The sequence below is a fragment of the Priestia sp. MDV22-iso46 genome (assembly GCF_058629175.1).
Map to the genome: position 1 here is coordinate 12034 of NZ_JBZVWT010000011.1, position 57671 is coordinate 69704.

The 57671-nt window shown below is 32.2% G+C and carries 49 protein-coding genes (1 of these 49 running past the window's edge); 28 read left to right on the top strand and 21 right to left on the bottom strand.

From position 1 onward, the window contains the following. Nucleotides 1-495 precede the first annotated feature (495 nt). The 3 genes from AC4NPH_RS27070 to AC4NPH_RS27080 form a co-directional block, all read right to left on the bottom strand. Entirely contained in the window at nt 496-1992 is a 1497-nt protein-coding gene (locus AC4NPH_RS27070; RefSeq protein WP_098315309.1) for a multicopper oxidase family protein, read from the bottom strand. A 133-nt stretch (nt 1993-2125) separates the two neighbouring features. Beyond that, entirely contained in the window at nt 2126-2584 is a 459-nt protein-coding gene (locus AC4NPH_RS27075; RefSeq protein ID WP_491939295.1) for a hypothetical protein, read from the bottom strand. Between the two features lie 713 nt (nt 2585-3297). Continuing rightward, nucleotides 3298-4173, bottom strand: coding sequence for a DUF1259 domain-containing protein (locus AC4NPH_RS27080; protein WP_098197345.1), 876 nt, complete (start codon nt 4171-4173; stop codon nt 3298-3300). A 289-nt stretch (nt 4174-4462) separates the two neighbouring features. Here AC4NPH_RS27080 and AC4NPH_RS27085 point away from each other — a divergent pair, with 289 nt between their 5' ends. Further along, nucleotides 4463-5200 carry a hypothetical protein gene (locus AC4NPH_RS27085; RefSeq protein WP_098315310.1) on the top strand — a complete coding sequence of 246 codons (738 nt, stop codon included), beginning with the start codon at nt 4463-4465 and terminating at the stop codon, nt 5198-5200. Nucleotides 5201-8335: 3135 nt separating this feature from the next. Here the strand turns inward: AC4NPH_RS27085 and AC4NPH_RS27090 are convergent. Next, the gene (locus AC4NPH_RS27090; protein WP_098197438.1) at nt 8336-8785 is read right to left on the bottom strand and encodes a hypothetical protein; all 450 of its coding nucleotides are present in this window, start codon (nt 8783-8785) and stop codon (nt 8336-8338) included. Between the two features lie 2464 nt (nt 8786-11249). On the opposite strand from AC4NPH_RS27090, the gene AC4NPH_RS27095 reads away from it, so the two are divergent. Further along, on the top strand, nt 11250-11417 hold the full coding sequence (locus AC4NPH_RS27095) for a hypothetical protein (protein ID WP_176528264.1): 168 nt from the start codon (nt 11250-11252) through the stop codon (nt 11415-11417). Nucleotides 11418-11671: 254 nt separating this feature from the next. Further along, entirely contained in the window at nt 11672-11995 is a 324-nt protein-coding gene (locus AC4NPH_RS27100) for a hypothetical protein (protein WP_098197435.1), read from the top strand. A gap of 823 nt (nt 11996-12818) precedes the next feature. Here the strand turns inward: AC4NPH_RS27100 and AC4NPH_RS27105 are convergent. After that, nucleotides 12819-14048, bottom strand: coding sequence for an ATP-grasp domain-containing protein (locus AC4NPH_RS27105; protein ID WP_491939296.1), 1230 nt, complete (start codon nt 14046-14048; stop codon nt 12819-12821). Nucleotides 14049-14192: 144 nt separating this feature from the next. Between AC4NPH_RS27105 and AC4NPH_RS27110 the strand changes: the two genes are divergently transcribed. Continuing rightward, nucleotides 14193-15224, top strand: a complete 1032-nt coding sequence (locus tag AC4NPH_RS27110; RefSeq protein ID WP_098197433.1) for a YheC/YheD family endospore coat-associated protein — start codon at nt 14193-14195, stop codon at nt 15222-15224. A gap of 989 nt (nt 15225-16213) precedes the next feature. Here the strand turns inward: AC4NPH_RS27110 and AC4NPH_RS27115 are convergent. After that, nucleotides 16214-16480, bottom strand: a complete 267-nt coding sequence (locus AC4NPH_RS27115) for a hypothetical protein (RefSeq protein WP_098197432.1) — start codon at nt 16478-16480, stop codon at nt 16214-16216. A 194-nt stretch (nt 16481-16674) separates the two neighbouring features. Here AC4NPH_RS27115 and AC4NPH_RS27120 point away from each other — a divergent pair, with 194 nt between their 5' ends. Together AC4NPH_RS27120 and AC4NPH_RS27125 are read left to right on the top strand one after the other, a co-directional pair. Next, nucleotides 16675-17367 carry a DUF1796 family putative cysteine peptidase gene (locus AC4NPH_RS27120; RefSeq protein ID WP_098197431.1) on the top strand — a complete coding sequence of 231 codons (693 nt, stop codon included), beginning with the start codon at nt 16675-16677 and terminating at the stop codon, nt 17365-17367. 810 nt (nt 17368-18177) lie between these two features. Next, a complete protein-coding gene (locus AC4NPH_RS27125; protein ID WP_176532938.1) occupies nt 18178-18561 on the top strand; it encodes a hypothetical protein in 384 nt (127 codons plus the stop codon). Between the two features lie 235 nt (nt 18562-18796). Here AC4NPH_RS27125 and AC4NPH_RS27130 read toward each other — a convergent pair whose 3' ends face one another. The 3 genes from AC4NPH_RS27130 to AC4NPH_RS27140 form a co-directional block, all read right to left on the bottom strand. After that, nucleotides 18797-19642, bottom strand: coding sequence for a metallophosphoesterase (locus AC4NPH_RS27130; RefSeq protein ID WP_098314850.1), 846 nt, complete (start codon nt 19640-19642; stop codon nt 18797-18799). Nucleotides 19643-20081: 439 nt separating this feature from the next. Continuing rightward, entirely contained in the window at nt 20082-20372 is a 291-nt protein-coding gene (locus tag AC4NPH_RS27135; RefSeq protein WP_098197429.1) for a hypothetical protein, read from the bottom strand. 204 nt (nt 20373-20576) lie between these two features. Then, nucleotides 20577-21473, bottom strand: coding sequence for a transcriptional regulator (locus AC4NPH_RS27140; protein WP_098314849.1), 897 nt, complete (start codon nt 21471-21473; stop codon nt 20577-20579). A 974-nt stretch (nt 21474-22447) separates the two neighbouring features. Here AC4NPH_RS27140 and AC4NPH_RS27145 point away from each other — a divergent pair. From AC4NPH_RS27145 to AC4NPH_RS27155, 3 genes are all read left to right on the top strand, one after another. Further along, nucleotides 22448-23830 carry a replication initiation protein gene (locus AC4NPH_RS27145; protein ID WP_491939297.1) on the top strand — a complete coding sequence of 461 codons (1383 nt, stop codon included), beginning with the start codon at nt 22448-22450 and terminating at the stop codon, nt 23828-23830. Nucleotides 23831-24006: 176 nt separating this feature from the next. Then, on the top strand, nt 24007-24939 hold the full coding sequence (locus tag AC4NPH_RS27150; protein WP_098314848.1) for a tyrosine-type recombinase/integrase: 933 nt from the start codon (nt 24007-24009) through the stop codon (nt 24937-24939). 1067 nt (nt 24940-26006) lie between these two features. Next, nucleotides 26007-26582, top strand: coding sequence for a DUF3967 domain-containing protein (locus AC4NPH_RS27155; RefSeq protein ID WP_074684264.1), 576 nt, complete (start codon nt 26007-26009; stop codon nt 26580-26582). Between the two features lie 580 nt (nt 26583-27162). Here the strand turns inward: AC4NPH_RS27155 and AC4NPH_RS27160 are convergent. Next, the gene (locus AC4NPH_RS27160; protein ID WP_081113345.1) at nt 27163-27447 is read right to left on the bottom strand and encodes a hypothetical protein; all 285 of its coding nucleotides are present in this window, start codon (nt 27445-27447) and stop codon (nt 27163-27165) included. A gap of 1021 nt (nt 27448-28468) precedes the next feature. On the opposite strand from AC4NPH_RS27160, the gene AC4NPH_RS27165 reads away from it, so the two are divergent. From AC4NPH_RS27165 to AC4NPH_RS27185, 5 genes are all read left to right on the top strand, one after another. Then, nucleotides 28469-29629, top strand: coding sequence for a S8 family peptidase (locus AC4NPH_RS27165; RefSeq protein WP_098314847.1), 1161 nt, complete (start codon nt 28469-28471; stop codon nt 29627-29629). 409 nt (nt 29630-30038) lie between these two features. Then, entirely contained in the window at nt 30039-30689 is a 651-nt protein-coding gene (locus tag AC4NPH_RS27170; protein ID WP_328230543.1) for a DUF1796 family putative cysteine peptidase, read from the top strand. A 419-nt stretch (nt 30690-31108) separates the two neighbouring features. Further along, nucleotides 31109-32200, top strand: coding sequence for a non-hydrolyzing UDP-N-acetylglucosamine 2-epimerase (gene wecB, locus AC4NPH_RS27175; protein ID WP_029319773.1), 1092 nt, complete (start codon nt 31109-31111; stop codon nt 32198-32200). Continuing rightward, entirely contained in the window at nt 32193-33179 is a 987-nt protein-coding gene (locus tag AC4NPH_RS27180) for a polysaccharide biosynthesis protein (RefSeq protein WP_029319771.1), read from the top strand. Before wecB ends, AC4NPH_RS27180 begins: the two co-directional genes overlap by 8 nt. Continuing rightward, complete coding sequence (locus tag AC4NPH_RS27185; RefSeq protein ID WP_097813205.1) at nt 33180-34004, top strand: dTDP-4-dehydrorhamnose reductase family protein; 825 nt, start codon at nt 33180-33182, stop codon at nt 34002-34004. Between the two features lie 238 nt (nt 34005-34242). Here AC4NPH_RS27185 and AC4NPH_RS27190 read toward each other — a convergent pair whose 3' ends face one another. The 4 genes from AC4NPH_RS27190 to AC4NPH_RS27205 all read right to left on the bottom strand — a co-directional run bounded on the left by AC4NPH_RS27190 (nt 34243) and on the right by AC4NPH_RS27205 (nt 37918). Further along, nucleotides 34243-34437 carry an SPOR domain-containing protein gene (locus tag AC4NPH_RS27190; protein ID WP_097813206.1) on the bottom strand — a complete coding sequence of 65 codons (195 nt, stop codon included), beginning with the start codon at nt 34435-34437 and terminating at the stop codon, nt 34243-34245. Between the two features lie 396 nt (nt 34438-34833). Next, nucleotides 34834-35457 carry a DUF1796 family putative cysteine peptidase gene (locus AC4NPH_RS27195; protein ID WP_097813207.1) on the bottom strand — a complete coding sequence of 208 codons (624 nt, stop codon included), beginning with the start codon at nt 35455-35457 and terminating at the stop codon, nt 34834-34836. A gap of 195 nt (nt 35458-35652) precedes the next feature. Beyond that, nucleotides 35653-36570: an NAD-dependent epimerase/dehydratase family protein gene (locus AC4NPH_RS27200; RefSeq protein ID WP_098197425.1), complete on the bottom strand. Its 918-nt coding sequence runs from the start codon at nt 36568-36570 to the stop codon at nt 35653-35655. A gap of 130 nt (nt 36571-36700) precedes the next feature. Further along, nucleotides 36701-37918 (bottom strand): glycosyltransferase family 4 protein, encoded by a 1218-nt coding sequence (locus tag AC4NPH_RS27205; protein ID WP_491939299.1) that lies wholly within the window; start codon nt 37916-37918, stop codon nt 36701-36703. A 224-nt stretch (nt 37919-38142) separates the two neighbouring features. Between AC4NPH_RS27205 and AC4NPH_RS27210 the strand changes: the two genes are divergently transcribed. The 3 genes from AC4NPH_RS27210 to AC4NPH_RS27220 all read left to right on the top strand — a co-directional run bounded on the left by AC4NPH_RS27210 (nt 38143) and on the right by AC4NPH_RS27220 (nt 41974). Next, nucleotides 38143-39057, top strand: coding sequence for an NAD-dependent epimerase/dehydratase family protein (locus AC4NPH_RS27210; RefSeq protein ID WP_098314846.1), 915 nt, complete (start codon nt 38143-38145; stop codon nt 39055-39057). A gap of 359 nt (nt 39058-39416) precedes the next feature. Continuing rightward, nucleotides 39417-40142, top strand: a complete 726-nt coding sequence (locus AC4NPH_RS27215; protein ID WP_098314845.1) for a glycosyltransferase — start codon at nt 39417-39419, stop codon at nt 40140-40142. Nucleotides 40143-40726: 584 nt separating this feature from the next. After that, a complete protein-coding gene (locus AC4NPH_RS27220) occupies nt 40727-41974 on the top strand; it encodes a glycosyltransferase family 4 protein (RefSeq protein ID WP_098197421.1) in 1248 nt (415 codons plus the stop codon). A 44-nt stretch (nt 41975-42018) separates the two neighbouring features. Here AC4NPH_RS27220 and AC4NPH_RS27225 read toward each other — a convergent pair whose 3' ends face one another. Beyond that, the gene (locus AC4NPH_RS27225; protein WP_097813213.1) at nt 42019-43089 is read right to left on the bottom strand and encodes a glycosyltransferase family 4 protein; all 1071 of its coding nucleotides are present in this window, start codon (nt 43087-43089) and stop codon (nt 42019-42021) included. A gap of 318 nt (nt 43090-43407) precedes the next feature. On the opposite strand from AC4NPH_RS27225, the gene AC4NPH_RS27230 reads away from it, so the two are divergent. From AC4NPH_RS27230 to AC4NPH_RS27240, 3 genes are all read left to right on the top strand, one after another. Beyond that, on the top strand, nt 43408-44127 hold the full coding sequence (locus AC4NPH_RS27230) for a glycosyltransferase family 2 protein (protein ID WP_074684252.1): 720 nt from the start codon (nt 43408-43410) through the stop codon (nt 44125-44127). Between the two features lie 277 nt (nt 44128-44404). Beyond that, a complete protein-coding gene (locus AC4NPH_RS27235) occupies nt 44405-44953 on the top strand; it encodes a DUF2642 domain-containing protein (protein ID WP_253203264.1) in 549 nt (182 codons plus the stop codon). Between the two features lie 16 nt (nt 44954-44969). Continuing rightward, entirely contained in the window at nt 44970-45188 is a 219-nt protein-coding gene (locus tag AC4NPH_RS27240; protein WP_074684250.1) for a hypothetical protein, read from the top strand. Here AC4NPH_RS27240 and AC4NPH_RS27245 read toward each other — a convergent pair. After that, nucleotides 45185-46471 carry a glycosyltransferase family 2 protein gene (locus AC4NPH_RS27245; protein ID WP_098314844.1) on the bottom strand — a complete coding sequence of 429 codons (1287 nt, stop codon included), beginning with the start codon at nt 46469-46471 and terminating at the stop codon, nt 45185-45187. The genes AC4NPH_RS27240 and AC4NPH_RS27245 overlap by 4 nt on opposite strands. 380 nt (nt 46472-46851) lie before the next feature. Here AC4NPH_RS27245 and AC4NPH_RS27250 point away from each other — a divergent pair, with 380 nt between their 5' ends. Further along, nucleotides 46852-47286, top strand: a complete 435-nt coding sequence (locus tag AC4NPH_RS27250; RefSeq protein WP_029319746.1) for a hypothetical protein — start codon at nt 46852-46854, stop codon at nt 47284-47286. Between the two features lie 373 nt (nt 47287-47659). On the opposite strand, the gene AC4NPH_RS27255 is transcribed toward AC4NPH_RS27250, so the two are convergent. From AC4NPH_RS27255 to AC4NPH_RS27265, 3 genes are all read right to left on the bottom strand, one after another. Next, a complete protein-coding gene (locus tag AC4NPH_RS27255) occupies nt 47660-48088 on the bottom strand; it encodes a spore coat protein (RefSeq protein WP_074684247.1) in 429 nt (142 codons plus the stop codon). 37 nt (nt 48089-48125) lie between these two features. Continuing rightward, on the bottom strand, nt 48126-48659 hold the full coding sequence (locus AC4NPH_RS27260; RefSeq protein ID WP_074684246.1) for a spore coat protein: 534 nt from the start codon (nt 48657-48659) through the stop codon (nt 48126-48128). 136 nt (nt 48660-48795) lie between these two features. Next, nucleotides 48796-49020 (bottom strand): hypothetical protein, encoded by a 225-nt coding sequence (locus AC4NPH_RS27265; RefSeq protein WP_255286043.1) that lies wholly within the window; start codon nt 49018-49020, stop codon nt 48796-48798. 292 nt (nt 49021-49312) lie between these two features. Here AC4NPH_RS27265 and AC4NPH_RS27270 point away from each other — a divergent pair, with 292 nt between their 5' ends. From AC4NPH_RS27270 to AC4NPH_RS27295, 6 genes are all read left to right on the top strand, one after another. Continuing rightward, nucleotides 49313-50131 carry a YncE family protein gene (locus AC4NPH_RS27270; protein ID WP_029319737.1) on the top strand — a complete coding sequence of 273 codons (819 nt, stop codon included), beginning with the start codon at nt 49313-49315 and terminating at the stop codon, nt 50129-50131. 584 nt (nt 50132-50715) lie between these two features. After that, nucleotides 50716-51372 carry a PIG-L deacetylase family protein gene (locus tag AC4NPH_RS27275; RefSeq protein ID WP_097813219.1) on the top strand — a complete coding sequence of 219 codons (657 nt, stop codon included), beginning with the start codon at nt 50716-50718 and terminating at the stop codon, nt 51370-51372. Beyond that, nucleotides 51369-52655, top strand: coding sequence for a glycosyltransferase family 4 protein (locus AC4NPH_RS27280; protein ID WP_098314842.1), 1287 nt, complete (start codon nt 51369-51371; stop codon nt 52653-52655). The genes AC4NPH_RS27275 and AC4NPH_RS27280 overlap by 4 nt, the downstream gene beginning before the upstream one ends. Before the next feature lie 15 nt (nt 52656-52670). Next, on the top strand, nt 52671-53846 hold the full coding sequence (locus AC4NPH_RS27285) for a carboxylate--amine ligase (protein ID WP_098239797.1): 1176 nt from the start codon (nt 52671-52673) through the stop codon (nt 53844-53846). Nucleotides 53847-53851: 5 nt separating this feature from the next. After that, on the top strand, nt 53852-54910 hold the full coding sequence (locus AC4NPH_RS27290; RefSeq protein ID WP_097813222.1) for a phosphotransferase: 1059 nt from the start codon (nt 53852-53854) through the stop codon (nt 54908-54910). A gap of 173 nt (nt 54911-55083) precedes the next feature. Continuing rightward, complete coding sequence (locus AC4NPH_RS27295; RefSeq protein ID WP_328252537.1) at nt 55084-55401, top strand: hypothetical protein; 318 nt, start codon at nt 55084-55086, stop codon at nt 55399-55401. Between the two features lie 687 nt (nt 55402-56088). Here AC4NPH_RS27295 and AC4NPH_RS27300 read toward each other — a convergent pair. Beyond that, nucleotides 56089-56220: a hypothetical protein gene (locus AC4NPH_RS27300; protein WP_016766729.1), complete on the bottom strand. Its 132-nt coding sequence runs from the start codon at nt 56218-56220 to the stop codon at nt 56089-56091. Nucleotides 56221-56740: 520 nt separating this feature from the next. On the opposite strand from AC4NPH_RS27300, the gene AC4NPH_RS27305 reads away from it, so the two are divergent. Beyond that, nucleotides 56741-57310, top strand: coding sequence for a serine/threonine-protein kinase (locus AC4NPH_RS27305; RefSeq protein WP_097812329.1), 570 nt, complete (start codon nt 56741-56743; stop codon nt 57308-57310). Nucleotides 57311-57404: 94 nt separating this feature from the next. Here AC4NPH_RS27305 and AC4NPH_RS27310 read toward each other — a convergent pair whose 3' ends face one another. Then, nucleotides 57405-57671, bottom strand: partial view of a hypothetical protein gene (locus tag AC4NPH_RS27310; protein ID WP_097812328.1) — the 3' portion only. The gene runs 231 nt beyond the window's last position; only the last 267 of its 498 coding nucleotides appear in the window; the start codon falls outside the window, past its right edge — the gene reads right to left on this strand; its stop codon occupies nt 57405-57407.

Below are 57671 nucleotides of genomic sequence, written 5' to 3' on the forward strand. Positions count from 1 at the left end.
TCATCCCCTCATGATCCAGATTTTGAGACTCCATCTTATCGTAATTCCGATCTTGGGACTTCATCCCCTCATGATTCATTCCTAGACAATTTATACAAAGATGGTCCCTATGGTGATATAACTGTAGCCTATCCCTTCAAAAACGATATAACCAATGGAACTAAATAAAAAACGTAAACGAAAAAGCAATTGCTGAAAAGAGGGATAAGTTATATAAAAGGACCGTATCCTTTTTTATGTAATTAGTTTAGACAAAACTTATGATAATAACAAAAAACTAATTTTTTATTTATCATAGGTTTTAAATCACATATTATCATTATTAGATAAAGCTTTTAGCAACGAAGTATCAGCAAAAGATTACAATAAAAAAACAGAAAAAAACTATCTCCATACGCCAAGATAGTTTTTTCTGTTTTTAGGATGTATATGATATACAAAATATCTTACATAATCAGTTTAATGGGAAGTTCGTTTCCCAATGAAATTTATCTATCAGTTTGATTTGTATTTATTACGATTGGAAGGTATGATTTTTAACGGTCTCATCATGTCATGGTCTTCATGTTCTAAACGATGACAGTGCCATACGTAGTCTCCAGAAAATGGATGAAATTTCATGATGATTCGTACGGTTTCTCCTGGACCTACTAGAACAGTATCTTTTAAACCAAAATCAGCTGGGAAAGGAGCTACCAAGTTTCCATTTTGATTATAACGATCAAGGACACGAAAATTAACCAGATGTATATGAATAGGGTGAATTCCGGGGGTTAAATTCACTAACTCCCATATTTCAACAGAATTAAGTAAGGGTGTTTCTGTTGCTGGGTCCATCCATTCCTTATCGTCAAATAAAAGCATAAGACGTCCAAATTCGTCTTGCGAGTCATTTAATGTCAATCGTCTTATCTTTTTCACTTTATTTAATGGAATACGGTCAATATGGCTCAAGAGAGATGGAAGTCTGCTCTGATCAGGACAGGATAAAAATTTAGTTACTTGGAATTCCATTATCTCGCCAGTTGGATTTTCTGATTCAAAACCATCTTGTAATATTACATTTTGCCCTTCCAACCCTGAAAAATCAATAACAATATCGATCCGTTCAGCTGGTGAAACATCCAAACTTTTCACTTTAATTGGACGGGAAAGAAGGCCACCATCAGTTCCAATTAAAGCAAAAGGGCGCAGGTTGCTTAATTGGAACTGATATGTTCGAGTATTGGAAGCGTTTAATAAACGGAATCTATATTTGCGAGGCTCTACTTTTAAAAATGGCCAGACTTTCCCGTTAACCGTAATGGTATCCCCTAAAAATGAAGGAACAATTGAAGGGTATGGTAAATTAGGAGATGGATTGTCTGGTTGTGCAGGATAAAAGAGCGAACCGTCTGGATTAAATGTTTTATCTTGGATAATTAGAGGTACCTCGTATTTACCCTTAGGAAGTGACAGTGATCTTTCTTGCTCATCTCGAATGAAGTAAAGTCCCGCAAGACCCGCATACACATTCAGACGAGTAACCCCAAGTGCATGGTCATGATACCAGAGAGCAGTTGCTCTTTCCTCATTCGTATAATGATAAATTTCTTTCATAAAGTGAGGACCTGTTTGTCTAAATCCTCTTGTAAACCATGCTTCGGGATGACCATCACTAGCTGGTTCCGAGGGGCTTCCATGCAGGTGTACAACAGTTCTTACTTCTGGATTATGACTAGCTCCGTGAATGGTTTTATCCACTGGTAAAAAATGTTTTTCAGGTAAGTTGTTTGCCCATCTCACATATATGGGTTGATTTTTTTCTACATTAAAACTTGGACCTGGTACTAACCCATTATAGCCCCATACCTTGGTTTTAGGTAAATCCCTATGAAACTTGTGTAGTGTTTCAATCATGCATACATCATAAAACGGCCTACCTTTATACATTCCCTTTGGTCTGATTATTGAAGGAATTGGAAGGGTATCAACAAATTTTTTTAACTCCAAACATTTTTATCTCCTTTTATCTAACAGAATATATTAATTGACTATATTCTATTAAATAAATATTTTTTTGCTTGTATACTTGTCCATATTTATTATAGAACTTGATATATAAGGGTTTATAATATTTTTTTAATTAATTAAGCTTCACTACTGTTAATGATGCAGCATTAACTTCTTGTTCACCTATAATTGGTAACAAAGTATCCGTAGATGGACCGATGTTTCTAAGTTCCAATGTTGAGTTTTTTGGGATATGAATAATAGCTTGTCCAATGAGCATTAGACTCGCTCCATTCACTTGTCTTTGTATACCATACTGGGTAAGCTTATCCTTTACTAAGAAATTGTTTAAAATCAAACCATACATTGAAGAAGAAGAAGGACCATCGATTAATAATACATATTCAATCTTATAGTCACCGGATTTACTAATTATTAAGGTATCACTAGGTAAGGCAAACTTTATATGATTTAATGGACCGTTTTGATTAAACGTTATACTTTCACCTGAGTTGACCATGATGGGTTTGGAACCTATGAGTGTAACGTAGCCATAGGCAGGTGAATATCTTTTCCAGTTTCGATCTGACACTATTAGTCACCTACTCACTTATTATTTCTATTATGGTATGTGAGTAGATTAAAATTGATTGTACTATTGTATTATGAGTTATATTATTAATCCTAATAGATAGAAATGAATACTCAATACAATGTTAGTTAACATAATAAAAATTATAAGTAATCATAAAACCAAACCAAAACCTTTCTTTTTCTGTTTTTAGATGCATATTGTATATAACATTAGTTTACATATGAGTTTTTCCAGTATTAAAAGCCTCTTCAGTTCATTAAAGAGGCTTTTAATGCATGATAAGTAGATTTAGAAAAAAGGTAAGGTGAAGGTTAAATTAACTACCAAATAAATTATATTCATTAGCCTACTTTAAGTGAATTGTCCAGTCAATAAAAATGAATTAAAAACAGCCCATGAATTAATTCATGGGCTGTTTACCCTCCTAGCAAAGGATGAAAATAAAGATAGAGCAAGAGATCTGTTACGTGTAATATATGTTGCTGCCCATTACGAAGTAAATTGTCCGTAGGAATTAAAAAAAAATAATTTGAGAAACTACCAAGATGGATGAATCATTGTTTTGAGCTCATCTCCTTAAGAACAGAAAAAATCCCTTCCAACCAACGGGGATTTTTCTGTTTTTAAGCTATAGATGATATATATATGTTTAGTTAACATAATATAGATTCCATAAATAAGTAAATGCATTTTAGATAAAAAGTTGCATTTTACTCTTTAGGGTATACTTGCCTAGTGGTAAGTACACTCAGAGCATCCTTAACTTTTCTTGCAAAGGAGAGTGGCTGATCAATAGACTCGAAATGCATAAACATGAGACGAGGTTGATCAAATAGCCAATGATTATGAACAGCTGTTACAATGATACCATGTTCTCGAAGCCTAGTGATAAATGGATTGATTTCAGTCTGCAAAATAACAGTTTCCCCACTGCAAAGAGCCTGACCATCTCCTGTCATAGACTCGAATGTAAACATTTGAGGGATTAGTAAAAATGATCTTCCTCTTCTCCCAAGAACCTCAGGGTGAATGTTTGTACGAGATTTCATTACTGTACAAATTCCATTCTCAAATGTATGCATGGATCCCCCCAGAATGTTATTAAATCTGTCACAGAGATTAGATGAGTTACTATAATCAGAAGTTATGGTTTTACAATCAGGATAAACATTACGTGTAGTCAATACACTCAATGCATCTCTAACTTTTCTCGCAAAAGAAAGTGGTTGATCAATAGATTCAAAGTGCATATACATTAGACGTGGTTCATCAAATAACCAGTGGTTATGAACAGCAGTTACTATGATGCCATGCTCCCTAAGTTTACTCATGAATGGATTAATTTCATCTTGGAGAATTACTGTTTCCCCAAGACATAAAGCTCTCCCATTTCGATCAACGTCTTCAAAAGAAAAAGCTTGTGGTACAAACATGAAAGATTCTGCTCTTCTCCCTAATACTACAGGATGGAGATTGGTACGAGATCTAGTTGCAGTACATACGCCATTAATAACCCTTGGCGTTGAGTCAAGTATTCTTGCAAACTCTCGACAGAGTTCAGATGGTTGATTGTCCATGTTCCTCATGAAAATGCCTCCTATAAATAACATATAATCTTGTTATAATATGTACTTACATAAATTAAGAAATGGGCAATCGTCTACTACCGTTCTCTTTAGATAACTTTTTCTGTTTTTAAAATGTATAAGGTATATAAATCTAGTTAACATAATGAGTGTCATCCGAGTTAAAAGCCATTGGAACTAATGATTCAAACGTTTTTTTTCAATATCAGAACATGCCCAAACTCTTTTCATTTAGTTGCATATTTTACTAGTACAAGCACTATATAACTTTATGAAAGGAGGAAAATTAATGCCCTTTAACTTTAGAAAAACTTTAATCGTTATGGAGCTGATATTCCAAGATGTGTTAAAAACAAACTTTGTAATCCCTTTATATCCAACTACATTTAGAGAAACCATTATACCTGTCCCTACGCCTTTAGGAGTTACAGATTTGCCACCTAACATTTATTTTGATCTTGATAATCGATTTAATGTAGAACAAGAACAAAGAATCAGAGATGCCATTAGTGAAACTATGTTGGTATGGGCTACTCATATGAATGAAAAATGGAATGGCGGAACAAACACTGGAATTTCACAAATGGCAGCTTGTATAAACATATATGCAACACAGAATTTACGCCCTGCTTGGTATAGTGAATCACCTATTCAAAATGGACTAACAGCTACTAATATAGCTATGGATCAGTTTACTCAACTTATACGTGATAATGGATTTAGGCGTTCCCCACGAGCGAAAATCTTCGCTGCTCCACTTAACAATAATGCTATTGTCTTTGCATTAACTGCTTTTACTCAGAATTTTGTACCCTTATCATTTATTGTTGACCCAACCTTAATTAATATTGCTACTCTAAATTTTATCACTGGTTCTATGATGCACTCTTGGCTACATTGCGCAGGATTCTTCGACCCTAATACAACTAGTTATTTCAACACGGAATGCTCAATGTGTGTCATGAGAGGATTTCGACCTAAAAATCCTGATATGCCTGATAACCTTTATTATCAGTTTTTCGATTAACTAAAAGTGTACGTATACCTTATGCACTTTTAGTTAACATAATGAATTTTACTGGAAAGAAAACTTTTTTTATAAGTTATCCTAAAGGCTTTCCATATAGGATTCCGATTATATTAGACAAGCACACAAGCACTTTCTTGATTAAAGAATAGTATATTAAGAGAAATGAGAAAGGAGGGATTATAGTGGGTAACTGCCATGAAAAAAAACATGAACACAAACACAACTGTGAATCTATCCTCCAGAAAGCCTTTGAAAAACTTTTAAAAGAAATCTTCGAAGATCATCATAAAGATTGCCATAAAGATCACCATAAGGACAAACATGATTGTGGATGTCATAGCTAAGATTAACATTATTATAAAAGACCTTTTAGCGGGGACAAGCAATAAAAGATTGAATTCTTGTCTTAAATACTGACCCATAATTCAAACGATTTACTCAAAATGCTGAAAAGTATCCCCGATTTAGAACCCAAAAGGAAAAGCTTCTGTTGCAACAGAGGCTTTTTCTCTTTTAGACTGTATACGATATATAAAATTAGTTAATATAATGTGCCTCACTTATACAAAATACTTGTCCTATCTTAGGACAAGCATACAAACATTTTATTAATCAATGAATAAGATATATAGAAACTAATAATGGAGGTGATAAACATGTGTAAATATTATTGCAAGTCAAAAGATAAGAAGTATAAAGAGGACAAGCATAAGGAATATAAATGTAAAAAAAATAAAGAATACAAGTCTAAATGTAAAGACAAGAAACACGATGGTTATTCTTATTAATTAATTAATTTATTAGTGTAATGTCTTTATTTCTTATAGGAAGTATAACAGGTTTTTAAGGAAACCTGTTATACCCACCAAAAAAGCCTGCCTCTTTTAAAAGAGGCAGGCTTTTCTTTTTACAGTATATATAAGAAGTGGACGCAAAGATAGTAGAAATCTTAAATAACACCAGTACTTGTCCACACCCTTTTTATTACTTTGCATACTATAAAAGTGAGCATCCTCCTGATCTTCCAATAGATGGGTTCTTATATTACTACTGTTTGGTGAACAGTAGTTTTTTCGTTTTCAAGCTGTATACGCTATACAACCTTAGTTAACATAAAACATATTATCAGAACAAACTCTCCATTTTATATAAAAATGAAGCTTTTCAAACATTACCTTTACCTGCATTACTTAGTTTAAATACCTAAAGTCAGGCTCGTTTTTCTAGGTATAAGTCCATATCTATTCTTTTTTTAAACATATAGTGTATTGGAGAAAAGTCAAAGGAGAGATTACCTTGTATTATCATCAACAGCCTGAAATAAACCCTAATGATCTACAACAGTTTTATCATTATGATACTTTTTACAGACAACAACAACCTCAGTCCTATCAACAGCCTTACCACCAACCTTATCACCACCCTCGTCCCCCTCGCTGTCGTTGGGTTCAAGAATGTAGATGGGTTCGCCGTTGTTACCCAAGAGACGACTTCTACACTGATGGTTATGGATACTAATTGAGAAAAAACTGCCTAGTATAGGGTAGTTTTTTCTTTTTTCAGACTGTATATCCTATACAAAGTTAGTTGACATAATGAGTTTTATAGGTAGTCATAACGCAAAGTGAGAAACATAAAATATAATCAGGAACTATCAGCCTGATCTTTCCTTAAGAAAAAACAATCCATCTCCCAAGGATTGTTTTTTCTCTTTTTATATAAATGATTAATTTTTATACATCTTGAGCAAACTACCCAAGATGCAATGAGGCATCACTCATGAAACCCAATTACGTAACAGAAAAAGACTACTTCTTTTGACTGGAAAGAAGTAGTCTTTTTCTGTTTTTAAGTTATGTACTCTTACTATATCAATCAAAGTTAATAAAATTTTTATAATATCAGCACTTGTCCAAACACTTGTAATTACTTTACATATCATAAATTATGCGACTAACCATTCTGTCTCTTTCTATAAATCAGAGAAAAAACTACTGACGGATCCAGTAGTTTTTTCTGTTTTTAGGCTGTATGAAATAGTAGAAAACTTAGATAAAATGAACGCTTGTCCAAACCTTTTTCATTACTTTGCATACTATAATATTGAGCAACCTCCTTGCTCTTCAAATAGATCTCTAGTTCATATATTGCTACTAGAAAGAAGCCCATGAATTAATTCATGGGCTGTTTGCCATCCTTACAAAGGATGAAAATAGATTAAAAGTTGTGGTATTTGTCATACATAATATATGTTGCTGCCCATTACTAAGCAAATTGTCCAGATGAATAACACAAAAATAATTAGAGCAAACTACTCATGATGTTACAAAACATCGTCCTAACAACAAATGTGTGTAGAGAAAACTACCTTGGTTAAAGGTAGTTTTTTTCTGTTTTTAAGCTGTATATGATATACAAAGGTAGTTAACATAATGTCTCTTTCCGGACCACATGGGAAAAGAAACCCCTTGGCGTAGAGGGGTTTCCATGAGGGTAAAGTTTCTTTATTATGCAACTTTTTATACATCCTTGATGTAACAGCATTCACCTGAAGGATTAATAGACAGAGAATGTATAAAAAGTGCACCTTTTATACATATGCTCGTACGGAAAAATATAGTATTTCCAGCAAAAATCTGTTATTATTTATTTGCAGTTATTTTCTCATAGTAATAACCCATACCCACCAAAAAGCTACCTCTCATGCTGCACACTTAAGAGGTAGCTTTTTATTTTGTTAATAAGTTTAATCACCTTTACAACGATTTTTTTGCCTTCAGTCTCATTAAGTTTTTTTCGTAAAAAGGTATAAAGATATTAATAAAACGTAATAAATGCAGTTTCCATTATGTACAAGCTTCATACACTGTAATATATAACAAATGTAAAAGGAAGTGTATGATGTTATGTTAGGTAATTCCAGAGCATTGAAAATTAATGTTTTTACGACCAGCTTTGATAAATATGAAGAACAATTGCGTAACTTTCTTCAAAGTAATAACTTTGAAATTATAGATATTAAACTTTGTAATGCTGGACTTGATGTTTCGGTTTTAATTATTTATAGAGATTTACTACATCATCCCTTTAAATTGAAAAATAGTCACTTAACATAAAAATAGAAAATGGTCCTTAATTAAAAAGGAAAAGTAGGCTACTTTTCCTTTTAGAATATTCCTTACCCAACTGTTGTTGGCGTTGCTTCAAAATACGTTCTTCTACAACTTCTTCTGCGATTTTAGTTACACCTACTTCTTGAAGGTTTGTTGTCATAATCCCATGATAGTTAGGATAAAAATACAAACCATTTATGAATTCGATAAGAATTTCCGTGTTTTTATCTACGCTACTTGCACCTAAACGAAGTTTTTTTAGTTCATCTCTTAGAACATCACGAAGATTTTCGCTAACAGCTTCCGTAATAGTATCTAACGACCATTCTTTCTTTTTTTCTTCTCGATACTTTTGACAAATATTCATAATAGCTTCTCTAGGAAAACGAAGTTTATGTCTCGCTATATAGTCTTGAATGTATTGATCGGTTTCTTTTTCGAGTATAATCATGTGGCATTTTGTTTCCATTACTTCTCCACATTCCCCATCATTTCACCTAGAATGTTGTTCATCTTTTCCATTGTTGTCGCACATTGATTCATTCCTCAATTCAAAGTTCTGATCGATGACACCTTCTAGCCTTTTTTCTCATGCTGTTTACTCTTTTAAAAAAACCTAACAACCCAAATTGTTCTTTCAAAAACCTTTGGCGAGACATCTTATGTTCTTTCACTAGTTCATTAATTTTTTGCATAGCAGACGGATCAATATTTCGTAAAAAGATATCCATTTAATCATTTCTTTTTGTCAAATTACAAAATTTCCAGTATAAATAAAGAAGAGCATAAGGGGTTTTTGATATCACATGACTGTGATATGCTGGGCAAAGCCCAGCAAAACAACGTTTTTACCTCAAAAAAAGTGATACCACGAAAATCCCCTGTCTGTCGATATGCTGTGCATCTATGTTGACCTACTGTCCACTCAGATTCCCTTGGATTCTTATGAAGTTCTAATGAGTTTTTGAAATATTTCTTAATGATAATTTGTGAAGTTTTTGGGGGAATTATTGGTATTTTTTCACAAAAGTCGATCGCTTCTCTTATCGAATAAATGTTTAATTTTTGTAGAATGCTACGTCTCTGGTTCTTAATTGTGCTCTCTTCCTTGAACAAAATATCTTGCATTTCTGTAATGGAATGGCCATCAATTGTAAGAGCAAAAAAAGCTGGTGTATATTCAATTCTTTGGACTATTTTACTTAGTCCTAACGATCCCAGCTTAGGGTAAAGATTACGGGTAGGAATTCGGATAAATGGCAACCCTGCTATCGCTATCCATAATGATTCTCGGGTGAGGAGTAAATTTCACCAATGCAGTAAATGTTTCTACTATTCTTGAGTTAGAAGCTTGAGATAGAGTCGACATCCTTGCTCAAAGCAGTGTAGATGGTACGAGCTTAACGGATACTAATGGTGTAATTAGTATACATTTTGAAGCTGCTAGATTCTCTTCTCCAACAAGATAAATAAGGGAATTTAATTACTAATGGGGACAATCTATATAAAAAATGAGTACCGTATACATTTTTAGTTAACATAATGGATTTGATAGAAAAAAGATACAAAAATAGTACAAATTTTGTATAAAACCAGCGCTTGTCCAAACCTTTTTCATTATTTTTCATACTATAAATTGAGCATTGCATTAACCTCCTCCTCTTTCATTAGAGGACATTCCATTGCTATGGGGTTGAAGAAAAAACTATTTTTGGGGAAGGAGTAGTTTTTTCTTCTTTCTATACATACATTCCTGATAACGAAGCAAACTACTCAAGGTACCTTAGGACATCAATAATCATTAAGTAGATTATGTATCAAAAAAAACTATCTACTCCCACAATCGTTTTTCTATTTTGCATTATATACGTTGTTCATTCCCAGTAAACTAACTTCTCAAAGATAAAGCTACTGCTAAAATAATTAAATAGTACAAGCCCTTACTTGAAATTTACGTATGATAAATCAAATGTAGATTTATAATTTATATTTAATTTATAGCAGTAGGGGGAATACAAAGAATGATTACAGACCTATTAAGAATCTTAAATCCTGAGACACCAGTTCCAACCTTAGTCATAATGAAATTGATTCTGCAAGACTTATTACAAATAAACTCCTTAGTATTCCCCTATTCCAGTACATTCACAAAAATAACCTTTCCTTGAACCACCTGGCGTATACAACTTACCACTCTTCATTTATTTTGATATTTCTAACCGTTTTACTTTAGTCCAACAACAATGGATTCATGATGCTATTAACGGTGTACTATTTCAATGGTTTCAACACCTAACTGAAAAATGGAATGGAGGCTCTAATAATGGGATCTCCCAATTGGCGACTTGAACAAATCTATATGCCACCAGAAATTTATGACTAACTTGGTATCTGAACTTACCTATTTCTAATGGATTAGCCGCTGATAATATCCTTATGGACGAACTTACTAAACTCGTACGTGACAATGGATTTGAACTGGATCCCCAGGCAAAAATTTTTTCAAATATTTCATTCCCTGCAAATTCTTCTGCCACCTTCGCTTTAACTATTTTAGCATAGAGTCAAGTTCTCCTATCTTTTATTGTTAATCCAGTGCAGCTTGATAGTCCAGGTTTAAATATTAAATTTCTCACTGGATCTATGTTTCATGCTTGGCTCCCCCGTGCCGATTTCTATCATTCTAAAAAAAGCAGCCATTTTATTGTTAAACGTCCAATTTGTATTATACGAGGGTTTAAATTAAAAACACTATTACTCCTAATAGCCTCTATTTTCAGTTTCTAGATTAAATTTAAGCTGTATATGATATACAATCTTAGTTAACATAAGAAACATATCGAAAATAAATTATTTTGAAATCTTCTTCATATAAAATTCAAATGCTAGTGGACAAGTACACAAGCGCTTTCTTGATTAAGGAATAGTATATTATGAGAAAAAAAGGAGTGACTAAAGTGAGTGAATGCCATGAAAAAAAACATGAACACAAAAACAACTGTCAATCCATCCTACAAAAAGCTTTTGAAAAACTGTTAAAAGATATTTTTGAAGATGATCACAAAAAAACACATCATTGTGGATGTCATAACAAAGATTGACATTATCATGAAGAACCTTCTAGATTGGACAAGTAATAAATAATTGATTTACGGACTCGCTTTTAAATTAATTTTCCACCATAAATGTTAACCCATAATTTGAGCAAACTATCCAAAATCTCGTTAAATATCAGGTCGTATAACCCAGTATAAAAAGAGGGAAAGCTACTGTTTAGGCCAGTAGCTTTTTTTCTTCTAAACTCTTTCCGTATTCCAATACCAGTATCTCTTATGAAAGGAGAATAAACACAAGAATGAACAATGAAGGATTTAACTTTAACACGAGAACTCAGTTTAAATTTATAACAAATGATCATACTCTAGGCTATATTTTAAGTGGTATTGCTCAAAAAGGAATCAATATTAATGACTACTCTCAAACAAAAATTAATGTAAATGAAAATCTTATTAGACTTGTAGTTGAAGGTACTGGAGCAGAAACAATTGATGTTCTCCGTTGTGTAAGAAATATATTCAGAATGCTTGACATTAAGTTTAATGAAAAAGACATTATTCAAATTGAAAGTATTGCATCCAATGCTACTCGTCAAATTAATACTTTGTTTGGATCCTTGTAACATAAGTCAAATGTATTATATGGTGGTAAGAATAATGTATTATATTTAGATGTGTCAAATATTCATAAAGCAATACTAATATTATCAAAAAGAGAACTAAAACAATGTCCTAAAAACTGTCGAGAAGTGTTCTGATTCGAGGATCAAAATTATTCTAACTACTTTATATTCATTCCCCTTTAGGTAACTTCCCTATTACAAATAGGGATTAAGAAAAGTAGGTTCATACTCAGGGTTTCTTTTCTCATTAACTGAAGTTTGATGGGATATTGAAAAATTTTCCGAATTATCAATAGGCTTTTCATTTTGTTTATAAAACATTATTAATATTCTCCCTTTCTCAATACAACTTATTTAGTTAATTATTAAAATGATTTTATCCAAATAAAAAAAGACATTTCTTATATGTCCTGTTCCTTTATATCAGCTCTGCCTCCACTGAATAATATGACGGTCTCTTATGCTATCCAACCTATTAACACCAATATAGAAAACGCTTACAAAAAGTCGATTGAATTTATATATATTATATTATTATATTCGTTGTAGCTATTTTAGGTGACTTGTCCATCATGAATATTTTTTTATATAATAAGCAAACTATAGATGATGCCTTGAGGCATCTACGAAAATCCTTGCAGCAATAGAGCAGAAAAAAACCACTGATTAGCCCCAGTGGTTTTTCTTGTTTTCATACTCTATACCATATACAATGATTTATTTTAATATAAACACAGCTACAGGAAGCTCTAAGTCCAATGTTAAACTTATTGTTATTTAAAGGGAATACTCCCATAATACTGCATCTACTACAGCATCGTATCTATGTTAAATCTATTTTTGCAATTTTAAAGGAGATTTCTTCTGCTGCCTCTAAAGCTCTTCTTTTAGCAGTTTCTTTATAATATGATGACGCTAAAATGTAACCATAACGATGACCCATTGATGTAGGCGGCTGTAAAATTGCTCCTTTTTTAGGCTTTATATAAACCTCTTCTATGCCTCGGTAGTTAGAACTGCGTTCTTTTCCCGTAACTTGAATTAGCTTTCCTTTAGACTCAACTGTTAAATAATGGGCGTACACATATTTATCATCCTTTTTAGTCAAGGAAGGTTCGTTTCCCATCATTAATTGCATAGTCTCTTGTACTAAGTTAATTCCATGTCCGATTTCAATCATACGATTCATAGCTCCACCTGATATTCTTGGATTTATCTCAATTAATTTCCAACCTTCAGTTGCTTTACGAAGCTCCAAATGACACGCTCCATTTTTCATACCAAAGGCCTGTATAATGGAACTAACAGCATTAAAAAGACTATGGGATAAGCTATTATTCAATTTCCCTAACAAAGAATAACCAGTGACGATAAAACGCTCAAAAAGGGTAATTTCTTGTTCAATTACTGCAATAATATGAACCCTTTCATTATGAACTAACACCTCAACTAAGTACTGAGGGCCATCTACGTATTCCTCGAGTAAGATTTCCTCGTTAGGTAGCTTTTTTAAAAGGGTATGCATAGATGATATTAACTTATCCTCATCCTTCGCTAACAATACATCCTTTGATCCTGTTGATTTAGGGGACTTAACAATAAGAGGAAAATTTATCTCTTTAGTTTTAAGAAATGAAGATAATGATTCTGTTGGTTTATAAATTAAATAATTAAGTGAAACGGGTAATTCCTTAAGCACATTACGAGTCAATATCTTATCTTCCATATGATAGATTGCATCAGCGGATATATCACTCTGACAGAATTTCTCTGACAGACGTGCAGCTACATAAACAAAAGGGTCAATGAAACTAAAAATTCCTTTTATATTTTTTCCTGTTTTTTTAAATTTTTTGATTATCGTGACTAAATTATCATAATCATTTATATCAGCAAAGATCATCTCATGTACATCCGGAAATTCATTCCGATCTTTAAGAAATTTTTTTCTACAAGTTAACAAAACCGTAAAGAAATTAAGATTATTTGCTGCCTTAATTGCTTCCCGACTCGATCCTGATTTATTTGTTTCAATAAAGACAATAGTATCCATAAATATCCCTCATCCTATCCGACCAAAAATGTTCTCTCACTCTATGATATAAAAAAAGACAACCAAGGTTCGTCCAAATGTAAATAATATAAGAATTTGGTGAATATACCTAAACAAGTAAGAGTAGAGGAAAGGATGATTGCTATGGCTTCAATCGGCATGCTTCATCATCGTAAGGACCCAATAAACGTTAGAAAAGCTTATGCTTTTGCTGCAGTAGCAAAAGTCGAAGGTATAGATTTTTTTTATTTCACTCCAGGGAAAGTTAATTTGGAAAAACGTATCATTTTAGGTAAAACATACGAAAAAGGAAAATGGATAGAAAAAAGATATTCTTATCCTGATGTTATTTATAATGCTAGTCCCCCTATAAGTGATAAAGCAGAAGAAATAGTAGGTGAATTAAGGAAGTTAATTCCATTTACCAGTCACTCCGTTGGGGATAAATTAACTGTTTATAACAAGGTGAATAAGGCTAAAAAGTTTAATCAGTACCTCATTCCTACTTCAGAATTAACTAATTATAGAGTATTGCTAAATATGGCGGAAAGCTACACAAAAATAATTGTAAAACCCTTATCCGGGCATAAGGGGGCTGGTATTTTCTATATAGAGAAGATAGGTCACAGTTATAAAGTTAGTATAGATGAACAGGACTCCATATTTAGTGAAAATCAACTAATAAAGTTTATCGATAGTCATATAAAACAGGACACTTACTTAGTACAAAAATTTATAACATGTAAGACAAAATTAGGAAATGTATATGATTTTAGATTACATGTACAAAAAGGTGGAAACGGCAATTGGTTAATTACATCTATATATCCAAGAATAGGTAAGATGGGTAGTATAGCTTCAAATCTAGGCAACGGTGGCTATACTTGTTTTCCTGATATCTTTTTAAAACAGGAATTTGGAGATGACTACTATAATGTCCAAAAGTATCTTGAACAATTTGCTTTAAGTTTTTCTAACCATTTTGAATCTCTATATCAGGATATACTATTTGACGAGTTAGGAATTGATGTAGGACTTGATGAAAAGGGAAGACTTTGGATTTTTGAAGTAAATTGGAGACCAGGCCCTCCCGTCATTATGAATGTTGAATTGGATGTAGTAAGGAATACTCTTCAATATGCTCAATATCTAGCTAATAAAAATAAAAAATATTAGCTAGAATTTATTTATATAGAAATATATACATTATTAATTAATATAGGGCTTCAATTCAATAAATACTTTTTAATGATAGGAAAACACATGCCTCTGCACGGGGATAGTTTTTTTGTTTTACTCTGTAGATTTTATCTAGCCTTACCAAGTCGAGTAAGTTAGGGGCAACATTGCCCCTGCCTCCCATAGCAAGTTTATTTGTCGTCTCCTCATCATACCGTATTGGTAGATAAAACGTATGCCGATGCTCCAAATAGAGGTCTACATAACAGCACCTCTCTTTCATTAGGGGGTGGCCACAACCTTATGTGCCTATAAGGGACCAGCAAGAGGTCAGCTTCATTTCATATCTATTATGGGTTTGTCCATAAGGAAAATAGTATTCATCCAGTTATGCAGTTTTATGCTTTTCTGTTCTCTTTCCATATAACGGCTTTCACTTTCTCATGTATTCTTTATACCCTGTCACGTCATTTGATCCTACAGTCTCCCTACTCAAATAATAAGGGGGTTACTGAGTTCATCATCCTATAGATACAATCAGGTTAAGTAGATTCTTTACCCCAGGCAAGATACGTGACGCATCACAAGAGTGTTATGAATCTACTTTTTCTCTTGCCAATACGTAAACAAATCTGTACCCTGTCTTGAGCTCACATTTACGAAGCTTACAAACCTTCACCTTCATTCATCTTACTTATCTTCCCTGACAGTGTTCCAAATTGTGTATCGATTCTCTATTTCAGTGTTTTTTCATGTAACCCTCAAATCCATTACCAGGCCGGCTGTTTTGGACATTAATATTCTTTACGTCTAAACTAGTGGCTTTTGCCCCCATATATAGTAGCAACTGCTTGTCGTACCCTAATTTTTGTTGCCTGAATTTAAGAAAGAAGGAACATTCTCTTATAGAATGCTCCTTCTTTCTTAAATTCATTATAAAGTTCTCTAAAGAGCTTTATCCAATACATTTTTAAAACCCTTCTAAATTAAGCTGTTCCTGTTACTCTACTAATACTAATAGCATCTAAACTGGTTGTATTAATATTATCCGAGCTATCTGTCCAAATTAGAAATCCATCTTGTACACGAATAAAAGTACCATTTCCATCAATTTGGTTTCCAGAAGAAAAAATTTGTATTCGATCTCCCCTTCTTAAACCATTAAAATCGAAATCACTCGAAAATGCTTCTTCTAAAGGTGTAACGTTATCACTTGAGTTAACATTGCCTTCAAAAGTATGGCCATTAGACATGAAATCACCTCCTAAAAAAGATAAGGAATAATACATACTATGAAAAAAATTAAGTTTAGTACAAGCCAAGAGCTTATTTATAGTTATGAAAATGCCCCATTTAATCCTGAAAATATTATTAAATATATTCTGTCTTGTCCAATCAATTTAGAATGCTCCCCTATATAATATAAAAAAGCGTAGGGGTGATTAGTATGAATTTACAAACTCTGAGAGGTTCTTATAATTTAATAGCAGGCTTAGGGAGTTGGTGTGGTCCAGCACTTTATTCCGAACGTCATAATTTAAGAAGGCATTCATTCCCACTTGATTGGGTTCAAACCCCCTTTCTTTCTGATGTAAATAGATTACTAAAAAATAAATTTCAAGGTTTTATGGAATTAGAAAATATGATTGAAAAAGATATATTAGCCAACTATATAGACGATAACGGATATCCTATTTTTAAATTTGGAACTCATGAACCGGTAAGAGCTCATTATGTTACTGATACCCAATATAACATCGATTCTGTTCATGACTTTCCAATAATCCCCGATCAAGCATGGGTTCTACAATATCCCCCTTATAAAATAAGATTAGTTCATCGTATCCAAACATTCCTTAATCAAATTGCACAAAGTCAACGCACCTTGTTTATACGGCACGAATGGATGCCAACAAGTTATGAAGATATAGTCATACTAAAATCTATATTAGCTGAAATGACTAATGGTAACTTTAATATTCTGTTAATAGAAACTGTTGATGATGACTTACAGGGCGTGAAGGATATGAATTTTGGAACAGCTGAAGATGGTATTTGTTGGGTTCAGGTTTCTCGGAAAAATGGTATTAATCCTTCCATTTGGAATATTCTATTAGAAGGAATAACTTTAATAGATTAAAATTTTATAAAGTATAATAGTTTAGATAGGAATTCGTGCCACAAATCATAGTGAGCTTAATTTCATTTTTAAGTGCCTAATGTGTGTCATAAGAGGATTTCAACTCAAGTTACCATAATGGCCTTTCTAGGTAGTCATGAAAAACATATATAATTAGTAAAGTAACCCCTATTTATGTCACCGCCCTATAGATTCTTAAATCTATGGGGTTTCACTTTATAACCAAATGTTCCTTCTAATTTCTTTGAAAATAAAAGAGTGCAACTAAATAATAAGCCAGTAGACCTTAAGAGGAAAAGGTGTATTTCAATATTTATTGTGTCCGGGAGGGTTTGAAGGTAAACAAAAATTAAAACCAGCTCCTCCCTATATTCATAGTACTCCACCTTAGGTCTTGGGAGGAAATCATATACTGACAAGTACAACAGCTGCCTAAATGAATTGCCTAACTTTTTGATTTCAGTTCATTTTGATATGCCGATGTATTTTTTTTGCAGCTCTTTTATAATCCTTAACAAAAAAGAACCCTTGTTCACCAAGACAAGGATTCTCAGGAAGAATAGATTTTTGACTAAACAATTTTTCATACATCCCTGATATAACGGATTTTTTCCAGGATCCAGGTGGAAGGAAGATGTATAAAAAGTCTGTCCTTTATATATATGCTGCGTTTTAGTCTAAAGCAATCTCCTTTACAAAAACTTATTAATGTTTACATTATGTGAATATTTCCATTTAATAAAGGACAAGCATACAAGCAAAAAAATAATCAACATTAAATATAGTATATCGGGTAAAGGAGGTTATGATATGTCTTTGTGTAAAAAAAGAAAGGTTTGTTGTCCCCCTTCTTGTTCAACTCCAGAACCGTCACCTAACTCTTGTCCTGCTTACGGTAACTTTTTCAATAATACTAGTCTCGTAGCAGTACTAACTGGAACTGTATTTCCTTTTAATACTCAAGGACCGATTTCTGGAGGAGTTTCCCTATTGAATCCTACCACTATCTTTATTGAAAATGGGGGGGGTTATAAAGTTAACTTTGTGATAACCGATAATACAGTTGTTTTTGGCCCAAATCCAGCTGCATTTCCTCACCTTCCTACTGTTGGATTATTCTTAAATAATGTTCAAGTTCCACTCGAACAAGCTAACTTTGGACTTGAAATTACTCAAGCAGAAGGCACTCCCTAATTCTATCTCTTGGAAAGCAATCTCGCCTAGCCGAGGTTGCTTTTTTACATACTTAAATCCTGCTAAGTAAAAAGAGATACAAGATGCACACATTAGGAACGCCTAAAAGTTGAACCGCCTTCGGACGGCCATGTAATCCCAAGATTTAATGTTCTCTAATAAAAAACTAACATATTTTCCATAGAAAAAAGAGCTTAGAGTAGTCTACAATTAAGCTCTTTTTCATTTCCTGACTCTACAAGCTACTGACCCTTACTGGCGTAGTCTGTAGAGTGGCTATATTATTTTGGATTGTTAAGTTTAGGTCATAATAGCCTCTATCAACAGACTTACATGCATAATCACCTGAACATCCTGTCACATATAATGGCGTATTAGAAAAGTTAGGGTTAATAGGAACTGAGTTTGAAAAAAGTTTATGTGCATGATGAGTGAAAATAGCCAAGATTCTATTTCTCATATTGGCAGGTATTGCATTGAAAAACATATCTGTTTCTCCTTGTGTCATAAGATGGTCGTCATGTATTTCATTAGTTATTCCAGGAACTCTCAACGGCCAATGGAAATCGATAATATAATAATAATTAGGATCCAAATTTCGTAGTAGATTTAAGCTATCCTGGCTCCATCTTCGATTAGCGTTATCTAACCAGAGATGCCGTACCAGTCCCTGAGTTCCTGGAATACCGACATATCCAGTTAAATAGGGGTTGATATACCTTCTAAATAAATCTGTAGTAGTATCCTCCCAGTTTCCTATAGATGATCTATAGGGGATATTTGTTCCTAAAACATTATTTATTATACTTGCAAATTGTTGGTAACGCCTCGTAGCTTCTGCTGTTGAAACTCCTCCAGCGTGTATATCATCCCCCCCGAAAATAACATACCTTTTGTTACCACTATTCACTACGTTCTGTAAAAGATTATTAAACATACTTTGGCTATTTCCGAACCCCACATGGCTATCACCCACAACAGCCAAATTGACGGTAATAGCCGATGGAAGTCCCGGTCGGTTTGAGGGATTAAAGCAATAATTATCCACGTTAATTTTATTTTTCTTAACTATTTTTATCACCCTTTCTTTATAACTTACTTCATATCTTATTTAATAAATGAAAGGCTGCTTGTACACTTAAAAAAATGTTCCTTTATCATTTTCTTTCCCCTTTATTTTTGAACCAATGTGTCTTAAAAGGGAGCCGCACAGTTCCTAGGGAAGGTAGGGGCAGTAATGCCCCTACCTTCCCCTACGCAACTAAGAATTTATACAACTAAAAAACAGAAAAAACCTTGTGCAGTCGGGATTTTTTCTGCGCTAAATCCAACTAAGAAAGCGATAGATACCTCAGAGCACCTTGCCTAGTTTGCTCAAGATCAAAAGTTTATTTTCTTCTTTTAGTATCCATTTTTAATAACCTAATAAGACTAAAAATAATATTAACTCTGTAATTGATGCTTATCGTAATTTCAGCCCCCATAAGCAAAGTATCTCCTCAGCTTAGGAGGCAGTGTAATTATTTCATATCATCTTCGAAATTAATTTTTTTCACTTTATTATCTTTATTTTTTTTGCCACATTTTCTAACAACCACACCATCTTGATTGGCATTTTGTCCACCTGTTTGGGCAATCTGACCACCCTGATTAGCGTTTTGTCCTCCATTACCACTAATTTGTCCTCCAGTTTCAGCATGGTTATAAATATTAATATTAATACAAATTTTACCTTTTTTACATTTATTATTTTTTTGTTGACTATTTAATTGTTTATTATATTCACCATCGTATTTTTGTATTGTAATCACCTTCTTTTTTTATTTATCTTTATAATTTATTCATTGATAACAAAGGTGATTGTATGCTTGTCTTATTGACCAAGAAAATTTCTTAACAATACTTAAAGAAAATTAATTTTGAAATATTGATATCTAGAATAATAATTATGTTAACTCTTTACCTGCTTACAAACTTCTAGGATTCTATACTAAACAAGAAGATAAAAAGCGAAATTATGAATCTAAAAAATTGTAAAATAAAGGATTGACGAAATTTTGCTGAACCTCTCGCCTACGCTCAGCACTAAATAAACCTCTTAATGTCCCAAAAAAATAGGCTTCAAAGACAGTTTTTATTCGTTTTCTTTTGTAAGCGAAAAGAGTTTCCCTAAAACCTTGAACAGCAATAGAAACTAAGTCTTCTATGGGCTTTTCTAAGCCACTAATTTTATAAGCTAGCAGGACTTTTCCCCATAAGTTATAAATATCATCTGCATTCCTAAAGAATGGGGTTACTGCTTGTTTAAATGGTTTTGGAATAAAAGATGGTACATAATCCGGTGAGAGTTTAATATTTATATCTTCTTTACGTATGTATTTATTTAAATCTTTTAAAGGTAAATTATAGGTAGAAAAATTTTTGGTGACCTCCTCCTTACTCTCACAAGGGATTACGTCTTTTTCTGCTTCAACATCTGTTTCAACATTCTTAGCCAAATTGAGTTGTAAATAGTTCATCCAATATTTGAAATAAGGATGATTTACAAACAGATGTACAGGATTGCCTTTTCCATTATTACGAGGACAACGTCGATAAACTGTAACAATTTGTCCTTTCTTTCGAAGCTCACTTAGGTGACGATCAATTGTTCCTTTTGACTTTTCGTACGTTTTACCTAAATATGTACTACCAGGAAAGCAAAATCCTTTTTCTGCAGCAAACCAACAAAGCCGGTCTAAAGCTTTTCTAGTTCCTTCGTGGAGACGATAAAACTTTTCTCCGTAAAGGTTAATAATTTCTTTAAGTAATTTTCGTTTTAATGATTGATGTTGAGAACGGTTTTCTATGAAACTCTGATAACTTTTCATATAATCAAATTCTTTTGCCGTAAGCATACGCGTAGTAGACATCAGTCTATCCTCTCCTTTTCAGGAACAAAAAAAGACATCGCATCCCATAAAATAGGAAAACGATGTCGGATTTTTTGACAGACTACGCCCTTGAAATAAATCTAATTATCCTATAAAATAAAGGCGTAATTAAATTTATGTATTAGGACTTCGACAGGTGTTTTCCCTAGGTGTTTAGGGTTAACGGTGTAAGGGTGTTGGCGCACCACTTGCACACGTTGGAGTCTTTTTATATTCCGCACTGTTTTGTTGACTCTATTATAACGTCTATTAATCTTGTAATCCAATAAAAATTCACCAAGTCCTCAGTAAAATAATATAACATCCCTTCACTTACGATTAAAAATCACTTCAATTGGATATGCTATTAAAATGACTACTCTAAGAATAGTATTTTCTTTCTAATCAAATAATAATCTTAAAATATAATACACACTACGGTTGTTTTACTGTTTTATATATTGTTTTATATATTTGTTTTATTGTTTTATTGTTTTAGACCCTCTGTAGATACTTATATTACAGCATTTACAAGCATAAACTATCACTAATTTTGCGCGAACTATCACTAATTTTGCGCGAACTATCACTAATTTTGCGTGAAACTATCACTAATTTTGCGTGAAACTATCACTAATTTTGCGCGAACTATCACTAATTTTGCGTATTTATCTCTATACGTTTATAAGTATCACTAATTTTGCGTGGAAAATGCAGACCCAGCTTAAGTATCACCAATTTTGCGTGATAAATGTAGACATGCTTTAAGTATCACCAATTTTGCGCATCAAAATTAAAATATAAGGTAATAAATTAAGGTTGAGTTATGTTTTTAGGGTTAAAATTCCTCCTGAACTATCACTAATTTTGCGTGATATTTAAATTGCAAGGACAGGCTGCTCTTAAACATGCAATTTACACAGTATCACTTTTATGATATTTTAGTGATAGTTTAGAAAAATATGGGGGATTTTATGAAGAAATCAAATGTAGTTCAACCATATGATCTGGAAAGCATAAACATAAAAAACTGGGTAACTAAGTCAAACATTTTAATTGAGAGTACATATAAATTATCCTTGCAGGAACAAAGGATTTTGTTGATTATGGCGTCTAAAGTTCAACCTAATGACGAAACATTAAAGACATATAGATTCCGAGCTAAAGATTTTATAGAAATAGTGGGAAATAAGAAAGGAACAGGATTCTACTCATACTTAAAAGAAATTGTGAATGGTCTTCAAACAAAAATTCTTACCATAAAGGAAAAAGGCCGACAAAGAAACTATAACTGGGTTATTACCTCGATCTACGAAGAAAATGAAGGGTATATAACATTACAATTTCACCCTAGTCTAAAATATTTATTTTTAGAGCTTAAGGAAAAATTTACTTCGTACCAGTTAGAAAATGTTGTGAGGCTTAATTCGGTTTATTCAATTCGTATTTATGAACTTCTTAAGCAATACGAGCGTTTGAGAAAAAGAGAACTAACTCTTGAAGAATTACGTCATTTTTTAGCTATTGAGTCTACTAAATACAAACAGTATGGCCATTTTAAGAGCAAAGTATTAGCAGTAGCTCAAAAAGAAATAAATAATAAAACAGATATTTACTTTGAATTTGTAGAAATAAAAACAGGTAGAAAAGTAACCTCTATAGAGTTTATCATTACTAGTTCGTCTGCTTTGAATGGTACTAGTTCTTCCAAAGAGACGAAACTTAAATCAACCCAATCTTCATTAGATTTATTAGATAACGAAAAAGAAAATGGATTGTACCATAACTTAATGAGCTTAGGAGTTAAGCCTGAAAAAATCGAGTGGGTTTTATCAGAATTTACAAAAGAACAAGTTGAAAGAAATGTAAAATACACGCAAGGTCGTTTAGTTATTGGAGATATCACTCATCCGCATTCTTATGTAATAAAAGCCATTCAAAAAGACTACGCGAAAGTATCACAAGAATCAAAGGTTTCTACACCTAAAAAGTCTACTAGAAAAGAGTTAGTTCCAGATTTTATGATAGAAGCTGAAGATAAAGAAAAGGCTCTTGAAAACCTTACATTAAAGGAAAAACAAGAATTATTTTATAAAGAAAATGGAAATCAAATAGAATTTGAAAAAAGGCTTTTACAATTTCAAGAATTAAGAAAAATGTTAGTTTTAAATTCCGAGGAGCCTAATCAGGAAGAATTAAGAAAAGCTCAAGAAGCAGCAGTCCAAGAAGTACTACGAAATATGAACGAGGACTTAAAAAAACGTGAAGAAGTAGGCCTCAAGCCAAGGCTGATAAATGACTTCGAAAATAAAGAACTAAGGGAAATATATCGAACCTTCTTGCGTAAACAAGTTTAATAAAAAATAGTGTTATTAGCACGCCTTTATGGGCGTGTTTTAATATTTTTAAACGGAATTTTTTTTGCGCGAAAGGTAAATTTAATATACAATATACGTTACTTAATTTAGTTGACGTTTTGATTTTTATATTCATCCATAGTATATTAAATTTACCAATAATGGAGGTGTTTTATATGGATATTCCTCTTCTTGTTCAACATTTCCTTATTCATTTACATGAAACAGGGAAAAAACATTCTACAGTTTCCATGTATAAACATGATTTGATGGCGTTCTTCAAATGGTTAAATCAACACTCCCCTGATATAACGCCAGGAATCTTGCCAGAAGAGAAAAGTTGTTACGAAGAATACCTTACCTATCTGAAAGAAAAAAACTTATCAGAGGCCAATTTAAGGCGTGTGGCTTCCCATCTGAACAGATTGTTAGAATATCATAATTTAACGGATCAATTTGGAACGCTTAAAGCTACAACAAAAAAGCAGAGGGATTTAGTTGAAAGTGACTTTATAACTAAAAAGGATACCTTTTCGCTTTTAAACTCTGTTGTCAGTAAAAAAAATCTGACAGAAACTCAATTGCAAATACATAAATATATAGCTCCTCGTAATTATTCAATTTTAATTCTAATGCTTCATTACGGCCTTACACTTAATGAAGTGGTATCTTTAAATATAAACGATATTAACTTTAGCCAAAATGAATTAACTATTATAACTAACAAAGGAAAACGTGTCTTAAACCTTTCTAAAGACGATAAAAAAATAATATACAATTACTTTTCAAACATACCTGCCTTATTTAAACCTAAAGATTATACAGACGACCCTTTGTTTCTTTCTTTTCATCCTCAGAAGATGGTTTATTGGTACGATTATAATTTAAACAAGCCTAAAAGAATTAGTCTAATTGGTGTAAAGCGGATGATTGAGAAAGAAGTTAAACGCTCAGGTATACAAGCTAAGGCAAGATCAACACAGTTTCGAAACAGTTGTATACTAAATAAAATCTGTGAAGGATATTCAAATGAATACCTTATCACCTACTTTGGTTTGTCTAGTCGCCATGCTTTGTATCGATATAAGAAATACCTAAAAACAAAATAAGCAAAGTTCCTATTTTGGTTCAAAATGCATTTTTTATTAAGTTAAACTTATTTTCTATTAAAATCGCTAAATTAAAGTATTTTTATATAATGAGTTCAACTTATATTCTCTTTTTATTGTGCCTAACTCTAAAAAAACCAATAAGTTAAACTTAAGTTTAACTTATTGGTTTGGAATAAACGCAGCCACTTTTATTAAATCGAAATTTGTTGGTTAGATAGATTAATAATAAAGCATTAATCTAAGATATTTTAAAAATATCTTAGATAAGCGTCTATATTTAAATGGTTATCATTCTGGAATTTAAATTGAATTTCTATTCTTGATTTAAAGCTAGATAAAGTACATTCTAGAATCATTATCATGCCTTAATTACCAAGGCTTTAATCAATTCAAGATTTAGTTATTTACAAACAAGAATACTTGAAAAATATCTAATAACATAAATAGAGCAATCTATGAAGAAGTTGAGCTTATCTATACATCTGGGGAATGGAGTCCATATAAAAAAACTAGTTGTTTCATTAATTTACAATAAGGAATAATATCACTTTATTCTCCACTAAAATATATGGTTTTGAAAGTAACTTTCAATCTGGAATAAAAACTAGTGTAAGTGCATTCTAGAATCACCAAAAAGCCTTTTGTAGATTGGTTTGCAAATACTCTAGTTTTCTAGATATCAGAGATAATTTAAAAATAATTCTCATGTATATAAAGTATGTAAAGATCTCCAAGTAATTCTATCTCGTACATTTATAAGAATTATATATAAGAGATTTCGAGGAGAATAATAGGCATTTCATTAATATATAAAATAAATATTCCCCCCTTGAAAATTTCCTGTTTTTATCTAGAATTAAAAGAAAGAAGGTATAAACGTTATTCCAGAGAATTAGAATATCAATAAATAAAAAAGAATTTTTTGCTTTTATCTAGAATTAAACCAGAAATATAAATCTTGATTAATATCTTGTACATCTAGGTTCTAGATTCACGAATAATCCTTTTGTAACAATGTTATATGCCATCTAGATTTTTTATTTAGAAAGGAGAAGTCTAGAAAAATGTCCAATAACTTAGATGAAGAAGTTGTTTACACTCTGAAAGATACGGTGAAATTAACTGGATTAAGTATTGATTTAGTTAGATTGTATGAAAAAGAATTTAATCTCCAGATTCAAAGAACAGAGGGAGGCCACCGAAGATATACTAAACAGAATATTGATTTGCTAATTGAAATCAAGAAAAGAATACAAGAGCAAAATTGGAGTTATAAAATGATTAACCAATGGCTTCAGGGAGAAATCATACCAGAATCTATCGAGGTTCAATCAAAGCTCGAAAAAAAGGTGGAATCTCTCGAAGATAAAGTTCAAGAATTACTTAATCGTTCTGAAAAAGATGAGCAGTTTCAATTTGCACTTATTCAACGTTTAGATGAACAAAGCAAGCTTATAAGACAGCTTACAGAAAAGTTATCCTCTCAAGATAAATATATTGAAAATAATCTAGAAAAAAGGGACGAGAAGTTAACTAATGCTATTCGAGAAATTAGTGATACAAAGAAACTAATTGCAGCTGCTCAGGAAAACCTAGAATCAAAACCTAAAAGCTTTTGGCATAGGATTTTCCGTGGTTGAAAACTCTATGGGTATAGTATCTAACCATGTTCCTCTAGGCGGCCAAGTTGCACGAAAGAACGTAATACTGTGTAATGAAATACAAAAATGTTCTAGGATGTTAAATAATAGTATGTAAGTGAAGGTAACTGAAAAGACCCTTATCTCCTGAGAGGTGAGGGTCTTTTTTATGTTTACTCTGTTTACCTTTAGTTTATGTAAACTTGCGGAAACTAAAAAAAGAAAATAACTACTTTTTCTATAAAGAAGTGATCTTTTCAAATACAATTTGGTTATGTATTCTATAATATCCCTAAGCCTCCTCACAAAGGAGAGCTGTAAGAAATTCTTTGTTCTCAGAGGTTAATGCTCTTCGTACTGAGCAAAATTTTCTTGAATTAAAAGCTAAAATTTTGCACAGACCCCTTAATTAGTTGTGCATAAAATAGTGCAGACATACAAAATTCTAATTACACCAACCAGGCAGTAGACTGCTATATCCCAAGATCCTTTTCTTAGTAAAAGAAAAAAACTACTGGCTTAACACAGTAGTTTTTTTAGTTTTCTAATTTATTAAAACTTTGCAAATAGCCCGTCCAAATTACATTGTTCCAGATACTCTACTGATACTAATAGTATCTAAGCTAGTTGAAGTAATATTACCATCTTCATTCACCCAGACTAAAAATCCATCGCGTATACGGATAAATGTACCAACTCCGTTAAGTTGATTTCCAGCAGAAAAAACTTCAATTCTATCACCTTGTCTTAAACCATCCAAACGAAAACCATTCGAAGATGTCCCACGGTTACTTGAAGAAGTACGGCGCTCGTCAGAAGTACGTCGTGAGCTACGACGCTCATCAGAAGTACGATGTTTTGGCATGCAATCACCCCCTAAAAGAGATACTACATGATATGAAAAAAATTGAAATCTGTATAAGCAAAAAGCTCAATTATTATTTGTTTTACTAAAAATGGTTAAATAATCTAGTTCTACTCTACTTATTTAGTCTTATTAAATCATTCTAATTACATAATATTTTTTTAGAGTATTAAAACTTGTTCAAAAACTTGTATTTATCTTACATATTATAAAGTGTATAATCCCAAAAGACTAAAAATCCTTATTATGGAACAAAAGAGTTGGAAATACGTATATATTATACTGAATACACACCTTAAGATAAGAAGTACTATCTAAGAATATTATCTAATTATGAAAAAGTAAGAACCATAATTAAGGTAATTTTTAGTGACATTATAATAAACCAGGTAATTGGAATAAGTTTTCTTCCTAAACCGAAATCTTTTTTTATCACCATAATGTAATTTATATATCTTTCCTCACAAATTATAAAAACGCACTTTTCCTATATGCTTTTATTGTAAAATGTAATTTTTATACATTAATTTAAAAGAGGGCACAATCCTAATTTACTAAAAATAGCCCAGGCAAACTTGATGATTTTTTCTATAATAGTCAATGTAGCATCATTATAAATATAAAGAGGGGGATTAGCCATGAAAAAAGCAAGAAAATCTGTGGGTAATAAAACGAAAATTTTCTTAACATTAACATCAAATAATTCAGGCAAAATTGCCAAGAAGCGTTGAGACATTCAACTAAATTTTATAAGAAAAAAAACAGCTGTCTTCGTTTGAGGATAGTTGTTTTTGTTTTATTGATTTATCCACTCCTTGAGGATCAGTATTTTCACAAACCGAGGTCTACAGAACTGTAATTAAAGAATTCAGTAATACATTGCTTACGAATATATCTTTATACATATTTTAACCTGAATTTATAAATTCAATTAATGTTTTCATAAGTAATACGTTTGTCCAATCCTTTCTAACGGAACATGAATATTCTATAAGTACTCAGTTCTTTAGGAGGGAAATAGATGCTTAATTGGCTTGTTATTGTCTCATCTGTATTCGTTATTATATTGTTATTTTACACTGTGAAATATATAGTAACACTCTTACAGTTAGGTTCTTCAGAATTTACTAAGAACACTCAAATAATCGTTAAGTTTAAAGAAGATGTGTGTGAAGAAACACAGCTAAAAATCCATCATAAGCATAAATGTACAATTTTAGACCACAACAAGGAACTTGACTTTCAAGTTTTACATTCTAAAAGGGATATTAATACACTTATTAAAATTTATAATAAATTAGAAGAGGTAGAATACGCAGAACCAAATCATATGTTGAAAGCCTTCTATACACCCAATGATCCTTTTTTCGCCTATCAGTATGGCCCTCAAAAAGTACAAGCTCCTGATGCTTGGGATGTTACTACCAGTAACGGAAATATAAAAATTGCTATTATAGATACAGGAGTTCAATTAAACCATCCTGAGTTAGCTATTAAGCTTTGGCCTGGTTATAATTTTGTAGAGGGGAATTTAAATCCTAACGATGGTAATGGTCATGGAACTCATGTAGCTGGTATTGCTGGAGCTCTTACAGAAAATAGTTTAGGTATTGCAGGGATAGCTCCTTCAGCATCTATAATACCTGTTCGTGCTCTTGATAACAGCGGAAATGGAACCTTGAGTAATATTGCAAATGCAATTACTTACTCAACAAATGCAGGAGCTAAAGTAATTAATTTGAGTTTAGGCTCTTCTCAAGGATCAATTACTTTAGAGAATGCCATTAATCACGCCTGGAATCAAGGGGTGGTTATTGTAGCTGCGGCTGGAAATGAAGCTTCTAATACACTAACATATCCAGCTGCTTATCAGAACGTAATTGCTGTCGCTTCTACAGATATAAACGATCAAAAATCTGATTTTTCTAATTATGGTACTTGGGTAGAAGTATCAGCTCCTGGTTCAACTATCTTATCCACTTACACAGGAAGTTATTATGCGTATTTAAGTGGTACATCGATGGCCTGCCCCCACGTAGCTGGATTAGCAGCATTATTAGCAGCTCAAGGGAAAAATAATGTACAAATTAAAAATACTATTTTATCTACCTGTGATCCAGTACCAGGCACAGGCTCATATTGGACTTACGGAAGAATCAATGCAAATCGAGCAGTTCATTAACTCTTCTAAATTAATGAAAAAACTATTGGCATATTAAATACCACTACCAATGTAAAAAATATAACCATACACTTTTAAAAGCACTGACCTTATAGGAATATTCAGTGCTTTTTATATTTTAGTGTAAATTAATACTTTATATGAACATGAATCTAGAAATAACTAAACAAATTGCCATCTGAACGTATTTAGCTATATACCCTAAATTTTAAAATAAGTGGGGGATAATTTTTAGATAGTTATCCACTTTTCTTAGTTACTTAAGACCTATTAGGATTAAGTTTCTCTAAGTCTGTAGTTACTTTGTCCAAGCAAAAATAAATGATTTAGCATTTACTATAATAGAACTGTTAAAAGTAAAGGGATGATTATATTGAATTTACAAGATATTAGAGGATCTTATGATTTAATGTTAGGGTTAGGCAGCTGGTGTGGTCCCTCTCTTAATTTAAGAAGACATAATTGGAGAAGATTTTCGTTCCCTTTAGACTGGATGATATCTAATTCAATTTCTGATGTGAGTAGATTGCTAAGAAATAGATTTACTGGATTTATGGAGTTTCAAAACTTGCAGCGAACTGACGGTTATGCTCATTTTCTCGATGATGGCGTAGCAATCTTTCCTGAAGAAGGAGGAACTGAACCAGTTAATGCTCACTTCATTCATGATACTTACTACAATATCATTTCTGTCCATGATTTCCCTATCATTCCAAACGTGGATTGGACTGTAATGTACCCTTCCTATAAAGAGAAACTCTATCAGCGAATAGCTAGATTTTTGGAGAAAGTCGAAAATAGTTCCTCCATTTTATTTATTAGATGGGGAGCAGCTAGTCCAGAAGAAGCTATAGAATTAAAATCTGTAATATCAGGGTTGACAAAAGGGTCGTTTAATATATTACTCCTTCAGCCGGCAGAGGGACTTAAAAACGTTATTGATATGCATTGGACGATTGATGGGGTCTGTTCTGTTCAAGTACCTATGGATGACCCAAATAATGAACTAGTATGGGATTATGTATTAAACGGAGTAAGTTTGAGTAATTATTGGGATTAGCATTTAAGATAGAGCATATCTTTTTTATCGCCATGATAATGAAGATAAAAAGAAAGAGTCATTATAAAGAAAGACAGCAGAACTTCCTAAAAAGCTTCTGCTGTTTTTCTTTATAATGTTTGGATAAATAAATATCCCTTTTAAATTTATTTATAAGCCCAATACGCAACTCTTTTTAACGCTATTTTTAAAGTTTTACAAAAGAATAATAAGCTCTAAAGAAAGCCTTATGTTTATAGCGCCTTCCTTCCACTTCACTTAAAAAATTTTATAAATTGGGTAGCTAAGTTTTTATTGGGAAGATTAATAGATTAGCCTATAGCAAGAAACAAGGGTGAGCATATTTTAATAAATAAGGGGGCGAATACGAAATAGAGCAGGTATTTATGCTCAAATAACATGAATAGGGTGTGTATACAATGAAAGTTATGACCATTTTGGGTACAAGACCCGAAATTATACGTTTAAGCCTCATTATCAGAAAACTGGATGATTACGCTACAGAACACATTTTGGTGCATACAGGACAAAATTTTACCGCTTCATTAAGCGAGGTATTTTTCCAAGAATTAAATGTTCGCCAACCAGATTATATATTGGCTAACCAACAACTTACCCTAGGGGAACAGTTATCAAAAATGTACAAAGAGCTAGAAGGTATATTTTTGAAAGAAAAACCGGACAAAATTTTAGTATTAGGTGATACTAATAGTGGTCTAAGTGCGATTTTAGCTGAAAGAATGGGTATACCAGTTATTCATATGGAAGCTGGAAATCGTTGCTTTGACTTAGAAGTGCCTGAAGAAAAGAATCGACGAATTATTGATTCTATTTCAAGTTTCAATCTTCCTTATACTCCCCAAAGTAAAGAAAACTTACTTAGAGAGGGTATCCCCTCTAATCGAATTATTGTTTCTGGAAACCCAATTAATGAAGTTTTAACGTATTACAAATCTAGAATAGAAGATAGTAAGATTCTTAACAAATTGTCCTTAAAAGAAGGAGACTACTTTTTAGTTACAGCCCATCGTGCGGAAAATGTTGATCATGAAGATCGATTACTGGAAATTATTAAAGGGATCAACATGGTGGCCGAATATTACCAAAAAAGAGTCATATGTAGCATACATCCTCGTACAAAGTCTCGAATAGAACATAGTTCACTTGTTAACATTCACCCACTAGTAGAACTTCATAAGCCATTTGGCTTTTTTGATTTTGTAAAACTTGAAAAAAACGCTTACTGTGTCTTGACAGATAGCGGTACAGTACAAGAAGAATGCTGTTTATTTCACGTTCCTACTGTAACCATTCGTAAAACAACTGAAAGACCAGAAACAATTGAATGTGGAAGTAATATGCTTTCAGGAATAAGTGCTGATCAAATTTTAAGCTGTGTCCATGTAATGGTTAATCAATTAAAAAATTGGTACTATCCCGAAGGGTACGGTCATCTAAACGTTTCAGATAAAGTGATTAAAGTAGTATTAGGAGGAATAAAAGGTGTTTGAAAATAAAACTATTTTAGTGACAGGCGGTACAGGTTCATGGGGATACGAATTAGTTAAACAACTATTAACACATAACCCTAAAGAAATCCGCGTTTTTTCAAGAAATGAGTCCAACCAATTCACAATGAAGCAAGAGTTTGACAACCATCCTAAATTAAGTTTCATAATTGGTGATATTAAAGACAGAGAAGCAATAATGGAATCCTGTCAAGATGTGAATTATGTTTTTCACTTAGCTGCTTTAAAGCATGTTCCAGTATGCGAAGATCAGCCAATTGAGGCATTGAAAACAAATGTACATGGAACACAAAATGTAATAGATGCAGCTATAAGTTGCAATGTAGATAGAGTTGTCTATATTTCTACTGATAAAGCATCAAACCCCGCTAACTTCTATGGCTTATCAAAGGCGATGGGAGAAAGGCTAATTATTCACGCTAACACATTAAATACTAAAACTAAATTTGTTTGTATACGTGGCGGTAATGTACTAGGAACAAACGGGAGTGTTATTCATGTATTTAAAAAGCAAATTCAGGAGAAAGGGAAAATCGGCATTACGGACCCGAATATGACCCGCTTCTTTCTAACTTTAGAAGATGCAATAAAACTTGTTTTTAAGGCGACATTTGAAAGTCTGGGCGGAGAAATTTTTGTTATGAAAATGCCTACTTGCAAAATTATTGACCTAGCTAGTGTATTGATAGAGGCTTCTGGTAAAGAAACGATTGAAATTGAAACATTAGGTATACGACCTGGAGAGAAAATACACGAATTACTTTTATCTGAATATGAGAGTACGACCACTGTCACATATGATGATGAATATTTCGTTATTTTACCTCCAATCCATATTGAAGGCTTAAAAGAATATTACGCACCATACACCCTTGTAAACCTAGAAAAATATGATTCAAGTAAAGAAACAATTAGCAAAGAGGCAATTAGAGAAATGTTGCTGAAAGGCGGTTTTATTTAAATGAAATTATTGATTCTTGGTGGAAAAGGAATGGCAGGGCATGTAATCACAAGGTATTTCATGCTAAATTCAAATTATGATGTATCCTATACATCAAGAGATCCTAAGGATAAAAATGGAATTTACTTGGATATAACAAATTTTAAAAGGCTCGAGGAAACTATCGACGCTATAAAGCCAGATATTATTATCAATTGCATTGGAGTCTTAAATGAACACGCAAGTAATAATCCTATGCGTGCTTTTCAAATAAATAGCTTACTACCGCATCAATTAGCTAAATTAATTGAACGTTATCAAGGTAAGTTAATTCATATTAGCACAGATTGCGTATTTTTAGGATTAAAAGGGGATTATACAGAAAACGATTCTCCAGATGGTACATCGGTATATGCTCAATCTAAACAACTTGGTGAAATTGTTGATAATAAGCACCTAACAATCCGTACTTCAATAATAGGTCCTGAACTGAAGGAAGGTGGAATTGGTCTATTTCTTTGGTTCATGAACCAACGGGGAATAATAAAAGGGTATAAAAAAGTTTTTTGGAACGGAGTAACAACCTTAGAGTTAGCGAAGGCAATTGAATTTTTTATAGAAAATAATGTTACGGGATTATATCATCTACATTCAAAGCAAAAGTTATCAAAATTAACATTATTAGAATTGTTTAAAGAAGTTTTTGAGAAGGATGATATTGAAATAAGTCCCGACGAGGAAGTAGTATTAGACCGAACAATCATTAGTACCCGCACAGACTTTTGTTACACCCCTCCAGGTTACAGAGAGATGTTAAATGAATTAAAAGAATGGATGTCTAAATAATTCCCTCTAAATAATAGAAATGATAAAGAAAGCCACACTAAAAATGATGTCCTTTTTTATCTCGTCCTATTGTTTGAAGTTTTGTGATTTATTTAAACATTCATTTTTAAATAATTAAATTAAAGGGGTAATAGACAGCCAATTATTTCAAAATGAAGCTAATTAGCTGTCTCTTTTTATAATACCTTATTTGTTGTGTAACTCTTATAATTATAAAAGCTAACTTAGCATAACCCATTCAGGAAGAGCTAGATCTTTTAACTTGTTCAGGAATTACATACACTGTTAAACCATAACGCTCTTTTATTTCAGTTGCAATTTGATCTGCTGTTACTTTATCGTTAAATGCTCCTGTTATCACGCGGTAACGTTGTTTTTGAGTGGAGTTATTATCATTACTATTATGAGTCTCTTGAAAGTGATTATTATCCATAATACACCCCTCCTTATTTGCTTACTATGTTATAACTAAGGATAAGTTAATTTAAATACTTAGTTACAAACAGATTTATCAGTTGCTCTTTACCATAGTAAGGGCACCCTTAAAAAGCACCCTAACATCCTTAGAAGAGATGCCTTAAATGAAATTGAATAAAAATTCGTTTCAACTTGTCCAATAATCTTCATGTTAATTATATTTAGAGAAAACAATTTATACGGTATAACTGACTTAGAACAAAATAAAGAATAAATTCTATGTATTTACACTAATACCTCAGCACATATCCTCCCTTTAAGTTTAATAATTGCTCTTACTAACAGCAAAAGTTCATAATTATATAAAAATTACCCCCTTTATAATTAGGTAAGAGAAGGCTCCTTCATGTAATTATAAAAGGGTAATATCAGCTAGTATCATTTTCCAATAATGATTATTTGCATTCCATTTATCATGATTGGGCAGTTCAATAGCACAGACTCTTTGCAGAGACCAACTCTTTTCAACTAAATGGTCCACATCCGTATGATTAACAATAAGAATTCTAAAATCATTGGCAATCATTCCAGATAAGATAGCTTCAAGCTCAGCAACTTCCTCAAAACTTGCTTCAGTTCTTATAAACAGGATTCTTTGACTTGTGGACAACTTCTCTAAAAAGCGCTGAATTCTTCTATCATATTTTTCTTTGACTTCAGCATAGCCACCTAAATGGGTAAGTGTATTTTTATCTGTTTTAAAATCATGATTAAACCCTATATTATAAACTTCATCCCATACTAATAAGTCCCATTCTGATATATATTTTATAATTCTAAGGTTCTTTAGATTCAAAAAATCAGCAAATCGGTTCTGTAAGAGAACATTAACATTCTTTAAAGAAGGAGATGAGACCCAATCTAAGATTCCGGAAAATGTTCTTAAGTTGTTATCTTTAAGCTGAAGTGAAGTCAAACACAAATCCCCTAAACTGAAAATAGCGTCGTAGTGCCCTTTTATACCTTCTAAATTCATACTATTTTCCCCTTAAAATAAAATTTGTACGAGTTTATATATTATATTAAATGCACAAATCTAAAAAAAGGAAGGGCTAGTAACTACTAATCTAATAAAATAAGCATTCACACAAAGGATTATGGGTGAGTCATAGAGAAGCTTTAAGTCAAGTGAGTAAATCGACTAACTATTAAACAATCATATTTATAAATGTTATTTATTATTTTTTAAAAATGTGTATGTTTCTTTTAAGCCATTAAAGATAGAAACTTGAGACTGCCACTCTAATAGCTTATACGCTTTTTTACTATCGAGACAGCTATGTTTAATATCTCCAGGGCGTCCTTCCGTATGGCTTATATTAATTTTAGAACCATGAATCTTCTCAAGCTCCTTTAATAGACGATTCACAGAGGTTCTCTGCGTAGTACTAGCATGAATAACCTCCTGGTGGCCTTTGTCAATAGCAGCTATATTTGCCTGAACAATATCTTTTACGTAAACAAAATCACGGGTTTGTTCGCCGTCACCATGAATATTTAGCATAGTTCCTTTATTTAGTCTATCTAAAAATACTGCAACTACTCCTCCTTCACCCTTTGGGGTCTGCCTAGGTCCGTATACATTTCCATAACGAAGAATTGTATAAGATAGTCCATATAAACGCGAAAATAGGCGTATATATGACTCGGCTGCTAGCTTAGATAACCCATAATAAGAAATGGGTACTGTAGGATCCATCTCGGTAATTAAATCTTTTTGTAACTCTCCATAAACAGCTGAAGTGGATGCAAATATAATTTTATCAACAGAAGCATCTCGACAAGCCTCAAGTATATTGATAGTCCCCTTTATATTTACATCAGCATCGTACTGGGGATCATTGATAGATCTTGAAACATCCGCCTGAGCAGCCAGATGAAACACTATATTTGGCTTTTCTTTGAGAATAATTTGTTTAGTCTGCTTACTACATATATCTTCAACATGAAGAGTAGCAAGAGGATGTATATTCTCTTGCTTTCCTGAGATCATGCTATCAATTATATGAACTTCAAATCCTTTTATAATAAGTTCTTCCACAAGATGGGAACCAATAAAACCCGCCCCTCCAGTTACTATAGCCTTCATATACTATTCTCTCCTCTTTAAGTTTCAATAGTATATGTCATCAAAAAGGTCACTGTGTAAGCTCCATACCCAATACTTCGTTAAAAAGATGAATTAATTTACCTTTGCCACACTACTAAAAGTTATAAGTTTACTTCCGGTGTGAGAGAACCTTTTCGTAAACGTTCAATACCTTATCAACTGCTTTTTTTTGTGACCAATGATTTAAGGCCCATTCCTGAGCTTTAGCCCCTAAGCTATCCCTGTATTCTGGGTTTATTAATAAATTATAAATATTTTTACATAGTGAGTTTGGGTCTCCAGCAGGGTAGATTACTCCTGTTGAACCATGTTGAACCATTTCTGGCAATCCCCCTGCATCACTTACTATTACGGGTTTGCCAGCAAGTTGCGCTTCAATTACGGATAGGGGCTGATTTTCTATAAGGCTAGGAAGTACAAAGATATTAGCAAGAGATAGTAAAGAAGGGACATCATTTCTGTTGCCTAAAAAAACAACTCTTTTTCCTAGCCCTAGTGCTCTGCTCTGAGCTTTTAACTCAGCTTTTTTATCCCCATCCCCAACTATCCAACATACCCATCCTTTTTTTAACTTTTTTAATTCACTGAGGGCAGATAATAAATGATGAATTCCCTTAATCTCAACTAATCTTCCCGTATAAATAATTACTTGTTGACCAACGCGTGAACGAAGAGTTGAGGGATTCTGCATCCGCTGAAGAAAAGAATCAATATCATATCCATAATGAAATACTCTAAGCTTTTGCTCTTGAACCTGAAATTCCTTTATTAAAATATTCTTAAGCCAGTTATTTGCGACCACTGTACAGTCAGCAGACATAGCACCTGTATGCTCAAGCTCATTAAAATACTTACATGCTATATCGGCGGTAGAGGATTTCAAAGTATTTTTAACGTAGTGATTTAATTCGTGAGCCACACAACCGTGTATAGTTGCTACTAATGCTGTTTTTTCAGGTTTTAGCGGGCTAATACAGGCAGTTGACACTACATCTTGTGTATGAATTATATCGTATTGATCTATGCCTAGATTCGTAATTCCTTCCATATAACCCAGACGCTGCTTCTCATAAAATTTAACTACTTCATCTTTATATAGGAGAGGTTGATTTTTCTCTTTTTGAGCTAACTTTGTGACTAATGAAAGCTCATCTTTAATAAATTCTTGATTTTTATTAACAATATGAACTGATTCATTCCCTGCTCCATGACCAAGCAAGTCTACTTCATGTCCCAATGCTTCAAGTTCTTTTTTTAACTGTTGCATATAATTCCAAACGCCACCTACATGAGGGACTTCCCAAAATGTAGCAAGTAATATTTTCATAAATTTCTCTCCTCTTTTTATAACATCAGCGCTCCCAAATCCCCTTATATATAGGTATTCATGCAGCCGATTAATGTTATAAACTACCATTTTTATTTTAAAAACAATATTTTAATACAGTAGCATAAAGGCTCTAAATGAAAGATTTGTTTTTTTCAGCATACATCTAATATTAAGCTTAATTTAATGGGAAGTTTAAATACATTGGGTGGGATGTGAAACTGATGAACGCAAAACATAAATTATTAATTACCGGAGCAAGCGGCTTTACTGGACAACATGCGTGTGAATATTTTTCAAAATTAGACTTGGATATTATAGCCATAACTAACAAGAGAAACTTTTGTTATAAAAAAGTTAAAACAAAACAATGCGATTTATTTAATAAAAAGGGAATAAAAGACCTTATTAAACAAATAAAGCCTGATTATGTTCTCCATTTAGCAGGACAGAATGCGGTAGGTCGTTCATGGGAAGATCCTCTTAATTCCCTAGAAGTGAATGCAATGGGCACAGCATATCTTATTGAGGCTCTCCGACAAGAAGCACCAGCTTCTAAGACAGTTATTGTGAGTTCAGCTCTCCAATTTAATCCAACCTCTATCCCCACTTTTAACCATCCCTATGGCCTAAGCAAAACGATACAATCTATTTTTTCTCAGTTTTGGGCTGCCTTATATAATATGCATATTGTCATTGCTAGACCATCAAATTTAATAGGACCGGGATTCTCTACAGGAGTCTGCTCAATTTTTGCTCAGAGGATCGTAAACATGGAAAGAGGGAAAGAAGAAAAATCCTTAAACGTGAGTAATTTAAATAATCGTCTGGATTTTTTAGATGTACGAGATGCAGTGAAAGCTTATGATTGTCTTCTCAAGAAAGGGAAGTCTGGTGACATATATGATGTTTCTTCTGGTAAGAGCCATTCCTTAGGTGAAATTATAAACATATTTAGGAAAACAACGAATATTCCATTTCAAACAAAATTAGCTAATCAAAGCCCTATAGTCAATCATGTTGATCTGCACCCTGTATCTTTAATTAAATTGGGGTGGCAACCAAGAATCCCTCTGGAAACTACTATAAAGAATATTGTTGATTTTTATCGTCAACAAGTAGATGGTCTTAATAACTAGAGAAAGAAAAATGGCTACTTTATTAATTAGTCCTTTGCTAATTCTTATAAAATCTCTTGTTTGAAATTAATTAAGATTTACTTTAATCGAACCTTTTTCCTTATTCCCATTAGAGGCTGGCATATGAAAAGTGTTTTTTAGAGAGTTTTCATATCATTTAACAAGTTCTTTGCATATTCTAATTAGTGAATTAAATAAGGTAATTTCAGACTAATGGATTCCTTAATATTCCGCAAAGTATATAACTTATAATTTCCATTGCTTAAATTAAAGCTATCATTTTATAAAATTCTGGATTAAGTATGGATAATAAGCAAGTCATATACCCTGAACACAATTTATTTTTTGGAGGGTAAATAATGGGTCCAAAAGTATCAATAATCATTCCTTTTTATAACTGTCCTTACGTAGATCAGGCAATTAAAAGTGCCTTAGATCAGACATATGAAAATATAGAGATAGTAGTAATAGACGATGGTTCTACAAACTATACGGAAAAAATTATGCCATTTAAAGACAAGATTATTTATATAAGGAAAGAAAACGGGGGAACTGCTACTGCTCTTAATACTGGCTTATTTGTTGCTACAGGTGAGTATATTGCTTGGTTAAGTTCAGATGACTACTTTGTTCCTGCAAAAGTTTCTAAACAGATAGACTTCATGAATAAAAAGAAAATAGACGCCAGTTTTACAAATTTTGATTATATTAACAAAGATAATCAAGTTTTAGTTCCTTGGTGTACTAAACGCTTTGCCAACCTTGAAGATGTATATAATGCTTTTCTAACTTATAATGCTATTAATGGCTGTACGATCCTTATAAAAAAGGAAATTTTCGATAAAATAGGGATTTTTTCTCCAGATTTTCGTTATACGCACGATTATGAAATGTGGTTTCGCATGCTTGTGAATGGCTATGAAATTCATTACTTTGATGAATCCCTTACAAAATTTCGCTCACATGAGAATTCAGGAACACGTAAATATCAATCTGAAATGCAAAAAGAGATGAAAATTATTGAATATCATTACCGTCCTCTTTTAAAAAAATATATAGAATCACTTCAGTCAGATCAGTCATAAAGTGTGTATAAGTTTATAATTTTCTATACCCACAAATACCTATCTCAACCTTATTTAATAAGCTACTTCACTACTTGTTCGAATTATGAATCCCACCTAAATGATTAAAACTCTCCCTTACAAGTAGTGTTACCCCTTATTCTTAGTCTCTTTACACCTATACACATTTAAATCTTATTACATACATCCATGATCGAAATATTAAAAGAATAAGCCCCCTCCCATATCAATTAAAAATTTCTCACATATTATACATTAATGGAAGTCGATATAACTAAGATAAATTTATTTAATCTCATATAAATGTACTAAATCGGATATTATTTTTGGCCTAGTTTTTTAAGAAAGAAGGGAATTAATAATAAATGAAAGACAAAACTACTTCATCATTTGATAAAAATCTTACTGATTTCTTAGATGGGATAAAAACCAAATTGCATCCAGACTATAAAATTCCTGATCCTCAGGTTATAAATATAATTTTTAAATATACTCAGTAAGCTAGTCTAGCTTTCTACAATGTTGTTATAAACTTACACACCCAACACCAAAATATATGCAAAACAATTAAGGGATGATTATAAATGAAGATTTTATTGGTTTCCTATTATCCACTCCCCTATACCGGGGGAGTTTGGACGTTTGTATCATTACTCAAAAAATCTCTTGAAGACTTGGGGCATTCTGTCGATGTACTCAGCCATACTCCTGATACAACCAAATATCGAATTATAGGGCAAGAACCAGAAATAGAAATTGATGATATTTCTCCTTATATTAAAGAAAAGATCGTAACAGAGATGCCTTCATTACCTATAAACAGCTGGATATATAATGTTGAAATATTTCGTTATAGCTTGGAACTATCAGCAGCATATTATAATCTCCAACAATATGACATTATTCATGCACTAGATGTAACAGCAGCAAGAGCTATAAGTAGGGTTAAACCTTCACGCATTCCCCTTGTTACTAGTGCACTGGGTAACCTATCAAGAGATATTTTCTTTACCCTTAAGACCATGCATCGAAAAAAAACTGATCAACAACTGCAAGATACATTTGAATATCAATACCATAAAACCCTTGAACGTCTAGGATATCAATCTAGTAATTTGATTCATAGTCCTACGCTTTGGATGCGTAATAATATTATAGATAACTTTTCTATTTCCCCGGATAAAATAATGATTTTTTCATACGGATTAGATATTAAAAATTTTCAAGAAGATTCTATGAAATGCCCTATTATTGGACCAAAAAAGGCAAAGAAAATTATCCTGTTTATGGGGAGGCTCGTTTATTTAAAGGGTGTTCATCATCTACTTGATGCACTTGCGCTTTTAAAAGAGGATAGAGATGATTGGGAATGCTGGATACTCGGAGAAGGAGAATTGAAAGCGGAGTTGCAAGAACAATGCCAAAGTTTAGAGCTTAGTAACCACATTAGATTTTTAGGAATCTCTAATGATGTTGCTCATTTTCTCAGAGAGGCAGATATTTTTGTTCATCCTAGTATACATGATACCCAGCCTTATTCTGTCATGGAAGCTCAACTCGCAGGTTTACCGGTTCTTGTAAGCAATACGGCAGGTTTACCTGAAATGGTTGAGGTCGGTAGAAGCGGGTTAGTTTCCTCTGTTGGAAACATCCATGAACTATATGATCAGTTAAGATATTTACTTGAAAATGATATTCTTCGCAAACAACTGGCTGTCTGTACTAAGGAATGGGCGAAAGAGCGATGGTCTCTTGATACCATGGTTAATAATGTTCTGTCACTGTACAAACAGGCTAAAGGTTTGGAAACAGAAAATGAAAATCCAACTTAAATAAAATACCGGAGCCTGTAAAGGCTCTGGTATTTTATTTATTATCATATTCCAAGGGACCTAATCATAGCAATAAAATTTGTACAGTATAATTCCGGACTAAAGTTTATCTTTACATGCTGGAGAGCATTTTTACGTATGTACTCTCTTAATTGAGAATCCATTATCAACTCTTTTGCTTCTTTAACGGCTTCATCAATATTACCTAACGTATAATATTTTCCCGTTTGATTATGAATAATTGAACTTTTTACACCATCAGAGTCTGTCGTCAATACGGGACACTTACAGCTCATTGCTTCAAGAAGCGAATAAGGTGCTCCCTCCACTTTAGAGGTAGAGCATAAAAAGCCACCAGATTCACCGATCATTGAAAAGTAATTTGCCATTTCATTGTTAGGGACATTTGCGTGAAGCAGAAGATTTGCCTCTAAATTCAATTCTTTAATTAAATTTTTAAATTCAGCTCTTTCTTTTGGTTCACTTATAGTAGGATCTTCAAACATATGTAATTGTATGCCTGAATTATAATTATGAACTAATTCACTGCCTATTTTTAAAAATTCTCTCCAATTCTTATTATCTTCAATTCGTCCAATCCATGCAATATGTGGAGTATGACTTTCAGGTACGGATCGGTATGAAAACTGATTGGTATCAAAACAGTTGTTAAAACTAAAAACAGGGAAGGAAGGATAAAGTTCATCTAACAGCTGCATAATGTGAGGGGTTTTAGGGTTAAGGAAACCAGAAGCGTATTTAGTTACAAGAGGCACAGCATTTGTAAGAGCAGCTCTTGCGGTGCTTTTTGGACCGTATCCTTGTATTTCTATAATCATCTTTCCCCGATAACCTAGTGATCTAAATCTAGGTAAAGCTTGGAAATCTGAAACGATCACAATGAGACTGTAATTTCCATCATCTAATATTTTTTTTATCTCCCTGTCTTCATTTGTTACAAACGTTTGAGTGCCATGATCATTTATTGTCTTTTTTCTATTTTCATAATAGAGACAGTGGGCATTAATATTATGTTTCTTAAGAGCCTTACACCTTTGACGATTTAAAGTCTCTACGCCACCACTTGGGACATAGAATACAAACAGTATATTCATTTCTTACCCCCATTTAGTAAATTAATTTAAAAACAAAAAGTATAGATTAGATATTAAACCTTAAGATAATAAAGACTACTCTAATAAATAATATGCATAAATTGAACTGCTATTTTACTTAACTTACTAATATTATTAAATTAAAATTTTTATCCACTTTAAATGGTTAACTAAATTAATCTAACGAATATCCATTTCATATTTAAAATATGTTTCATATCTTAATAAATGGAATGTTATTTAATAAGGTATTGGAGCTAAAAGAATAATCAAATAGGATAGTAATAAGCTTAATGTTATCTGAAAGGAGAATTAAATATGTTAAAAGTATCTGTTATTGTACCTTTCTTCAACTGTCCATTTATTAGTCATGCATTGGATAGTTTACTAAATCAAACCTACAATGATATTGAAATTATCGTGATAAATGACGGATCCACTCAATATAAAGAAAAGATCGTTCCTTATTTAGATAAAATTATATATACAGAAAAAGAAAATGGGGGAACAGCAAGTGCCTTAAATGTGGGTATCAAGTTGGCCACCGGAGATTATATATGCTGGCTTAGTTCAGATGATATTTATTATCCACAAAAGATTGCTCTCCAGTTAGAATTCATGATTATAAACAATGCTTTTTTTAGCCATACAAATTACTACGCTATTAATGCAAAAGGTAATATTATAACTCCTCCTATAGGATTTCACCCCTCAAATAAGCTTGAAGTACTAAAACAAATGAGCAAGGGAAACATTATTAATGGCTGTTCTACAATGATAAATAAAAATGTGTTTACTTCTGTAGGCTTTTTTGATGAAACACTTCTTTATACTCATGACTATGATTTATGGGCGCGAATCATTCAAAAATTTGATCTTCATTATCTTTCCGAACCGCTTTTATTATCTAGAATCCATGAAAATATGGGCACTAAAAAATATGCTTCCTTTATTAAGGAAGAAAATAAAGTCGTCATTGACCGCCATAAAAATACTCTTACGCAACTAATCACAGAATATATAGCAAAAGAAAGTTGATAAACAACAATACCTTAGAGCAGTCAATACCTGATATATTCACAGTCTAAAAGTTACTTTACCAAAACAAATTGTTAAGTTTATTCTTCATACTAAAAAATTTAAATATAAACACAGAACATTTGTAATACACTTCTCTCTTGCATATACCCCTCAAATACACATAAAAGATTATTCAACCCCTGACTAAAATAATTAAAATGCTGAGCACCGAAAAAATCGGATAAGCATATTATAAAACATAGACAATAATGTAAAAAAATGCAATTAAGAAAGGATGATTATATTGGCACTATCAAGTGAAGCTAAAGCAAGGTTACTCAACCTACTTGGGACATTACAAACCTTACCCACTACAGCGACTTCTACAACTAACAATCTGTTAAACACTGCTAATTCATCAACTAATGTAACTGAGCTCCTTAACACTTTAAATACTAATGGCCTTGTGGATACTTCTTTAATCACTAATCTTTTGAACTCTACTACCACTAATGTAACTGATCTGTTAAACACTACTACCGCCAGCGCTACTGACCTGTTAAACACTACGACTGCTACTGCTACTGGCCTTCTAAACACTACCACTACAGCGACTACTAACCTTTTAATTGATCTTCTAAGACTAAGACTTCTACCTAGTTTAAACGCTCTACGTAATGATTTAACAAATCGTCTTAACCAAACAGTACAATTGTCAACAGAGTACGAGACACTTACAGGAGTTTTACTTGCCGTTCTATCAGATTATGTTGTTTTAGTCGAAAGTGATGGAACGATGAATTTTGTAAATCTAAGCAAAATTGAAACAGTAGCATCACTTTAAGGAGGAGGTTTATTATATGTTTGAAAGCTTTTTAGCTGCAGAATTAACAAAACGTATTGGGACACCAGTAGAAATTGCTATGTCTGATGGTTTTGTGGAAGGAATTATTACTTCTGTTACAGGTAACCTTCTTACTATCCTTCAGACGGTTGGATATGGTTATGGTACTACTACTACTCCACTAACTATATCTATCCCTGCAATTAACTTTGTTACTTTTTCTCCAGTTGCTTAATTAAGCAATTTTAAAAAATCGCTCCAACTGGAGGGGTTTTTTTTTGTGATGCTTAATTCATGCTCTCTCACATTATAAACTGTAAAATCTTTATATAGTAAACGATTTTCTCTTAGTAAATGATTTAATATACTAACGTCTTCATACATACGACCATCCTCAAAGTCTATAATCGGAAATCCTTTATTCTCCTTTAAAGACAATGTCCGATAGATGCGAGGGCCCAAAGGAAACGTATATGAGAGCAATTCCATTTTATTAAACACTTGGCTTCCTTTTCTAATACCTTTGTATTTTACTTTCTCTGGGTTCACCTGTTTCCAAGCTCTTAAATTACCGTAGAGAACGGCAACATCGTTCGCTAAGCTCCTTAAATAATCTCTGATAACAAAGATCGCATCAGGATCTAGCCAATCATCAGCGTCTAGTTCAACTATAAAATCTGTCTCAATATATGGGAGTAATTCATTCAAAGCTCTGGCCTTTCCACCATTCCCTTTAGTTAAAAGTTTAAATCTAGGATGGTAAATCCATTTTTCTAAAATCTTATAAGACTCATCAGTCGAGCCATCATCAACTACTAATACCTGATCTGGTGGACTACTTTGTAGAAAACATGAATTAATAGCAGTTCCTACATAGTTAGCCATATTATAATTTGATACCATTACTGCGACGGAGGGTTGAGCTGTTTGATTAGGTATTTTTAACTGATACTTTTCTATAAATTTTATTTTTTCAACATTACTTGTAGAAGCATCTTTAGAGTACTGACTAATAATACCCCTATTCTCTAGTATAAGGTGATAATGACTAACCACAGATAGCCATGAAGGTAATATGGCTTCTTTAAAAGGAACTTCGTTATCCTGAAAAAATATATTTTGTTTTAAGAAATACGTCTTTACAAAAAAAGGCCGTTGAATTGTTATATTTTTAATTGTACTTTGATAAGCCATCACTTGTTTTTCATTGTTTAACTCTAATTGTATCTCTGTTATGTTTGAATTTAAATAATCCTGGTCGTAAAGAAATAAAACATATTCACAAGATAGCTCTTTAATATAATTATTTAATACCTTTCCCAAACTATTGTTGTTTATTTTCACATATTCGATTTTCACATGCGTAGTAAAAGAATCAGCTACCTTTAACAAAAAGTCAGGTATATCTATAACTACGACCTCTTTTACCCGATTGATAATAAGATTTAAAGACGTTAAGGCCTGCTGTAATGCATTTGAGTTAGAATAACCCAGTAAAATGACTTGAATATCCTTCATAATATAAAATAACCTCCATTATACAAGGTACTGATTATAAATATTCCAATAACGGGGGTATTGATACTTTTATAAGTTTATTGTCACTAATACGGCGACACCCTAATTTAATTTTTGTATAAAAAATATCTTACCTTATGAAATTTTATTATAGTATTTGCAACTCAAATAAAAAATAATTATTTATAAGGTAACTCATACGTACTTTAACTTCTTAATGATATTAAATAATGTATGTAAATTTTATCTAGGGAAGTATAACTGATTAAATTCTATTCCTTTGATTAAGGTTTGAACTTGTACCTAAACTAATTAGTTTGTCCAAGCATAAAGACTTACTTGTCATATAATAATAAATAATATAGAAAGGAGGTCATTACATGACTAGATTATTAGATGCTAGAACATCTCAAAATGCTAGCATTGCTAACTCTATCTCTATTCCTATTACTATTCTCTCGCAACCGGGATTATTTGGACAAATTGGGCTTAATGTTTCAGGAGCCACAGGTCCTATTCGTACTCAATTAAGCGGGACAGTTGCTTGCCAATTACCTCTTCTACCTGCAGCAACAACTATTACTCTTACAATAGTCAGAGGAACTGCCCTCACTGACCCTGTCGTTTATTCCTCTTCAGAATCCTTAAATATAAATCTATTAGGTCCCCAACTTTTCACCTTCACGGCTTCTGATTTTAACATCCCTGTACCGGCTTCTGGCCTTTTAGTCTATACGGCATTTATCGGCTCAAATCTCCTAGGAACCGTGAGAGTGGGACCAGAGAGTTTTAATGGTATTGCTTACTCAGACTAATACTAAATAAAAATCTTGTCATTTTTCCCCTCAGATGGTGAATCTAAATACTAGAATTGTTTAATTCTCCCATTTAATAATTTTATCTATAAAATATAAAAAGCACTTTCCACAAGAAAAGTGCTTTTTTCCATTTTGAGGAAAGTAAATAACGAATAAATTTAGCTAAATATATCCATGAGTTTAAATATGACGTAATAATCTTTAGAACTCTATATAATTCTGGTGTACTCTAAAACTATTAACTGAGGGAACCGTTTTTTAGACTATCCCTCTCCTTTTCTGCTAGTAACCTCTTAATAGATAAAAAAATCCAAGATTATTACGATTATCTCTTTATTTTAATTTGTAGCGTTAAAAAAATAACTCATAATTATGAGCTAAGTAGAGAAACAAATATTGCGATTAACACTTGAATTGCTACTTGAATATTTAAAGCAACATCTGCATCAGTTGTATTAACTTTTACATTTATTGATCCTTCAATAACTGTTTTTTGACTATTCCGTTGTTTAGTCCCTAATAGTGCTGTCATTTCTTCAGCTACAATTTCACCCTGATTGACATTACTTGTGAGAATGGCTACAACGGCTGCAATAGCTACCTGAATAGCAACTTGTAGTTGTATCGCTACTTGTGCATCTGTTGTGTTTACTTCAACACATTCAGAATCCTTAACAATAATCCATTCAAAGGATTGTTGTTCAATTGAACTTGCTGCTTCTGCATCCTGATCGATAACTGCTCCATTATGTGTTCCAGTTTTACAATGGTCTAGTGCTCTCCATTTTTGTTCACCCATACTATTTCACCTCTTTAAATTTTTAATTAAATAAGAATTAAGAACTAAGGACAGAAACAAATACTGCAATTAGTGCTTGAACTGCTACCTGAATGTTTACAGCGGCATCTACATCAGTTGTTGTAATTTTGACATCTTTTGAATTTACAATGACAATTTTTTGTTTGTTAGTTTGCTCAAGGTTAGCATGTGCTAGTAAGTCTTGAGCTATAACTTCAGAGTTTGCAACATTAGCGGAAAGAATGGAAATTACTACTCCAAGAGCTACTTGGATAGCAACTTGAAGCTGCACAGCTACCTGAGTATCTGTTGTAGTAACTTCAATGTCACATGAATCCTTAATCCAAATTAATTCAGTAGATTCTTGATCTACAAATGAAAATGCATCTGCTTCTTGTTCAATAACTGCATCCTCTTTACTCTCGTCCTCAAAATGATTATCGCTTTCAAATAAATGGGAAAAATGATCATCCTCTTCTAATTCGAAACGACTTTTGTGGTCATGATCAGAATGTTTCTTTTTACTTCTTTTCTTTACTTCACGAGACTCATAGCGTTTATGAGTTGGCATGATTAACACTCCTTTCCTTATATGAAATAATATATGATTTTTTGAATGAATAAGATTGGGCTAAACCCTATGAGCCTATGTCCAATTTTAAAATAGAAAAAACGCCTAAAAAAGGCGCTTTTAAGAAGAAACGGAATTACTTTGGTTTCGTTTTTGGAGAAGTGGACTTGGCCCTATCAACAAGGGAACCGGATTGCTGTTTTAATTCTTCTAATAAATCGAAGATTAGTTGTTTTTGTTCATCAGTTACTTTCCCTTTAACACTCTCTTTTGTAATACCGTGTTTTTGAAGAATGTTTAGCATCATTAATTCCATAAGTTTGTTAGGGGTTTCCCCGGGCTTTTGGTTTGAATTATTCAAGTTACCTGCTCCTTTCATGATATTTGCCATAATACTATATGTATTTACTGCACAAAAGGAAACTCCTGAGTTCGACCTTTATTTCCAAATATTATAAGTTTTAAAATGATGCCAGGGGTATATCATATCCAATATAGGGGTAAAAGTATATGTGGAGAAATTTATCTTATAATAAGGTCAAGTTATTTTTTTGAATAATAAAAAAATAATAATATCATATATTTATACATAAGATATTCCCCTTATGTTTTCAACAATTTTCTTACAGTAATTATGAAAAGAGTTGGTGAAAATGGCGAAGAAAGCAAAAAAAATAAATGTTAATTTTAGCGATAGTGGAGCTTCTAACGATCAGCTATATGTAATAGATGAGAATAATAACGTAATTTCTGTCGTTAATGCAACAACAAATAATGTAGTTTCTACTATTCCTGTAGGGCATCAGCCAGTGAGCCTAAATGGGAATCCAAATAACAATCGGATTTATGTAACAAATGGGGGGAGCCAAACGGTTTCTGTAATTGACGGGGCAACTAATACTGTAATTGCTATCATTCCAGTAGGAGTTCAACCGGCCGGTGTAGGGATCAATCCATATATCAATCGAATTTATATCTCAAACAGGGGAAGTAATACCGTTTCTGTAATTGATGGGTTAACTAATACTGTAATTTCCACGATTTCAGTAGAAACTTATCCAACTGATATAGATGTCCATCCATATATCAATCGAATTTACGTAACAAATGAATTTAAGAATACCGTTTCTGTAATTGATGGGTTAACTAATACTGTAATTTCCACGATCTTAGTAGAATCTCAACCGTCTGGTATAGGTATAAATTCGGCCACTAATCGAATTTATATCTCAAATAGGGGAAGTAATACTGTTTCTGTAATTGATGCAATAACAAACACTGTAATGGCTATTATTCCTGTAGGAAATCAGCCTACCGGTATAGAGGTTAATTCATCCAATAATCAGATCTATGTGACACATGAAGTAGAAAATACAATTTCTGTAATTGATGGACTAACTAATATTGTAGTTGCTACTGTTCCGGTAACATCTCCTATGGCTAACATCGATGAGGACCTTTCTTTAGAATAATCTAACCTTATAAAATTTATAAGGAGTAACAATTTAATGATTAGACAAAAATATATAAAATTGAGCATGTTATTATAAGTATATTGATAATATTTGTATTAAAATACCATTTAATTTGGTATCACAAAATTCCTTTTTAAGCAGCGTATCTCTGGATATAGTGATTAAATAAGGGTTAACTACTATACCATAAGATTCGCGCCAAAATTAAATTTAATTTTTATGTAAGTGGATTAAAAAGCCATAGGTTTGAAGAGCCCTGGCTTTTTTTGTGTGCTCCTAGACTAATTAAGGGAGAACCAAGAAAAATTACATATTCCTCGCGTTAATTTAGTGCTTATAAAAAAGCACATATATATATCATTTAAACCATTGTTTAAGAACGAACGTTTTTCAATTTCCTTCCCTTTTCCACTCATAATTAATTATTTGTTATGTGAAAATTTAAAAATATACAATCGTTCTGAGTTACTGTCCTCGAGGAAATTTCTAAATTTATAACTATTAGTTCTCCGCCAATGACAGTTTCTAAAGGTACAAGTACTTCATATATTAAATATAATACGGAACCAGGAGGAAAGAAAATGAGAGATTGTATATTAGTAATTGGAGCTCATCCTGATGATGAACTATTAGGAACAGCAGGAACTTTAAAAAGATTTGTAGATGAAGGCCACCAGGTAATTTCAATCGTTGTGGCTTTAGGAAGAAAAGAAGAAGCACACCACATTCAAGAATTAGGAAAGCTCGCAAACAAGCAGCTTGGTATTGATGAAGTAATATTCCTTGGGCATCCCAATTTAGAGTTAGAATCAATTCCTCTTCATTTGTTAACGAAGGAAATTGAAAAATTGATCGAAAAATATAAACCTAGTAAAATATTCACCCATCATTATGGTGATCTAAATCTTGATCATCAAATTACATTTAAGGCAGTATTAACAGCAACTAGACCACTCCCTAATAAGGAACCAATAGAGTTAATTACATTTGAAACTGTATCCTCTAGTGAATGGAATGCCTCAACTTCTGATAACCTATTTAAACCAAATTATTTTGTTGATATCACAAGTAATATTGATGCTAAAATTAGTGCACTTAAATATTATGACGTTGAAATGCGAAATTTCCCTCACCCCCGTTCCTACGAAGGAGTTAAACATCTAGGCAGAGTTCGAGGCATGACTATTGGTGTGCCTTATGCGGAAGCTTTTGAAGTGATAAGAAGGGTTTGGAAATGATAAGAGATCTTATTTTCCCTTACCCTTATATCATTGAAAAAATGGATGAATACTATAAACCTAACCTCCCGTCAGTGAAAATTAGGGAAGACTATAGAACAAATAAAAGCCCTCAAAAACGGCCCTCAAAAAAGAAACTCACTATACTAATCGCTACATTTTGGGACTACCCTCATATAGGAGGATTGTCCAATTATATTACAGAGCTTAGTAAAGGTTTAAGAAAACAAGGCCACAAAGTTGATGTTATCTCCCCTAATCTATTCCCCAGTGCAACAGTAAAAAATTTACGAGAAGATATTACTCCTAAATTAAAGGAATTCTTCCTTAGACGATATGGAAGTTATGATAAAAAAATCTTATCTAATAGTCGTCTCTTATATGTATATGAACGGATGCTTCAAAAAATAGATCTAGAGAAATACGATATCTTTCATGCACAGGATATATTTACAGCAAATATTCTAGGAAGATTTAATGCAAATTACAACAAGCCTTTATTTTTCACCCCTCACGGAATGTTTACTTTCAAGAGATTAAAATTCAATTTAATGGAAAAGGGTTCTATTGAAGAAACCTATTATAAAGAGCTAGAGAGGAAAGCAATAGAGTTTGCTAGTCAGCTCATTATTCTTAGTGACTCGTTCCGTGATTCATTAACAGAATTAGGAGCAAAACACGAAAAAATGACAACAGTAATAACAGGTATTAATTATCCAGAAAAATACTACAAGAAAAATCTGGGTCACCAAGAAAAACTTGTAATTACATGTGTCGCTAGATTAGGACCAAGAAAAGGGCATAACTATTTACTTAGTGCATTATCACATATTAGGCAATATACAAATAATGTTGAAGTATTAATAGTTGGTGATGGTGAAATGAGAGAAACTTTAGAGAAACAAGTGCATTCCTTAGATTTACCTATGGTGAATTTTTTAGGTTCAAGAGACGATGTACCTTATATTTTAAGCAAAACAGACATTTTTGTACTTCCAACAATTAACGATAGCTTACCAATTGCGATTATTGAGGCTATGCATAGTGGGACGGCAATAATTTCAACAAATTGCGGTGGTATTCCGGAAATTGTTAAACATGGTAAAACAGGAATCGTTGTTGAACCTGGGAATACAGAAGAACTAGCACAAGCATTAAGATTTTTCATTGTTAATAAACAAGCTCGAGATAAAGCTAGTACTAATGCATTCAATTTTGCCAAGACACACCTAACCACAGATGGAATGATAAGAAAAATAGAAAGTATATATAATAAATTTTAAAGGTGGCTAAACCTTATGAAACATGAACATTGTGCAGTTGTACTTGATTTGAGTGCAAATGGGGTTGGAATAATCCGAAGTTTATCTAAAAAAGGGATAAAAATATATGCTTTTGATACAGAGAGAGCTTATAAGATAGGAAAATCCCGTTTAGCGACTTGTAATATATGTCCCAATCCTTTAACCGAAGAAAATGAATTGCTTATGTTTTTAATCAACCTTTCCCAAAGCATAGGAAAAAAACCTATATTATATGCAGGTTCTGATGATTATATTGTTTTTATTTCAAGAAACCGCAAAGTACTGTCTAGATACTTTTTGTTCTTACTTCCAGATCACTCTTTAATTGAAGAAGTTTTAGACAAAGAGAAGGCATATGAATTGGCTTTAAAGCATAATATCGCATGTCCTAAAACCTATATTGTAGAAAATGAAGACCACTTTGAAGAAGCGATTGCTAATCTTGATTTTCCTTGTATCCTCAAGCCAGTTCTTGGCCATGAATTCAGAAAAAACATTAACAAAAAAGCTATCTTAATAAATGATTTAGACCAATTAAAAGCTGATTACCAGACCTACAGGGAATATGGAAAGCTAATTATTCAAGAAATTATTCCTGGAGATGATAATTGTTTTTATAAAGTCGCTACTTTCTATGATGACGATATGAAATTAATGGCATTATTCTCCTTACAAAAAAATCACCAATTTCCTGCAGAGTTTGGAACGGGTGCACATATTATAAGTAAGCGAGTTCCAGAGCTTTTCGATATATGTTTACCCTTTTTTGAAGAAATTGAACTTAAAGGCATTGGTATGGCTGAATTCAAAAAGGATCCTCGAGATGGTATTTACAAATTCATTGAAATAAACCCACGTTTCTGGCTAACACATAGCTTAACAGAACCTTCTGGTATTAATTTTGTCTATATGTATTATTTATATTTAACTAAACAAAGTCCCGAGCCCATCTTCTATCAAATAGACGGGATTAAATGGATATATCTAGTGAGATATTACCTGACTTTTCTTCAAAAACGAAAAAGAAAAGAAATGAGTTTTATTGATTTTTATAAAGGTTTTCAGGGAAAAAAAGAGTTCGCCCTATTTGCATGGAATGACCCAATGCCATTTATTAGAAGTACTTGTTCTCACTTAGTTAACGCTTGGAAACAACAAAGGAAGGAATGAAAATTGTGTATGAACCTAAATTATTATACAAACTATTTACGAAATTAAAGATTTCCGAAAAGCTTTCTTATTCCATGGGCGAAAAAGCTATCATTGATCCTACTAAAATCGAGTGTCTGAAATCAACCAAAAGAAGCAGCATATATAAATTATTACTTCGAAAAAAAAGTGGTTACTATCCAATTATTTTTAAGGTCTATAGTTCAACAACCCAAAAAAATGAAGTTGAAATTAATATATATAAGAAACTCCACCCACTGTTGAAAGAATTTTTACCTCAAATTTACCTCATAGAAAGGAATCCAAACGAAGATTGGGTATTTATGGAGTTTGTTAATCAAATACGCGGTCAATTAAAATTCACCCCAAAACATTTAGACTACATTATTCCCACGGTTGCTAAACTTCATGCTCGCACATTTGAAGACAAATTCAAAAAATATAATGATGCTTGGAGTTCTTGGCTTCCAACTTATGATTCCTCATCAGCAAGAAAGGAACGAGAAAAACACATTGAAAAAACGGTCGTTTTTCTCGATGAGGCAGTTAGCGATGACAGAACAAAAGATTTAATAAAACCTTATTATAAATCCTTAATAAAACTATATAGTAAAGGTCCGGATTTTTTCCCTGAAATACTGGAAAGTGGTTCTTCTCTTACACATGGAGATCTTCACATGCAAAATATATGTAGTAAAGATGTTACCAAAGATGATCCCTGGAATATTCAGTTCATTGATTGGGAGTCAGCAAGATATGCTCCAACATGGTTTGATATGGTAGTTTTAGTAGAAATATTATTAGGGTTCAGAGCAGATTGGCAAAAATACGCCGAAGAAATTCGAAATCATTGTATAGTAACTTACGTTAACGAAATGAAAAAGCATGGAATTAAATTTAAAACTGATCCAAGAGATCTTTACAAAATGGCTTATTTACAAAGAACATTAGAAAAAGGATTGCACACCCAATTACGAAGAATATTTGATAACCGCGGAGGCGAGTTACTAGGTTATCATCTGGAAAAAGTAGCAATTTGGGGTAGGGAATTAGGAATAGATTGATATATAAAAAGTAAGTTATCAATCTCTATAAATAACAATCTTTCCGGAGAGGCATTTTTAAATGCTTCTCCGGAAAGATTAAAAAATAGGCTGTAATGTTGAATATTTTTCCGTATAGTACAAGCAATTTTACTGTAGAAAAATAGAATATAATATGAAAGGAGGAAAGCAATATGAGTAAATCTTATAAAAACAAAAAAGAAGGCCAGCATTACGATTTAAAAGTCATCCATGACGCTAGCAAAGACAAACATGATTGTAAGTGCAAAAAAGATAAATATGAAGAAAAAGACGAGTACAAGTACAAAAAAGACAAATATGAGTCTAAAGACAAAAAAGATAAATATAAAGACAAAGACGAGTACAAGCACAAAAAAGACAAATACGAGTCTAAAGACAAAAAAGATAAATATAAAGACAAAGACGAGTACAAGCACAAAAAGGATAAATGTAAATATAAAAGCACAGATTACGATACAATGTATCCGTAAATAATCCTTTTTTAATTATCAAATAAAATTCAATTAAATTTCTAAATAAATATCCCTTTTTAATCACAATTCACGATTAATAAAGGGATATTTTCCACCTAAGTATTATATATATTCATTGATGTTTGACTCACCTAATTTGTCTCAAAAATGTAAAGAAGCAATCTTTTTATAGCTTCAATAAGTTAGCAGCAATACCATATAACGTTTCCTAAAAATAGTCTTATGAAACTTTACTAGTTCCTCTAGTAACATAGCAGTTTGTAAAATAGACCCTAAGTATGTATGTCTTTAATTACAGTAATGTTTTGTGCTTTGGTAAGTTATGTAGGGATTTTTATTAGAAAATCAGTTTGTGTATAGTTAGTATAATAGGATTACACCTAACTTTTTTATTTAAGTCGATTAAAAGAGTGATTAGTTACTCATAATATGTCTCTTGGTTTCTAAGCTTTTCTTTAGTATTCGTGAGAATCCAAACCTTAAGGATTTAATATTTTAACAATCAGTAGTATCTTTAAGTTTTAAAGTAATCCCTACTGTTTTATTCCCTTTTTGTAAATAACACCTTTTATTATCAAATATATTCCATATAAAATTACATAACCATTCCTTCATTAGGCTTGAAAGAATGGTTATGTAGCTTCTATTATTAGTTACATAAAAAAAGATAGATGAATATAAATATTATCCTTTTTTCCACAGACTAATAATTCTTACCGTTGCACCAGAACCTTTGTGCTCACTTTTCTTTTTTTTCTTTTTAGAAGAAACTTCCTCTGAATTCTTTTCCTCGTCCCAGTATTCTTTGTAACCCATAATAATAGCACCTCTCTTCCAATTTTAATAATATTATATGTAAAAACAAGCAATTGGAAAGGGTACTTGTACCATATTTTCAAAAAAATTTCTGATTTAAAATAACATTTAAAAAATAAATATTTAGGAATTTCTTTAATAACACCAAATAACAAATTATAAGCCAACAGATTATTAAGACAATTAACATCAGCTAGAATTATTAATTTACACTACAAAATATATTTTCTAATTAACGGACAAGAATCCAAGCACCTTATTAATCCAAGAATAAGATATAAAATATGAGAAAATAACAAAATTCACTTCTCACTCGGAGAATATATCCTGAAGTTCAATAGAAAAAGAGTAATAAGATACTCGTCTAAATGCTAACTTAAGTAAATTAATGAATCTTTTATACATTTATAAGTAGAAGGTTCAAGTAATTAACATTTAAGTTACCTAATAGTAATAACAATGAAGAAATCACCAGCTCAGATTTTGAAAACATGATTCTTCATTTTTAGGAGGAATAGATTTGAAAGATTTTTCACCAACAATCAATCATAAACACAATAAGGTTATTCGAAAGGAAGACTTAAAAGAATATGAAATAATCGGGGACGGAGCAGATGGTATAGTTTATCAACTAACATCTGATCGGTGTATTAAATTTTTTTTTAAAGAAGAAACACAACAAAGAGAATTGGAAGCACTGCGAAGAGGCCAATCATCTCCAGTAATGCCACGTCTTTATCAATATGGTGCAAACTTTATAGTTATGGAATATATAAAAGGATTCTCACTCGCACGATACCTAAAAAAGCATGGACAGTTAACGAAGCCTCTAGTTGAGAAGATTTTAAACATGTTGGATGAACTAAAAAAATTAGGGTTCACTAGATATGATGCAGAAATACGCCATGTGTTAATCAACGAGTTAGGGGATTTAAAAGTTATCGATCATAAAAGGGCTTTTACTTCTGACCAACCTGTACCTGTTAAATTATTGAAAGGATTTAAAAAACTAGGATTAACAGATGAGTTTTTGAAATTTGTAAGAGAAATTCGTCCATCCGTCTATGATGAATGGAAAAAATATAAGTAAAGATATTATTATTTCATTATGCAGGTAGTAGTGAAAGGATAATCCATAAAAACAAAAGCTAATATTAATCTTTTAATTTTATAGGATATCCTTTTCACTTTAATGTAAAGTCCCCATAATCAATAAAGACAATTTTCCCTTTCTTTGTTAAGGCTAAATTAGGTCTTACTAAATCTTTAGGTCTTACTCCATATTGTCTAAACCTCTTTTTTAAATACTTTAATTGGTTATCGTAATCTTCAGTTCTAGGTACTGGGATTGTCATTTTTTTCATTATAATCCAGCCATATCCGACTTCCTTAATTGGACACAGATGTTCTTTTAACTTAGCATGACAGTACTTATATATTATGAATTCATT

Coding starts and splice junctions, on each gene's coding strand:
- AC4NPH_RS27080 (WP_098197345.1), bottom strand. CDS start 4,173: ATGAGGAACATGGACAATCAACCATCTGAACTCTGTCGAGAGTTTGCA.
- AC4NPH_RS27085 (WP_098315310.1), top strand. CDS start 4,463: ATGCCCTTTAACTTTAGAAAAACTTTAATCGTTATGGAGCTGATATTC.
- AC4NPH_RS27090 (WP_098197438.1), bottom strand. CDS start 8,785: ATGGAAACAAAATGCCACATGATTATACTCGAAAAAGAAACCGATCAA.
- AC4NPH_RS27095 (WP_176528264.1), top strand. CDS start 11,250: ATGAGAAAAAAAGGAGTGACTAAAGTGAGTGAATGCCATGAAAAAAAA.
- AC4NPH_RS27100 (WP_098197435.1), top strand. CDS start 11,672: ATGAACAATGAAGGATTTAACTTTAACACGAGAACTCAGTTTAAATTT.
- AC4NPH_RS27105 (WP_491939296.1), bottom strand. CDS start 14,048: ATGGATACTATTGTCTTTATTGAAACAAATAAATCAGGATCGAGTCGG.
- AC4NPH_RS27110 (WP_098197433.1), top strand. CDS start 14,193: ATGGCTTCAATCGGCATGCTTCATCATCGTAAGGACCCAATAAACGTT.
- AC4NPH_RS27115 (WP_098197432.1), bottom strand. CDS start 16,480: ATGTCTAATGGCCATACTTTTGAAGGCAATGTTAACTCAAGTGATAAC.
- AC4NPH_RS27120 (WP_098197431.1), top strand. CDS start 16,675: ATGAATTTACAAACTCTGAGAGGTTCTTATAATTTAATAGCAGGCTTA.
- AC4NPH_RS27125 (WP_176532938.1), top strand. CDS start 18,178: ATGTCTTTGTGTAAAAAAAGAAAGGTTTGTTGTCCCCCTTCTTGTTCA.
- AC4NPH_RS27140 (WP_098314849.1), bottom strand. CDS start 21,473: ATGTCTACTACGCGTATGCTTACGGCAAAAGAATTTGATTATATGAAA.
- AC4NPH_RS27145 (WP_491939297.1), top strand. CDS start 22,448: ATGAAGAAATCAAATGTAGTTCAACCATATGATCTGGAAAGCATAAAC.
- AC4NPH_RS27150 (WP_098314848.1), top strand. CDS start 24,007: ATGGATATTCCTCTTCTTGTTCAACATTTCCTTATTCATTTACATGAA.
- AC4NPH_RS27155 (WP_074684264.1), top strand. CDS start 26,007: ATGTCCAATAACTTAGATGAAGAAGTTGTTTACACTCTGAAAGATACG.
- AC4NPH_RS27160 (WP_081113345.1), bottom strand. CDS start 27,447: ATGCCAAAACATCGTACTTCTGATGAGCGTCGTAGCTCACGACGTACT.
- AC4NPH_RS27165 (WP_098314847.1), top strand. CDS start 28,469: ATGCTTAATTGGCTTGTTATTGTCTCATCTGTATTCGTTATTATATTG.
- AC4NPH_RS27170 (WP_328230543.1), top strand. CDS start 30,039: ATGTTAGGGTTAGGCAGCTGGTGTGGTCCCTCTCTTAATTTAAGAAGA.
- wecB (WP_029319773.1), top strand. CDS start 31,109: ATGAAAGTTATGACCATTTTGGGTACAAGACCCGAAATTATACGTTTA.
- AC4NPH_RS27185 (WP_097813205.1), top strand. CDS start 33,180: ATGAAATTATTGATTCTTGGTGGAAAAGGAATGGCAGGGCATGTAATC.
- AC4NPH_RS27190 (WP_097813206.1), bottom strand. CDS start 34,437: ATGGATAATAATCACTTTCAAGAGACTCATAATAGTAATGATAATAAC.
- AC4NPH_RS27195 (WP_097813207.1), bottom strand. CDS start 35,457: ATGAATTTAGAAGGTATAAAAGGGCACTACGACGCTATTTTCAGTTTA.
- AC4NPH_RS27200 (WP_098197425.1), bottom strand. CDS start 36,570: ATGAAGGCTATAGTAACTGGAGGGGCGGGTTTTATTGGTTCCCATCTT.
- AC4NPH_RS27205 (WP_491939299.1), bottom strand. CDS start 37,918: ATGAAAATATTACTTGCTACATTTTGGGAAGTCCCTCATGTAGGTGGC.
- AC4NPH_RS27210 (WP_098314846.1), top strand. CDS start 38,143: ATGAACGCAAAACATAAATTATTAATTACCGGAGCAAGCGGCTTTACT.
- AC4NPH_RS27215 (WP_098314845.1), top strand. CDS start 39,417: ATGGGTCCAAAAGTATCAATAATCATTCCTTTTTATAACTGTCCTTAC.
- AC4NPH_RS27220 (WP_098197421.1), top strand. CDS start 40,727: ATGAAGATTTTATTGGTTTCCTATTATCCACTCCCCTATACCGGGGGA.
- AC4NPH_RS27225 (WP_097813213.1), bottom strand. CDS start 43,089: ATGAATATACTGTTTGTATTCTATGTCCCAAGTGGTGGCGTAGAGACT.
- AC4NPH_RS27230 (WP_074684252.1), top strand. CDS start 43,408: ATGTTAAAAGTATCTGTTATTGTACCTTTCTTCAACTGTCCATTTATT.
- AC4NPH_RS27235 (WP_253203264.1), top strand. CDS start 44,405: ATGATTATATTGGCACTATCAAGTGAAGCTAAAGCAAGGTTACTCAAC.
- AC4NPH_RS27240 (WP_074684250.1), top strand. CDS start 44,970: ATGTTTGAAAGCTTTTTAGCTGCAGAATTAACAAAACGTATTGGGACA.
- AC4NPH_RS27245 (WP_098314844.1), bottom strand. CDS start 46,471: ATGAAGGATATTCAAGTCATTTTACTGGGTTATTCTAACTCAAATGCA.
- AC4NPH_RS27250 (WP_029319746.1), top strand. CDS start 46,852: ATGACTAGATTATTAGATGCTAGAACATCTCAAAATGCTAGCATTGCT.
- AC4NPH_RS27255 (WP_074684247.1), bottom strand. CDS start 48,088: ATGGGTGAACAAAAATGGAGAGCACTAGACCATTGTAAAACTGGAACA.
- AC4NPH_RS27260 (WP_074684246.1), bottom strand. CDS start 48,659: ATGCCAACTCATAAACGCTATGAGTCTCGTGAAGTAAAGAAAAGAAGT.
- AC4NPH_RS27270 (WP_029319737.1), top strand. CDS start 49,313: ATGGCGAAGAAAGCAAAAAAAATAAATGTTAATTTTAGCGATAGTGGA.
- AC4NPH_RS27275 (WP_097813219.1), top strand. CDS start 50,716: ATGAGAGATTGTATATTAGTAATTGGAGCTCATCCTGATGATGAACTA.
- AC4NPH_RS27280 (WP_098314842.1), top strand. CDS start 51,369: ATGATAAGAGATCTTATTTTCCCTTACCCTTATATCATTGAAAAAATG.
- AC4NPH_RS27285 (WP_098239797.1), top strand. CDS start 52,671: ATGAAACATGAACATTGTGCAGTTGTACTTGATTTGAGTGCAAATGGG.
- AC4NPH_RS27295 (WP_328252537.1), top strand. CDS start 55,084: ATGAGTAAATCTTATAAAAACAAAAAAGAAGGCCAGCATTACGATTTA.
- AC4NPH_RS27300 (WP_016766729.1), bottom strand. CDS start 56,220: ATGGGTTACAAAGAATACTGGGACGAGGAAAAGAATTCAGAGGAAGTT.